Here is a 54,083-nt window from a genome sequence, read left to right on the forward strand (position 1 = left end):
CGGCTCGGTCTTGCCCATCCAGGGATTCTCGCAGGGCCGCCTTCGCTTCCGGCCCCCGGTACGAGACGGCCCCGGTCGGCGTGGTCGCCGGCCGGGGCCGGACCCGTGGAGGGCGGTTCCCCAGGCGGGGCTCAGACGAACGATCGTTCCCGCACCCGAGGAGGGCTCAGCGCTTGAGCGTGAAGGTGAAGTCGCCGGAGAGCCTGCCGCTCAGCCGGACTGCCGAGACGAGTTTTCCCTCCGTGATCAGTCTCTCGACCTCGGCCCGTGAAAGACCGCACCCTTCGGCGATCAGCCGCACCGGCCGGACAGGGATCGGCGCCGCGAAGCGGACCGAGACGTCGATGACCTCGCGGCCCAGATGATCCGAGCCGCCGGTGTCGAGAGACCAGGCGCCGTCCCAGTCGAGGGCGATGCGATTACGGCGCCGTACGACCGGATCCCGGAGCAGCTCGGCTGCCAGGCCAGGGTCGTTGTCGTGCAGCCGGTCCAGCAGCTCGGGTCGTACGGAGCGCACCTTCATCCGCTCCAGGACCGTGAACTTCGCGGTGTCCCCGCAGGCGGTGCAGAGCGCGAGGAGCCAGGCGTCGATGGCCTTGTGGTGTGCGTTGACGCGGAATTTACCGCTTGTCCGGAAGCGCTCCGACGCGCACGTGTGGCAACGGTGGAGAACGAGGGGCAGGCAGGTGGGCGCGACCACCCAGTTATCGAGCACAGAAGTACACCGGTTTCAGTGAGAAGTCCGCAGCAAAAAGCAGCGCGGCGCGCAGGCGCGACGCGCGACGAATCAGCGCTCGGGAGGTCTCACACGGTGTACAACGGCACGCCTTTGGCTAGACGACTCGGTCCGGCGCCACGCTACTGGCGCACAACTGCGCTGTTCCACTGGTTTTCGGGCGCCTCGCCCTGGTGGCCCTAGCCGGCCGGGGCCGGGCGGTCCACCCGTGCGGCGGCCGTATCGGCCCGGCGCCGGGCCTCGCGGACGGCCCGGTCGGCCTGCCGTGCCCGTTCCCGCGCGTCCTGTTCGGCGGCCCGAGCCCGGCGCTGTTCCTCCTCGGCCTGCCGCAGGTGCTCCCGCAGCTCGCGGACCCGTTCCTCCGCCCCGGCCACCCGGGTACCGGCCTCCTCCACCGCCCGTCCGGCGGCGTCGGCCTCCTTCTGCCGGGCGCGCAGCTCCCGCTCGGCCTCGCGGGCCTCTGCCTGGAGCCGGCGGTGCTCCTCCCGGCGGGCCTTGTCCTGGGTACGGCCCCTGCCCCGGGCGGGCTTCTCCGGTTCGGGCGCGGGCCGGCGGGCGAGCAGGGTCTCGTCGGCCGCCGGGAACCCGGCCGTCGAACGCAGCGGCTTCACCAGCCGGCCCGCCGCCCACTCCCGCGCGGCCTCCGGATCGGCGAGCACGGCGTGCAGCGTCTCCTCGACCTCGCGCTGGACGCCCTCACCCACCGGATGTCCGGCCTCCGCGGCCAGCCGCCGCGCCTGCCGCCCCAGCGCGCCGATCACCTCGTTCTGCTGCCGGGCAAGCCGGCGCAGCCGGGCGCCGTCCAGCTCGAGGTGCGCGCGGCGCAGCTCCTCGCCGAGGCCGAGCAGCGGCTGGACCTCGTCCGGCTGCCGGCGCACCAGCAGATTGCTGACCCAGGCGGCCAGGCTCGGCCGCCGCAACGCGCCGATCTCCTTGGCGAGGGGCTGGTCACCGGCCTTGCGGGCATCCAGGGCGCGGCGGTCGCGGACGGCCACGAACTCCTCCGGCCGCAGCCCGTACAACTCGTCGGCGACGGCGTCCAGGTCCACCAGCGTCCCTCTCGACGACCACCTCGATGACGGAGTCCGAGTTTCTCACGTGAAGGCGTTCATGTGCTGTTTGTGGTTGTTTGCCGGGGAGTGCGACTTTCGGCGACGGATTCCCGCCCTTCGGCCCCGCTCCGTAGACCGTCGGCGGACGGCGCCGGTGCGGCCGGGCCCGGCAGGGTGACCGTATGCAGAGGACCAAGGGGATCAAGCGGGCACAGTTCCTGGCCGGCCTGGCGTCCGCGGGGCCGGCCGCGGCCGTGCTGCCGTCGGGCCCGGCGCGGGCGGCGCAGCGCGGACTGTGCCACCACGGGGTCGTGTACACCGTGGGGGAGGGCGAGACACCGGGTACGGCCTTCAGCGCGGCCCGGATGCGCGAGGACATCCGGGTCGTCCGGGACGAGCTGTACGCCGACACCGTCGACGTGACGGGGGACGGTGTGGAGCGACTCACGGCCACCGCCGCGGAGGCGGTCGAACGGGGCCTGCGCGTCTGGCTCCAGCCGACGCTCGGCGACGTCCCGGAGCGGGACATCCTGGAACACCTCGCCGAGACCGGCCGGTTCGCGGAACGGCTGCGTCGGCAGGGGGCCGCGGTGGACCTGAGCGTGGGCTGTGAGTTCTGGCTGTTCGTGCCCGGGATCGTGCCGGGCGACACCGCCCTCGAACGCGTCCGGAACCTGCTCGCCGGCCGGGTGGACCCCGTGGTGATGCAGCGCCGCCTGGATCGCTTCACGGCGAAGGCCGCCGCGGTCGGGCGGTCCGTCTTCGGCGGCCGGCTCAGCTATGCCGCCGCCCAGGACGACCGGGTCGACTGGCGCCTCTTCGACATCGTGGGCATCGACTACTACTCGTACTTTCCCCACCCGGCCGACCACGTACGCGAGTTGGGCCGCTATCTGCGGTGGGGCAAGCCCGTGGCCATCACCGAGTTCGGCACCTGCGCCTACGTCGGGGCGCCCCAGGCCGGCGGGATGGCCTGGGACGTCGTCGACCACGACAAGGAGCCCGAGGAGATCAAGGGCGACCTGGTCCGCAGCGAGCGCACGCAGGCAGTCCACCTCAGGCACATCCTCGACGTGTTCGCCTCGGTGGACCTGTACGCGGCGATGGCCTTCGAGTTCGTGACCCCCGACGCGCCGCACCGCCCCGACGACCCGCGGCACGACCTCGACATGGCGAGCTACGCCCTCACCAGGACCGTCAAGGACCGCCCGGAGGACCCGGACTCCGGCTGGCACTGGGAACCGAAGCAGGCCTTCCACGCCCTGGCCCGCCGCTACCGGGACACCTCACGTCAGGCATGAGACGACGAGCCGGCCGGGGCCGAACCGCGCCCCGTCGGTCCCGGTGAGGCTACGGCCGCTCATGCCCCGGATGGCGGAGGCGATCTGCTGGGGGATGTGCCCCCCGCGCGGATGGCAGCGGGCCGCGGCTGTGCCGCCCACCCACGTCCGTACGTTCACCGAAACGCTCCCCGTTGCCGCCGCGAACAAGGCGTGGCTGACCGCCGGCGCCAGAGCCCGGCCGCCGTGTTCCGGAAGCCGCCCCGACGCCCGGGCCTTGCTTGGGTGCCACCCGGCGGGCGGATCGTGATGATGCGGCCCACCGGGCGCCGCGGCAGTTCCTGCAAGCCATTCGCCGGCCTGGAGGCCCTCCCGGTCACGGTGACGGCCACGCTCGCCTTCGCCGCGATGGAGCAAGCGGCCGAGAGCACCGGCGCGACCGACCGAACCGCCCGCTGGCTGGGGCCCGGTGCCGGAGGGGTGCGGCCGCCGTACACGCCGCCGCCGGTCGGGAGGGCGCCCCAGCCTGCCCCAGGGTGCAGGTTCCGGACTCCGAGAGGTCCCAGCCCCCAGGCACGGCACGCCGGGCCACCCGTCACCGGATTTGCCGTTCGCCAAGGCCCGTACACAGTGCGCCGGAGTCGCCTGTTCGGAGGACCGTTCGGCTCGCCGCGCGGCCGCCGTCGGGCCGGGGCCGCATGATGCGTGCATGGCCAGGGCCCAGTCCCCAACCGACGGCCGGACCGGCCGCCCCCCTCCCCGGACCCGCCGCGCCCCTCGAACCGGCCGTGTCCAACGGACCGGCAGCGCCCATCAGCCGGCCCCGGATGCGCGGATGCAAACGTGCCGGCAAGCCGTCCGGCGGGTGCCGGACGCGCCCCGCGGACGGCCGGCAGGCCACAGCACGCGGCTAAAACTGGATCGTTCGTTTTCTTGAACCTCTCGTGTTTATGACGGTAGGTTCGCCCTCATGACCGCCTCCCCGAGACCGACCACCGCCGAGGAGCTCCGCGGTGCCGGCCTGCGCGTGACGGCAGCCCGCGTCGCGTTGCTGGAGACCGTCCGGGACGGCGACCACCTCGGCGTCGAGGCGATCGCCGCCGGAGTCCGCGATCGCGTGGGCCACATCTCCCTGCAAGCCGTCTACGAGGCCCTTCACGCGCTCACCGCCGCGGGCCTCGTGCGCCGTATCGAGCCGGCCGGCCATCCGGCCCGGTTCGAGGGGCGCGTGGGCGACAACCACCACCACATCGTCTGCCGGTCCTGCGGCACCGTCGCCGACGTCGACTGTGCCGTCGGCGACGCGCCCTGCCTGACCGCCGCCGACGACCACGGCTTCGCCATCGACGAGGCCGAGGTCGTGTACTGGGGCCTGTGCCCCGGCTGTTCCACCCGCCGCAGTTCCTGAGCACCGAGTTCCGCACAGTTCGGAAGGATTGCCATGACTGAGAACCACGACGCGATCGTCACAGACGCGAAGTCGGAGGAGGGGAGCGGCGGTTGCCCCGTCGCGCACGACCGGGCCCTGCACCCGACCCAGGGTGGCGGCAACCGCCAGTGGTGGCCGGAGCGGCTCAACCTGAAGATCCTCGCCAAGAACCCGGCCGTGGCCAACCCCCTCGGTGAGGAATTCGACTACGCGGAGGCCTTCAAGGCCCTGGACCTCGCGGCCGTGAAGCGGGACATCGCCGAGGTGCTCACCACGTCGCAGGACTGGTGGCCCGCCGACTTCGGCAACTACGGCCCCCTGATGATCCGTATGGCCTGGCACAGCGCGGGCACCTACCGCATCAGCGACGGCCGCGGCGGCGCCGGCGCCGGCCAGCAGCGCTTCGCCCCGCTCAACAGCTGGCCGGACAACGGCAACCTCGACAAGGCCCGCCGTCTGCTGTGGCCGGTGAAGAAGAAGTACGGCCAGAGCATCTCCTGGGCCGACCTCATGATCCTGACCGGCAACGTCGCCCTGGAGCAGATGGGCTTCCAGACCTTCGGCTTCGGCGGCGGTCGCGAGGACGTCTGGGAGGCCGAGGAGGACGTCTACTGGGGCCCCGAGACCACCTGGCTGGACGACAAGCGCTACACCGGCGACCGCGAGCTGGAGAACCCGCTCGGCGCCGTGCAGATGGGCCTGATCTACGTCAACCCGGAGGGCCCGAACGGCAACCCGGACCCGATCGCCGCGGCCCGCGACATCCGTGAGACGTTCCGCCGCATGGCGATGAACGACGAGGAGACCGTCGCCCTCATCGCCGGTGGCCACACCTTCGGCAAGACCCACGGTGCGGGCCCGGCGGACCACGTCGGCGCCGACCCCGAGGCCGCCTCGATGGAGGAGCAGGGCCTGGGCTGGCGGAGCACCTACGGCACCGGCAAGGGCGGGGACGCCATCACGTCCGGCCTGGAGGTCACCTGGACCGCCACGCCGACCCAGTGGAGCAACGGGTTCTTCAAGAACCTCTTCGAGTACGAGTACGAGCTGGAGCGGAGCCCGGCCGGCGCCCACCAGTGGGTGGCCAAGAACGCCCCGGAGATCATCCCGGACGCGCACGACCCGTCGAAGAAGCACCGCCCGAGGATGCTCACCACCGACCTGTCGCTGCGCTTCGACCCGATCTACGAGCCGATCTCCCGCCGGTTCTACGAGAACCCGGACCAGTTCGCGGACGCCTTCGCCCGCGCGTGGTACAAGCTGACCCACCGTGACATGGGCCCGAAGTCGCTGTACCTCGGCCCGGAGGTCCCGCAGGAGACCCTGCTGTGGCAGGACCCGCTGCCGGAGCGCGAGGGCGAGCTGATCGACGGGGCGGACATCGCCACCCTGAAGACCAAGCTGCTCGAGTCGGGCCTGTCGGTGTCCCAGCTGGTCACCACAGCGTGGGCGTCCGCGTCCACCTTCCGTGCCAGCGACAAGCGCGGCGGCGCCAACGGTGCCCGCATCCGCCTCGCCCCGCAGCGCGGCTGGGAGGTCAACGACCCCGACCAGCTGGCGCAGGTGCTGCGCACCCTGGAGAACGTCCAGCAGGAGTTCAACGCCTCCTCCGGCGCCAAGAAGGTCTCCCTGGCCGACCTCATCGTCCTCGGCGGTGCCGCCGGCGTGGAGAAGGCCGCGAAGGAAGCCGGCTTCGAGATCGAGGTGCCCTTCACCCCGGGCCGGGTCGACGCGACCGAGGAGCACACCGACGTCGAGTCCTTCGAGGCGCTGGAGCCGACCGCGGACGGCTTCCGCAACTACCTCGGCAAGGGCAACCGCCTGCCGGCCGAGTACCTGCTGCTCGACAAGGCGAACCTGCTGAGCCTGAGCGCCCCGGAGATGACGGTGCTCGTCGGTGGCCTGCGCGTCCTGGGCGCCAACCACCAGCAGTCGCAGCTCGGCGTCCTCACCAAGACGCCCGGCGTCCTCACGAACGACTTCTTCGTCAACCTGCTCGACCTGGGTACGACGTGGAAGGCGACCTCCGAGGACCAGACCACCTTCGAGGGCCGCGACGCCGCCACCGGCGAGGTGAAGTGGGCCGGCAGCCGTGCCGACCTGGTCTTCGGCTCCAACTCGGAGCTGCGCGCGCTCGCCGAGGTGTACGCCGGCGACGACGCGAAGGAGAAGTTCGTCAAGGACTTCGTCGCCGCGTGGAGCAAGGTCATGGACGCGGACCGGTTCGACCTCGTCTGACCCGCCTGACGCGCTGAACAGGACGTCCGGGTCCGCCCCGCTGGGCGGACCCGGACGTCCCGCTGTGCCCGGAGGCCGGCGGCCGTACGCCCGGGCCGGCCGGGATCAGCGGCCGAGCACCGCCGCGCCCGCCCGCGCGTACCGCTCGTCCAGGTCGCCCGACGGAGCGCCCGCGACGCCGATGCCCGCGACCGGAGCGCCCTGGGCGGTCACCGGCGTGCCGCCCGCGAGGAACAGCGTGCCCGGGATGTCCTTCAGATTCGGCGCCTGTGCCAGCCGCGCGGCCAGCTCCGAGGTCGGCGCGTTCCAGGACACCGCGGTGAACGCCTTGCGCTCCGCCGACTCGTACGACTGCGGGCCCGCCCCGTCCCCGCGCAGGATGACCAGGGTGTTGCCGTTGCGGTCCACGACGGCCACCGACACCTGCCGGCCGTCCTTCTCGGCCGCCTCCACCGCGGCGCTCGCCGCCTTCGTGGCGGCGTCCAGTGTCAGGTGCGTGCTCCGGGTCAGCTCGCCCTCGCGGGCCGCGACGGGGGCGGTGGGCGTGGCGTCCGTGGAGTCGGCGGCGTTAGCGGCGACCGTGCCGACGACACCGGCACCCATGACGGCCAGGGCGGCGCCGCCCACGAGAACACGGGTACGGCGGGACGGCTTCTTGCGGCTGGGCATGCTGGGGAACCTTCCGGTAGGGCAGGGGCCGGGGGCGTGGGTCGCTCCCGGAACCGATCCTCGGCCCGGATCCGGCCGCCCTGCGTCGCCGTACCGGTCGTCCCGGTGGTCATCCGATCGGATGACCCCGCGGGCCGCGGACCTGGGCACAATGGGAGGTGTTTGCCCAGTTCAGCGAGGTGAGGGAGGTGCCGACCGTGACCGGACCCGAGCGCGACGACACTCGCGCCCTCACCGTCGTCATGCACACGGCCTTCTTCGTGCTGCTGGCCGCGTCCGTCGCCCGCTACCTGGCCCGGCACGCCGGCGGACCGCACACCCCCTGGGTGCTCGCCCTGTCCGCACTGCTGGCCGCGCTCTACGTCCTCGGACCCGCCCTCGGCACCCGGCCCACTCCGCGCCGCCTGACCTGGCTCGGCCTGGTCGTGGCCGCCTGGGCGCTGCTCGTCGTCCTGGCCCCCAGCTTCGCCTGGTGCGCGGTCCCGCTCTTCTACACCGGCCTGCGCACCCTCCCGCCGCGCGCCGCGGTCCCGCTGGTGGCACTGCTGACGGCGCTCACGGTCGTCGCCCAGCTCGGCCTGGCCGGCTGGCCCGACCCGAACGTGCTGCTGGCACCGCCCGCGGTGGCCGCCGTCGCCACCACCGTGTTCGTCGTCATGCAGCGCCAGGCGGCCCGCCGGGACGCCCTCATCGACGACCTGGTCCGCACCCGGCGCGAACTCGCTGCCACCGAGCGCCGCGAGGGCACCCTCGCCGAACGCGAACGGCTCGCCCGGGAGATCCACGACACCCTCGCCCAGGGCCTGTCCAGCCAGCGCATGCTGCTCCAGGCGGCCGACCGGCTGTGGGACACCGCGCCCGGCACGGCCCGGGAGCACGTCCGTACGGCGGCGGCGATCGCCGAGCGCAGCCTCGCCGAGGCCCGCCGTTTCGTCCACGACCTGACCCCGGCCGACCTGGCCGAGGGCGGCGGCCTGCTCCAGGCCCTGCGCGCCGTCGCCGAGCGCGAGACGACACCCGCGCTCACCGTCCGTGTGCACACCGAGGGCAGCCCGCCCGACCCGCTGCCCGCCCCCGTGGAGTCGGCCCTGCTGCGCATCGCCCAGGGCGCCCTCGCCAACGTCCGCGAACACGCGGCGGCCACCACCGTGACCCTCACCCTGACCTGCCTGGACGACCAGATCGTCCTGGACGTCACCGACGACGGCCGCGGCTTCGACCCGCGCACCCCGGCCGGCCCCGCCTCTCCGGCCGCCGCGGCGGCCGCGCGCGGCCACGGCCTGCCCGCCATCCGCGCCCGTCTGCGCCAGCTGGGCGGCACCCTCACCGTCGAGTCGGCACCGGGCGAAGGCACGGCCCTGTCGGCGGCGATCCCCCTGGAGCCACGATGACCCCCGAGACGGCGGCACGGACACCGGTGCGCATCCTCGTCTGCGACGACCACGCCGTCGTACGCGCCGGACTGCTGGCGCTCCTGCACAGCGCACCGGACATCGAGGTCGTCGGCGAGGCCGGCAGCGGCGAGGAGGCGCTCGCCCTTGCCCGCAAGACCGCCCCGGACGTCGTCCTGATGGACCTGCAACTCGGCGAGGGCATCGACGGCGTGGAGACCACCCGCCGGCTGTGCGCCACCTCACCCGCCCCGCACGTCCTGGTCCTGACCACGTACGACACCGACGCCGACGTCACCCGCGCCATCGAGGCCGGCGCCACCGGCTATCTGCTGAAGGCCGAGCGCGCCGAGGACCTCTTCACGGCGATCCACGCCGCAGCCCAGGGCCGCCCGGCGCTCTCACCGCCGGTGGCCGACCGCGTCCTGTCCCGCCTGCGCAACCCTCGCCCCTCCCTCACCCCACGCGAACGCGACATCCTCGCCCACCTCTCCCGAGGCCTGCCCAACCACGCCATCGCCCGCGCCCTCCACATCAGCGAGGCCACGGTCAAGACGCACCTCCGGCGCATCTACGACAAGCTCGGCGTGGACACGCGGGCGGGCGCGGTGGCGGTGGCGAAGGAACAACGCCTGCTGCCCTGAGGGACATGAGGCTCCGCCGCGTGGGCGCGACCAGCCCCTACCCCCGCAGCGCCTCGAACGCCCCCCGCCCCGCCACCCCGATCGCGAGGTCGATGTCGGGAGCGAGCCCCGCCCGACGCCCCGAACGGGTCAGCGCCGCCATCGCCACCCGCTCCCCGGACTCCGCCTCGACCACCCCGATCTCGTGCCGCAGGTGCAGAAACGTACCGGTCTTCCCGCTCCACCGGAGCGTGTCCGTGCGCAGCTCGCTCGCCAGCCGCTGCGTGAAGACCTGGAGCCCCATCAGCCGGCGCAGCTCCGCCGTCGCCGGGGGAGTGGCGATCTCGTCGCACCACACGCGGTGCAGCAGTCCGACGAGCGCCGCGGCCGAGCCGGCGTTGGCGTGGGCCGGGTCCAGGGTCTCGATGGTGTGCCGGCCCGCGCGCTCGTCCCGGACGGCCAGCTCCAGCGCGAGGGAGAAATCGTCTCCGGCGGCACCGGCGGCGCACTCGTACAGGTGGTTCATCCGGTGCCGCATCCGGATGCCGTCGCACCCCCACGCGCGCAGCCGGGCGTCGACGTCCGCAACCGGCACCAGGCCGAGCAGCGCGTCCGCGGCGGCGTTGTCGCTCACGGACAGCATCAGCAGGACCAGGTCGGCGACGGCCACGGTGGCCGGATGCCGGAAGGCGGCGAGCCCGGTGGGACCGACGCTGCTCGTGCCCGGGTCCACCGTCACCGGCAGCGCCGGATCGAGGTCACCGGTCGCGATCCGCTCCAGCACGACGAGGGCGAGCGGCACCTTCACCACCGACGCCAGCGGCGTCGACTCATCGATGTCGAAGCCCAGTTGCTCGCCGGTGTCGAGGTTGCGGGCGAGGAAGGAACCGCGGACGCCGAGGGCCGCCCAGTCCGTGGCGATCGCCTCGGCGACGTCCAGGAGGGCGGTGTCGTCCCCGGTGTACACCGGGTGGTGCACCGCTGCCGCACTCATCCGTGTGCCGCCAGCCGCGCGCGGAGGTCCTCGTTCCCGGCCCCGGATCCCGGCGCGCCGCGCCGGGCGGGTGCGCCACCCACGGCCGCCGCGAGCAGCGCGGCCAGCCAGCCCGGCACCGCGCCCCCGCCGTTCCGGCCCGGGGCGGCGCTCACGTCGTACCCGCGGTGCAGGGCGCGGTCGGCCAGGGGCGTCCAGTGGGCCCCGTGCTGCCGGGCGAACGGCTCGGCGCACAGCAGCAGCGCGCTCCCGGCCAGGGTCTCGGCGAGCGCGGTGGCCGCCGGCCCGGCCGGCCGGATCCGGTCCTCGGGCAGCCCCGCGCGAGCGGCGGCCCGCGCCAGCCTTTCTTCGAAGTAGGGCACTTGGTCCTCTGTCAGGAGCAGCAGGGGTGGTGGTGCGGTGGGTGCGGCGGCGCGAGTGCGGCGTGGCCGCAGCTCTTCGAGGTGGACCCGGTGCCTCCCGGTGCCGTCCCGTGCCGGCGCGGACGCCAGTCCCAACGGTGTCCGGAACGCGGCCTGTTCCGGAGCGGCCCGCACCAGCGCGTACCCGAGCGAGCCGTCGGCCAGCCCGGAAACCCGCTCCAGGGGCGGAAGTTCGCGCATACCGAGGGTGACCCCGTGCTCGGTGCCGGCGCGGAGGGCCCGGGCCAGCGCGGCCGGGGCGCAGTCCGCAGGCACGCCGACGGCACGCACCCGCGACTGCCGGGCCGAGCGGGCGACCTGCTGCAGCCGCTGGGCCCGGTCCAGCACGTCCCGGGCGTACGGGAGCAGCAGCACGCCCAGTTCGGTGGGCGCGATCTGCCGCCGGGACCGGTCGAACAGCGGGCCGCCGAAGTGTTCTTCCAGCGTCTTGATCCTGCGGCTGAGCAGCGGCTGGGCGATGCCGAGCCGGTCGGCCGCCCGGGAGAAGCTCTGCTCCTCGGCCGTCGCCACGTACGCGTCCAGGTGTGCCAGGAGATCCACCGGTCACTCATATCAACAAGGTTTCTACCGTGTCGACTTGGCAGTGATCATTACCTATGGCAAACATGCAGGTCACAGTGGTAGCGCCCCGGAGCGCTCCGGGGCTCAGGCGCTACCCGTGCTGCCTGTGTGCTGACCTGTAGGCACCTGTCATCACCTGAGGAACCCGTCCTGCGCTGGGTCGGTGCTGATCTCCTGTGTGTTCCCGTTTCGGGTGGGGCATCGATGTGGTGGCCGACCGTTGCGGCTGTGGGGGGCGGGGCTGGCCGGGTGCGGAGCGGGGACCGTACGTCCTCTGGTTCGGGGAGCATCCGTCGTGCACCGGGCGGACGCTCTGATCGGGCAGTCGGCGCTGTGCCGCATGTGAACGAAATGGCCTGCGGCCGCGGGCCGAAGACTGGGAGGCGTATGTGGCTTGCGGGCGGGTTCTCGCCCGCCGGGCCGCGCTTTAGACTGCGACCGCTCCGAAATCTGGTGATCTTCTGGAGGGTGTGCAGGATGAACCGAGCTCTCATGACCGCATTGGCGGCAGCAGCGTTGGTCGCGTCCGGGGGCAGCACCGCCTCTGCTTCCGACACCCCGCCGCGAACCACGCACGGCCCTTGCCAGTACACCCAGACTCCGGACGAGCCGGCGGCGCGGCCGGTTCCCCTGCCGTCCGATCCGCGGCGCACCCCCAGTCACGGCACGGTCGATATGGCTGTCCCGACCAGCCAGGGCCCGCTCCCGCTGCGTCTGGACCGGGCGAAGGCACCGTGCACGGTCCAGAGCTTCGTGCACCTGGCACAGCACCGGTTCTACGACCGTACGGTGTGTCATCGGCTGACGGCGTATCCGACGCTGAAGGTTTTGCAGTGCGGCGACCCGACCAGCACTGGCGAGGGTGGGCCGGGGTACAAGTACAAGGACGAGCTGCCGGTGGACCTGCCGCCGGCACCGAGCGATCCGACCGGCGTCCGTCGCCTTTACGGGCGCGGCCTGCTGGCGATGGCCAACGCCGGGCCGAACACGAACGGTTCGCAATTCTTCGTCGTCTACGGCGACTCCGCGCTGCGACCGAACTACACGGTGTTCGGCACGGTCGGTGCAGCCGGCCTGGAGACGCTCGACAAGATCGCTGCTGGCGGTATCGAACCAACTGCGCAGGACCCGGCGCCTGTCGACGGCACGCCCGTGCTGCGGACCGAGCTGCTCCGCGTCCGGCCGTCCTGCCGACCCTGACGAATGGTGGTGCGGTCAGCGCGGTTCGGCTACGCGACTGGCCGCGCCACGGCGATGCTGGTCACGGCGGTGATGGTGCCGTCGGCGTGGGGCAACGGGTCGCGGAGGATGCAGGGATCGCGAAACCACTCCGAGGGTGCGTTGGGTGCTGTCGCGTCCGGCTGACGCTGAGTGCCTGAACCTGCGGGTCCGGCCGGCCGTCATGAGCCGGCCGGTGCTGATGGATCCGGAGGGCGGCTGTGGCCATCCGGTGCTGGGCTTCGATGTCGAGGCTGGCCGAGTCGTCCTCCTCGCAGAGCCGCCGGTCAGGTGACTGCGGCTGATGGCTGGGGTTCGTAGAAGGTGCCGTCCTCGGTCACCGGGCGAGTCCGGCGTAGGCGGCAAGATGGCCGGCGTTCAGGAAGGTGCTGCCGTCGCCGGCATCGATCAGGATGCGCGCTCCGGTGCTGACACCGACTCCCGGCATCGACGTCAGGACCGCGGAAGGAGGGTGCGCCTCCAGCAGTTCCTCGATCCCCCGCGGCCAGCAGCTTGCGCTGGTCAAGGACGGCCGTCAGCGAGCCGGCGAGGCTCGGGACGATCAGTGCGGCTGCCTCGGTGCCGGGAACGGTGACGGTCTGTTCGTCCAGGACTGTGAAGATCCGTGACCAGTACGGTGCCGACGCCCGCCAAGACGACCGGGCCCGAGTATCAGCGGACCCGGCCGGAGGCGACTGCACATATCAATAAGGTATGGGATCTTCAAAGTTCCCTCTTGGACATGGGTGCCTGCCTGCTGTTTCGCTGTCCCCGTCGGAGATCGACACCGACGACGGACGACTGGGAGGACCACACCCATGACCGGTACCGACCGACCCACCCCGCTGCCGCGCCGCCGCCTGCTCCAGGCCGGCCTCGCGGTCACCGGCGTCGCGATGACCGCCACGGCGCTCTCCGCACCGGCCGCGTCCGCCGCGCCGGACGTCCGGGCACGCGCGGGGCAGGCCGAGTTGGCCGAGCTGGAACGGCGCTACGGCGCCCGGCTCGGTGTGTACGCGCGCAACGTCCGCACCGGGCGGACCGTGTCCCACCGGGCGGGGGAGCGGTTCGCGATGTGCTCGACGTTCAAGGCGTTCGCCGCCGCGGCGGTCCTGCGCGACCACGGCGGCTGCGCGCCCCTGGACCGGGTCGTGCAGTACCCGCCGCACGACATCCTGCCCAACTCGCCGCGCACCGAGGAGAATCTGGCGACCGGCATGACCGTGGCCGACCTGTGCGCGGCGGCCATCCAGTACAGCGACAACGCGGCCGGCAACCTGCTGCTGCGGGAAGTGGGCGGCCCGGCCGGTCTCACCCGCTTCTACCGGTCGCTCGGCGACGGGGTGAGCCGGCTCGACCGGTGGGAGCCCGAGCTGAACGCCGCGGTCCCCGGGGACCCGCGCGACACCACGACCCCGGAGGCGATCGCCGCGAGCCTGGAGCGCGTCACCCTGGGCCGGGCGCTGGCCGACGCCGACCGCGAGCGGTTCGTCACCTGGCTGAAGGGCACCGTCACCAGCGCGGAGCGGTTCCGCAAAGGGCTGCCGCGGGGCTGGGTCGTGGCGGACAAGACGGGCACCGGTGACTACGCGAGCGCCCACGACGTCGGTGTGGCCTGGACGACCCGGCGGACCCCCCTCGTGCTGGCCGTCCTGTCCAGTAAGACGGCCCCGGACGCCCTGGTGGACCAGGCGCTGATCGCCGACGCGGCGGCCGTCGTGGCCCGCACCCTCGCCCCCGGCGAGTAGCGCCCAACTCCCACCTCGATTCACACTTCTGAATAGAAATCATGTACGCGACGGTTGACGCGTGCATGTCGTCTCCCTACCGTCGGGAAGGTCCAGGGGAAAGCGCTTTCCCTCACCCGTCACCATGCCACGACCGGGCGTCGGGTTCACCCCCCTGGACCACTCGCATCCGTAGAGCAGAGCCAACCCGCAGGGAGACAAGCCGATGCAACTGAGACCAGCCATCGCGTGTGCCGGTCTGCTCGCCGGCGCGCTCGTCGCGCTGTCCGGCACCACGGCCGACGCCGCCACCACACGCTATGAGGCCGAGAGTGCCAGCGCGGTCTGCACCGGAACCATCGACTCCGACTGGACCGGCTACTCCGGCAGCGGCTTCTGCAACGGCGCCAACGCCACAAGCGGATACGTCCAGTTCACCGTGAACGCCGCCGACGCGGGCACCGCGACCCTGGGCGTCCGCTTCGCCAACGGGGCGACCGCCGCCCGGCCCGCGACCGTCGCGGTCAACGGTACGACGGCCACCACGGCGTCGTTCGAGGCGACCGGTGCCTGGACCACCTGGGCCACCAAGACGCTGACCGTGCCGGTGAAGGCGGGCAGCAACACCATCCGGCTCACCCCGACCACCGCCGGCGGCCTGCCCAACCTCGACTATCTCGACGCCGACGTCTCCACGGCGGCGACCGGCGCCGTGCTCTACGTGTCACCGAACGGCACCGACGGCGCGGCCGGCACCGAGTCGGCCCCCACCACGCTCGCCTCGGCCATCAGCCGGATCACCCCCGGCGGCACGATCTACGTGCGCGGCGGGACGTACAACTACTCCTCCACGATCACCATCCCGGCCGGCGCGAACGGCAGCTCCAGCGCCCGCACCACCCTCTCCGCCTACCCCGGCGAGAAGCCCGTACTGAACTTCTCGGGGCAGAGCGAGAGCCCGTCCAACCGGGGCATCCAGCTCAACGCCAACTACTGGCGGCTGTACGGCCTGACCGTCGAGCACGCCGGTGACAACGGGATCTACGTCGGCGGCAGCAACAACGTCGTCGAGCGGGTGGTGACCGCGTTCAACCGGGACACCGGGCTGCAGCTGGGCCGGATCGCCTCCACCACGCCCGGCTCCCAGTGGCCGTCGAACAACCTGATCGTCAGCTCCGAGTCGCACGACAACGCCGACTCCGACGGCGAGGACGCCGACGGCTTCGCCGCGAAGCTGACCACCGGGACCGGGAACGTCTTCCGCTACGACGTCTCGCACCACAACATCGACGACGGCTGGGACCTGTTCACCAAGACGGACACCGGCGCCATCGGACCGGTGACCATCGAGTACTCCCTGTCCTACAACAACGGCACCCTGAGCGACGGCACCGTCAACTCCAACGGCGACCGCAACGGCTACAAGCTCGGCGGTGACGACATCGCCGTGAACCACGTGGTCCAGCACAGCATCGCCTACAAGAACGGCCACCACGGGTTCACCTACAACAGCAACCCGGGCACGATGACGATCTCCAACAACGTCGGCATCGACAACGCTCAGCGCAACTTCTCGTTCGACGCGGGCACGTCGGTGTTCCGCACGAACACCTCGTGCCGCTTCGGCGCCGGCGGCTCGAACGACAAGACCGTCGGCAACGCCGACAGCTCCAACCAGTTCTGGACCGGCACCAACGGCTCCCGCTGCTCCTCGTACACGGGCGCCCTGGGCTGGTCCTTCGCCTCCGACGGCCACCTCGTGGTGACCTTCGGCGGGAGCGTCGTGAACCCGTAACCGGTGCACGACGGTGCGAGAAGGCGGGACGCCGCTCCGGGCGGCGTCCCGCTTCGGGCCGTTCAGCAGGCGGAGTTGGTCTGCGTGAGCAGGCCGAGCCGCCACGGCAGGCTGTTGTAGTCACCGCCCGCGTTCGGGTCCAGGCCCTGGTAGAGGTACTGGAGCCTGCACGCGGGGACGGTCAGCGTCTGGTCGTACCCGGCGCGGATCATCTCGCCGTGACTGATGTCCTTGGTCCAGGCGCCCGACGGGAAGGCCACATTGCTCGCCCGCGCGAACGGATTGCCCTCGGACGCGGCCAGCGGGCTCCAGGAGCCGGCGAGACTGCCGGAGGTCCAGGAGCGGAAGTAGCGCCGCCCGTCGGAACCGACCGCCTCCACGAGCAGCAGATACTGGTTGGCGCCCTGCACCTTGTAGATGTTGCTCGCCTCGAACAGGGCGTACCTGTTGGAGTCCTGGGCGGCGATGACGGTGTTCGTGAACCCGTTCGGGAACTGGCCGACGGTGGTCTGCGAGCGGTAGAGGTGCCCGTTGTCGTCGGAGGAGAACAGGTAGCAGTTGGCGCTGTCGCAGATCACCCACATGTCGACCCAGTAGCCGTTGCCGATGTTCTGCCTGATGACGTCCGGCATCGACGCGTAGAAGTTGCGCGGCGCGCTCCAGCCGTTCGGGTTGCTGATGTCCGGGTTGGTGGAGTACGACGCGTTGCCCGTCTGGTAGACGAGGTACCACAGTTTCTGCGGCGCGTAGTAGAACACCTGGGGCGCGGCCCGGTAGCCGCTGCCGATGGCCGTGCGGTCGAGGTAGTGGTGGGTGGCCGACCCTGCCTGGGACCAGTCGCTGAAGCTCAGGTAGACGAGGTTGTAGCCGGAGGAGCTGGCCACGCTGGCGAACACGTGCCACTTGCCGTTGTAGTAGACGACGGACGGGTCCTTGATCCCGGCGATCTTGTGGGTCGCGTCGGGCTTGGGGGCAATCAGCTGCTTGCTGGAGGACCAGCGGAAGCTCGAGGGCAGCGCGGCCGCGGCGGACGGTGCGGCCGCCGTACCGCCGAGCGCGGACAGCACCGCGCCGTACGCGGCCTTCTTGTTCCCGGCGCCGTCGAACAGCAGCGGGTTCTCCCCGCCGCGCCAGGAGTCGCTGTCACGGATGCCCCACACGCTGATGCCGGTGCAGCGCCCCACGTTCATGCAGGCCTTCACCGTGTTCGCGTACGCGGTCGCCGGCGCCTGCGCGATGTCCAGCTCGGTGATCTGCACGTCCACACCGAGAGCCGCGAAGTTAGCCAGCGTCGTCCGGAAGCTCGCGGGCGGCCCGGACGAACCGAAGTGGCTCTGGAAGCCGACGCAGTCGATCGGCACCCCCCGGGACTTGAAGTCGCGCACCATGCGGTACACGGCCTGCGTCTTGGCGTCCGACCAGTTCTCGATGTTGTAGTCGTTGTAGCAGAGCTTGGCCGCGGAATCGGCCGAGCGGGCGGTGCGGAAGGCGTCCTCGATGTAGCCGTCGCCGAGGACCTTCTGGAACACGGAGGCGCGGCGCGCTCCGCTGCCGCCGTCGGCGAACGCCTCGTTCACCACGTCCCAGGCGTACACCTTGCCCTTGAAGTGGGCCATCTCGGTGGTGATGTGGTTGCGCAGCACACTGCGCAGGGTGGTGGCGTCGGAGATCGAGCCGACCCAGCCGGGCAGTTGGGAGTGCCAGACCAGGGTGTGGCCCCGGACGCGCTGCCCGTGTGCGACGGCGTGGCTGACGATCTGGTCGGCGGCCGTGAAGCTGAACGAGCCCCGGGAGCGCTCCGTGGCGTCCCACTTCATCTCGTTCTCGGGCGTGACCGCGTTGAACTCCCGGTCCAGGATCGCGGTGTACGTCCCGTTGCCCAGCTTTCCGGCGGCCACCGCGGTGCCGAAGTACCGTCCGGACTGGGCGGCCTGGGCGCCGAGGGTGCTCGCCTGCACCGGTGCGGGCTGGGCGCCGGCCGTTCCGGTCACCGCGAGGGTGACGGCGGCGAACGCGCCTAAGAGGGAGGCCAGGCGTCGGCCGGGCCTTCGGGGACACTTCATGGTTCTCCTCGTACGGTCGATCGTTGCGGACGGCTGTTGTGTCATGCGCATGACATGCCGGGGAGGCATGAACGGCCGTTTGACATGCCGAACAGTGGTCGGTGCCCCGGATGCTCTGGATGATAGGAGCGGGTGACGGGGCGTCAATACCCCTCGCATCATTCGAGGTTCGGAGCGAAATGTTTCGGAGTGCTCAGCCGACCGGATCGGCCGGGCGCACGGGATGGGCCTCCAGGTCCGGCGCGGCCAGCAGGTCGGCGATCAGCTCCGGTGAACCGCCGACATAGGTGCTGACCAGATCCACGTCTCCGCCCAGACACCAGGCGCGGTCCTGTGGCCACCACAGATCGGGAAGCTCGGCGAACTCGTCCCAGGACACCGGGGAGACGGCGTCGGCCAGCCGGCCGGCGAGCAGCACCTCGTCCCGGCCCGGCGTCTCGAACGTCGGGAACCGCTCCCAGTCCCCGCGGCCGTACCCGCTCCACAGCCCGAACCAGCACTCTTCCGGGGTCCCGGTGTGCCGGGCCAGCACGGGCAGCAGCGCCCGCGCGACCTCCTGCGGGGTCGGCCCCTCGTCGGGATGCTCGTCCCACACACCGGGCAGACCCAGGTCCGAGCGGTTGACGTAGCCCTGGTCCGCGCCGATGACCTCGTGCCAGCGGGTGACCGGCGTGACCCGGGTGCCCTGGGCGGCGGCCACGGTGGACCAGCGCACCGGCCGCTCGTCGAGCCGGGCCGGGTGCAGGATGCGGGCGTACGCGGCGAAGCCCGGCGCCGAGACGCCCGCGACCGTGCCCATGGCGGCCTGCCACGGCCCGTGGACGGTGAGCCAGTCGGCGGGGGAGAGGCCGGTCTGCACCCGCAGCTGTCCGTACCACTGCGGAGCGGGGTCCTGGTGGACCGGGCGGAAGTCGTTCATGCCCACAGTGTGCCGTGCGGCCGGCCGGGGCGGGCAGGCCGGGACCGAGGCCCTGGCCTGCCCCTTCCCTCAGGACTGCGGCTGCTGGTGGCTGCCGTAGGGGCGGGTGATGATCTCCATGCCGTGTCCGGCCGGATCCATGAAGTACAGGCCCCGGCCGCCGTGGTGATGGTTGATCTCGCCCGGCTGCTTTCCGTGCGGATCGGCCCAGTAGGTGATGCCGGCCTGCCGGATCCGGGTGAAGGCCGCGTCGAACTCCTCGTCCGACACGAGGAAGGCGTAGTGCTGCATGGTGATCGACTCCGCCGGGATCGTGGCGAAGTCCAGGGTCACCCCGTTGCTCGTCGCGACGGGGACGAACGGGCCCCACTCGGGACCGACCTCCAGCCCCAGGATGTGGGCCAGGAACGCGGCGGACTCCCGGTTGTCCCGGGCGTGGACGATGGTGTGGTTCAACTCGACTGACATGAGAGGAATGCCTCCGAGGGCAAACTCCCGGCACCTCCATGCCTCACCCGGCCGGTGACCGACACGCGATGCCGTACGACGATCTTACCAACCGGGTCCCGACGGCGCCCGGTCCGCCACCTGCCGCCGGTCGCCGTCAACACCACCGGCGATTCGGTCAGTTCGTCACCCGGCGCGTGCACCGGGTCCACGGACAGCGCGGTGGTGAGCCCCGCCTGGTGTGCCGCTGACTCCCGCGCCCGTCAGGGGTGCTCAGCGGGCCGGGGTCAGGTCTCCCGTCAGGGGCACCTCCGGGTGGCCCGCGTTGGTGACGACGGTCAAGCGGGGGCCGTTCGGTCCCGGCTGCCACTGGCCGCCGACCAGGGGCAGCAGCGCGATGTTCGGTGCCGGACCGGTCGTCCAGTCGAGCGTGCCCGCGATGGTGTCCAGCCGGGTGCGGGCAAGGGCATCGGCGACGGAGGCGCGGTCGGCCGGATCGGCGGCCGTGGCCAGGGCGTGGTGCGCGGTCTCCAGCAGGGGGTGCGCGAGCCCCAGCGGCTGGAGCCAGGGCGCCCCGGTGTCCTCCTGGTAGGCGCGGGCCAGCTCGGCGCACGTGATGCCGTCCAGGCCGGAGCGGTACGGATGGCCGGGGCTCCAGTAGACGAGGGTGGCCACCCGCGCGTCGCCGAGTTCGGCGTGCACGTCGGGGTCCGGGCTGGTGTGGATGTGCGGGTAGGTCAGCCAGCGAGAGCAGGTGATCAGCCGGGGCCGCAGTCCCGCCTCCCGGGCCTGGCGGTGGAAGAGGGCCAGGTCGGTGGCGGTGGCCGCGCTGGTGACGATGCCGGCGCCGTGCTCGCGCAGCCGGCCGACCTGCTCCCCGAAGTCACCGGCCGGCTCCCGGTAGGCACCCAGGTCGGCGAGCCTGTGGCCGCGCCCGGACAACGCCGGCGGGAACCCGTACCGCTCGTGCCGCAGCAGCCGGCCCTGCAGGTCGTCGTTCCACAGGCAGCCGACGGCACCCGACACGGAAACCCCCTCCCACAGGCCGGCGAAGACCCGTGCGATGTCGTCGAGACCCCAGGCGAAGTGGTACGTCCACCGGAAGCGGTGCTCCCGGCCGACGCCCCGGGCGTGCAGGTACGCCTGCCAGGGGAACGTGGTCGACACACAGGGCACCGCCGCCTCCTCGCAGGCGTCGGCCACGGCGGGCAGCACGCGGGTGCCGGCCATGGTCAGCACGATGCGGGCGCCGTCCTCGTCCGCCAGCGCGCGCACCGCCTGCCGGGCCGCCTCGGGCTCGGAACGGCTGTCGCGCACGGCGACGGTCACCTCGTACCGCCGGCCGCCGTTGCGGAGGTGCGTGAGGTCCGGCGCCAGCGCCCGCAGTACGTAGCCGAGCGGCGCCCCGAGCGGGGCCAGCCGGCCCGTCAAGGGAGCGACCACACCGATGCACAAGGGAGTGGAGGCCATGCTGCTTGTCCTTCGCTGGGGCGCCGGGCGTGTGGTGCCGGATCACCCGGGTCAACGAGGAAGCGGACCTCCGGCTGCGCCCCGCCAGGGTGAAAGCCCCGGCGGCGGACGAGGAACCGACCGGAATCCTCCGCACCCAGCAGTACGAGTTTCCCAGTACCGCCAGTAACATGATCACCTTGTTCCGGGTATACCAGTCAGTCAACTCGGCGCCGTTTCCCGACGCCGCCCTGCCCGGAGAAGTCGATGTCTTCTGTCAACGACGCGTTGGACAACGCGCGCTTCACCTATGAGCAGCACATGCGGACGTGCCGCCAGTGCCATGTCGACGCCGCGCCCTGTGCCGTGGCGAAGCACCTCCTGCGGATCTACAACCTCGCCCGCAGGGACCACCTGCGCGCCACCGGCCAGGACGCGCCCAGGGCCTGACCGGCACGGACGCTTTTGACCCGGCCCGAGCAGGGAACCCGGTCGCCTGTCAGTCCCCCGAGACGCAGGAGGCCACCGTGACGGACCAGCAGGGTGACCGGCCGAACCCGGTCACACAGCACGCCCGCCCCGACTTCCCCTCTCAGGACCAGCCGCATCCGGGCTGGACCGGCCCGATGGACCCGCCGCCCGACCACGGCGAGGAGTCCTACCGCGGCTCCGGCCGTCTCGACGGCCGCAAGGCCGTGATCACCGGAGGGGACTCCGGCATCGGACGGGCGGTGGCCCTCGCCTTCGCCCGCGAGGGCGCCGATGTGCTCTTCACCCATCTCGAGGAGGAGGAGGACGACGCCCGCGAGACGTCCCGGCTGGTGGAGGACGCGGGACGCAAGGCGATCGCCGTGCCCTGCGACATCCGCGACGAGGACAACTGCCGGTCGCTGATCGAGCGCGCGGTCGCCGAGTTCGGCCACATCGACGTCCTCGTGAACAACGCCGCCTACCAGATGTCCCAGCCGGACGGCATCGAGGCGATCAGCACCGAGCAGCTCGACCGGGTGATGCGGACGAACCTGTACGGCATGTTCTGGCTGACCAAGTTCGCCCTGCCGCACATCCCGGCCGGTGGCTGCGTCATCAACTCCACGTCGGTGCAGGCCTACCAGCCCAGCCCGCACCTGCTGGACTACGCGATGACCAAGGGCGCGATCGTCACCTTCACCCACGGGCTGGCCCAGATGCTCGCCGAGCGCGGCATCCGGGTCAACGCGGTCGCACCGGGGCCGGTGTGGACCCCGCTCATCCCCTCGACCATGCCCGACACGGCGGAGTTCGGGAAGCAGAGCCCGCTCGGCCGGCCGGCCCAGCCCGCCGAACTGGCCCCCGCCTACGTCTATCTCGCCTCCCCCCAGGCGAGCTTCATCACCGCGGAGATCCTCAACGCGACCGGCGGCACTCCGCTGCCCTGACCGGCACGCGGCCGCGGGGAGCGGTCAGCCGGCCCGGAACGGGGGCTCGCCCAGGAGCGCCAGCAGCCACGCGGCGCCCTGCGCGGCCCCCGGCTCGGCGCCGGACGCGTCAGGGAACATCCGGCCCCAGGAGGCGGCCCGGCCCAGGGCACTCAGCCGCCAGGCGAGTTCCGCCGCGCGCCGCAGCTCCGTTGCGGTGCGGCCGTCACCCGTCCACGGCTCCAGATAGGCGTCGAGCAACCGGGGCAGCACCTGCGGCCCGTAGCGGTCGCAGGCCCGTTCGACCGGGACCCGCAGGCTGCAGAACGGGTGGGAGACGGTGGCGTCGCCCCAGTCGAAGAAGGTGAACCGGCCCGGCGCCGGCCGGAACAGCTGACCGTCGTGCAGGTCGGCGTGGTCGAGGGTGTCCGGGACACCGGCTGACGCGAGTTCCGCGCACCAGTCCGCGAGCCGGGGCCGCAGGCCCTCCAGCCGGGCGCGCTCGTCAGGGGTCAGCGCGGAGTTCTTGGCGAGCAGCTCGTCGAACACCTCGGGCAGGTCGCGGGTCCGGGCGGCGGGCACCCCCAGCCGCTCGATCTCGTCCGCGTGCGGAAGCAGGTCGCCCTGCATGCACGCGTACTGGCGCAGCAGCGCCTCCCAGTCCCGCGGCTCTACCGGCTCCCGGCCGAGCACGGACCGGAACAGGTCGCCCCCGTCCGGAAGCAGCATCCAGCCGCGCGCCGCGTCGACGGCCAGCGGGCGCAGCACATGCTCCGGCACCCAACGGGCCAGCGCGGCGGTCAGCGGGCCCTCGAACGCGCTGCCCGGCGGGTTGGCCTTGAACCAGACGGCGGAGTACGGCGGTTCGTCCGCCTGCCGCGGACGGGCCGGGCGTACGGCGACGCTCGCGTGCCTCGCCTCGGCCGTCCGCCCGGCCACGGACGGCTGTCCAGCCGGAGCCGCCGCTCCCGCCACAGGCACCCGAATCAGCACCGACCACGGCCGGAGCCGTACCTCCGGGGCGCCGGTCGCGCGCAGGCCGTGCGTGCCCAGCCGGGCGGCCACCCAGTCGAGGGCCGCGGCGCGCCAGGAATCCCGCTCCCACGGGGTCGCCGCGTCCGGATACCGGCCCCGGTCCACGGCGATCGGGTCATCGTCTCGCATCGCCCCATCCCAGCATCCCGGCCGGCGGCCCGGCCAGCGGTTTTCCCCCGCGCCGACCGGGTACCGCGGCACGCTGTGGCGCAGCGACGGCAACGGCAAGGGCTCCTTCGGCGCCCGCACGAAGATCGCCACCGGCTGGGGCGGCTACAAGGGCGTCTTCTGACCCACCGCACCACGGACGGCGCCCCCGGCCGGGGGCGCCTTTCGCGTGCCGGGGCGGCCCCTCAGGACTCCTGCGTCCGGCGGACCTCGCCCGTGCCCAGGGTGATCACGGCCCGGGGCCGCATGGGCTCCTCGTCGCGCCGGGACAGCAGGACCACCTCCTCGACCAGCGCCGACAGCGTGCCCAGCCGGACGGCACACTCGGCGGCCAGCCGCTTCGGGTTCTGGGTGCGGCCGAGGGACAGATGCGGAGTGAAACGCCCCCCGCGCCCCTGGCAGAGCGGGAACCGCAGTTCCAGCTCCCGGTGGAGCCGGGACCACGGCGCCGGGTCCGCAGCGGCCGGGTCGAGCCACACCGTCGCGTAGTGCCGGTGCCGGAACCAGCGCACACCGGCCAGGCGCGCCGGGAACGCCGTACGCTGTGCCGCCGCCGCGGCGAGCAGCGGTACGGCCTGCTCGAACTCCTCCTCCGGTACGAAGCCGAACAGCAGGTTCACATGCGGCGGCCACCGCCGTACCTGCGGATCGTGCTCCCAGCGGATCTCCTGGATCGCCGGCCACAGCTCGGGCGGCGGCAGCCAGGCCACCGCGGTCCGGGGCGTCGGCGCGAGTTCGAGCACGTCCACACGCCCATGGTCCCAGGGTCAGCGGGCGGAGTGATGCGGACGCCCCAGGGCGAGGAGGGCGGTGTCGTCGTCGAGTCCGTCGCCGAAGCTCACCAGGAGAGGGATGAGGGCATCGATCACGGCGCGGGGGCGCGCGGGGGCCAGCGCGGTGGCGAACGAGTGCAGCGCGTCGTAGCCGTACAGCTCCTCTTTTTCCCCCGTGCGCGCCTCGGTGAGGCCGTCGGTGTACAGCAACAGGGTGTCGCCGGGGTGCAGAGCGGTGCGGACGGTCGTGAAGGAGGCGTCGTGGAAGGCCCCGACCAGCAGTCCGCCGGGCGTCCGCAGGTACTCGGCGCGGCCGTCCGCCCGGAGCAGCAGCGCAGGCGGGTGTCCGCCGGAGGCCAGCAGGACGCCGGCGTTCTGCCCTTCGGGTTCGAGGATGCCGAAGACGGCGGTGCAGTACCGGGGGTCCGCGCCGGTGTACCGCTCGAGCAGTGCGGCGTTGAGGGTGGACAGCACGGCTTCGGGATCGAGGCCGTGGAGCGCCGCGGTGCGCAGGGTGTAGCGCACGAGGGAGGTCACGGCCGCGGCCTGGGGGCCCTTTCCGCAGACGTCGCCGAGGAAGAAGGCGAAGCGCTCGTCGCCGAGGGGGAACAGGTCGTAGAAGTCACCGCCCAGCTGTATCGAGGAGGCCGTGTGGTAGTACGCGGCGGTCTCCACGCCGGGCACGGTCGGCAGACTGGCCGGGAGCAGGCTCTGCTGCAGGACGGCCAGCGCCTCGCGCAGCTGCTCGCGGTCGGCCTCCGCCTGGCGCAGGGCATCCTCGGCCGTGCGGCGGGCGCGCAGCAGCTCGGTCTCGTAGGAACGCCGGTCGGTGGCGTCGAAGACGGTCGTGCGGATCAGCAAGGGACTGCCGTCGGCGCCGTGCTTCACGGTCGAAGTGATCAGTACCGGAAGCCGGGACCCGTCCGCGACCCTCATCTCCAGTGCGATCCCGCCGATCTGCCCCTGCATGCGCAGCAGCGGTGCGTAGTGGGTCTCGTGGTAGAGCTTGCCGCCCACGGTCAGCAGGTCGGTGAAGCGCCTGCGGTGCACGACCTCCTCCCGGGAGAGGCCGAGCCAGTCCAGCAGCGTCTTGTTCACCTTGACGATGGTGCCGTCCATCAGCGTGGACAGGTAACCGCAGGGGGCGGACTCGTACAGCTCCTCCGTACTGTCCTCCAGCAGCACGGTGACATCCGTACCGAGGTGTGGCCGAGCCTTCCCACGAGGGCGAGGGGCCGGGCCGGAGGGGGACATCAGTCCAGGTCTTCCACGAACCCGGTGATCGCCTGGGCGGTGGCTTCCGGGGCGCTCAGCTGCGGGCAGTGGCCGGTGGCGGCCAGTGTGACCAGGCGGCTGCCGGGGATGGCGGCGTGGACGTACGCTCCGACCTCCCGGGGGGCTATGACGTCCTGCTCGCACTCGAGGACCAGGGTGGGGACGGTCACCGTCTTCAGGTCCTGACGGGTGTCGGACAGGAACGTGGTGCGCGCGAAGACCCGCGCGATGTCCGGGTCGGTGGCGCAGAAGCTGTTGGTCAGTTCCTCGCCCAGCTCCGGCCGGTCGGGGTTGCCCATGATGACCGGGGCCATGGCCGCGGACCATCCGAGGTAATTGGCTTCCAGCGAGTCCAGCAGCTCGTGGATGTCCGCCGCGGTGAAGCCGCCGCGGTAGTCCTCCTGGTCGATGTAGGAGGGGGAGGGACACACCATGACCAGGGAGCCGATGCGGTCCGGCGCCCCGGCGGCGGCCAGGACGCCGGCCATGGCGCTGACCGAGTGGCCCACGAACACGGCGTCCCGCAGGTCCAGCTCCTCGCACACGTCCACCACGTCCTGGGCGTAGCCGTCCAGGGTCGCGTAGCGCTCCTCCTGCCAGGCGGCCAGGTCGGACCGGCCGGAGCCGACGTAATCGAACAGCACGACGCGGAAGTGCTGCGCCAAGCCGGGCGCCACGAGGCGCCACATGTTCTGATCACAGCCGAAACCGTGTGCGAGGATCATGGTCCGGCCGGATTCCGGACCGATGACGCGGACGTTGTTCCTGCGGAGGATGTCCATCTTTTCATCCTCGCACGTCGGGGCCGGGCTCGTTCGCCGGTGATCGATCGGCGTCCGTTCGCCGGTCAGCGCACCGGGAAGCCGAACGCGTAGCCCTGCTGCTTCAGCCAGGGCAGCAGGGTGCGCAGCGCCACCACCGTCTGGGAGCGGTCGCCGCCCGCGTCGTGGAAGAGGATCGTGGGACCGTTGGCCAGCTCGCCCTCGACGGTCGCGATGATCGCGGCGCTGCCCGGCCGTTCGAAGTCCTTCGAGTCGACGTTCCAGCCCAGCGGCCGCATCCCGTGGGAGGCCGCCAGTTTCCGGCTGAACGGGGTGAAGGCGCCGCCCGGGGCCCGGTAGTACATCGGGCGGACGCCCCCCGACGCCTTGGTGATCTGCCGTTCCGCGTCGACGATCTGCTGCGCCTGATAGGACTCGGGCTTGGTGTCCATGGTGGTGTCGTGGGACACGGTGTGGTCGCACAGCCGGTGCCCGGCGGCCACCACCTGCTTGACCAGGTCCGGGTGCGCCTGGGCCTGCGTGCCGACCATGCAGAACGTCGCCTTGACGCCGTTGTCCCGCAGCACCTGGAGCACCTGCGGGGTCCAGACCGGGTCCGGGCCGTCGTCGATGGTGATGTTGACCGCGTGCTCGCCCCGGTCGGAGGCGTGGGCGATGACCGCGGACACGGGCGCCGTCTTCGGCGCGGCGTGCCGGGCGGCCTCCGGCGAGGCGGACCGGCCGCCGCTCTGACCGGCCTGCGCGGTCCACACCGAGGTGGCCGCGGCCACCGCCGTGACCCCGACCGCCGCCGCGACCACCCGGCCGTACCATCCCCGTCCGCCATGCCGCGCCATGTCCGTCCCGCCCCCTGCCGTGTCTGCGTTCTGCCGTGCCGATGTGCTCGGCACCTGGCAGGACGGTCACGGTTGAGCAGGGGATCCCGCTGTTACGGATCACGGACAATTCCGCGGCGTTTCCGGGACAGTCGCCCGGCTCGCGGGGCCGGAGATGCCGGAAGCCGGCGTACGGACGTGGGGGGTTGGAGAGGCAGGGCGCGTCGTGGTACCGACGGCGAGGGGCAACTCGGCCTGATGCGATGACCCCGACGACAGCCGCACAGCTCCGCGCACAACCCGCGGCCCCCCGGACGTGACTCCGGCGGGCCGCAGGTCGTTCCCTGCCACGGCGGGCACTGACGTCAGCACCCGCCGGGAGGGATCACATGTCGCCGCTCACCAATAGTGGCGCCGTCCGGCGACGGCGTGGCCCATGGCTCCCATGATCCACAGGATGGCTCCCACCACCAGCAGGATCACGCCGATGGTCCACAGGATCGATATGCCTGTGATGAAGCCGATGATGAGCAGAATGACGCCGAGGGCGATCATGACGTGCCTCCAGCCGGTGAAGGTGGTGCTCCTGTCCTACGGGTGCCCCGGATCCGGGCGGATTATCAGGCTGTCGGCTTTTCAAAAGTTCTGTCGGCAATGTTGACTCCGCACTGCGGCGGCCTCACATTACCTAGCGGTAGTACCCGGCGGTAACCCCCGCCGTACCCGCCGGCCGGCGTCGCACGGCCGCCCCGCACACCTTTTTGCTCGATCGAGCCGCCCCGTTCTCGCGATCCACCCCACCCACGGCACCGCCATGCCCGGCTGTCCCGTGTCCCCGTCCCGAGAAGGGAGAGCACCACATGCCCCTGCATGCCCTGCGCCGCGTCCTCACCGCGACCTCCGCCGCCGTCGGCGCGCTGGCCCTCGGCCTCACCACGACCCCCGCCCAGGCCACGACACCGCTGAACTACGCCGCACTGGGGGACAGTTACAGCGCCGCCTCGGGGGTCCTCCCCGTCGACGTCACCAGCCCGCTGTGCCTGCGCTCCACGGCCAACTACCCCCACGTCATCGCCGCCCGGACGGCGGCGCGCCTGACCGACGTCACCTGCGGTGCCGCCCAGACGAAGGACTTCACCACGGCCCAGTACCCCGGCGTCGCCCCCCAGACGGACGCGGTCACCGCGGACACCGACCTGGTCACCCTGACGATCGGCGGCAACGACAACGGCACCTTCATCAACGCGATCACCGCGTGCGGAACCGCGGGCGTCCTCAGCGGCGGCCAGGGCAGCCCGTGCAAGGACCGGTACGGGACGTCCTTCGACGACCAGATCGACGCCACCACTTATCCCGCGCTGAAGTCCGCCCTCCGCAGTGTGCGGGCCAAGGCGCCCCAGGCCCGGGTGGCGGTGCTCGGCTACCCGTGGATCACGCCCGCCGCGGCCGACCCCTCCTGCTTCGTCAGACTGCCGGTCGCCACCGGCGATGTGCCCTATCTGCACGCCCTCCAGGCACACCTCAACGCCGTGGTCCGGCGCGCCGCCGAGGAGACGGGGGCGGCCTACGTCGACTTCGCCGAGGCCTCCGCCGGGCACGACGCCTGCCAGCCCGTCGGCACTCGGTGGATCGAGCCGCTCCTGTTCGGGCAGAACGTGGTCCCGGTCCACCCCAACGCCCTCGGCGAGCGGCGCATGGCCGAGCGCACCCTGAGCGTCCTCGGCCTCGGCTGACCGCTCACCGCCGCACCGGGTCCGCTCATGCGTCGGCGTCCGCTCACGCGTCGGCGAGCAGCGGGTCGTAGGGCGTAGAGCGCTCCCGGCCCGACATGAAGGCCAGGAAGTCCCGCACGAACGCCCCCCGCGTGTACGTGCCGTCCGCGCCCGGCACGTCCCGGCGGAACCCCGTGCGGAACAGCGCCCGGTACTCGTCCGCGTCGACCCGCTGGTCGCCGTTCGTGTCGGTGACGTCGAAGAGCACCTCGGCGACCCTGATCAGCGCGGGACCGGCGAGGGAGGGCACGGCCGCCGCGAACTCCAGGGCGCCGACCCGGCCGTCGCCGTCGGTGTCGAGAGCCGCCTGCAGCTCCCGCCACCAGGCGGCGAAGGCGTCGTAGAGCCGGGTCTCCGCCGGCTCGTCAAGGTCGAGACGGCCGGCGATCTCGCGGGCCATGGCGGCGAGGTCGGGCCAGTCCAGGTAGCCGTCCCCGGTCTGGTCCAGCACCTCCGTGAAGAACTCCTCGGCACTGCGCCGCGCCACGGCTCCGGCGCCCGCATCCGGCTCCGGCGGAAGCGGGGCGAGCAGCCGGAGCAGCGCCCCGGCCCGCTTCATCCGGTCCCGCAGCGCGCCGATCGTCCGGGCCCGGGGGTCGTCGCTGTCGGGGGAGAGGGAGAGCAGGCCGATGACGGCCTCGGGCCGGACCCAGCCGTCCGGGAGGAACCGGGCGAGGCCCGCGCCCAGATAGACGCTCTGCATCAGCGTCTGCGCGCCGGGCAGTTCGGGCAGCCCCGTCTTCCGGCGGAACGGTTCCGGAAGGGACGCCACGGTGACCACACCGAGCAGCGGACCGGCGACCGCGCGGCCGGCCGCCCACAGGGTGGGCAGGCCGTGCAGCAGCGGCGGCGCCGGCAGATGGTCGAAGAGCCGGTAGAGGATGATCCGCATCGCCTCGGTGTTCTCCAGCTCCTCCTCGACCACCCGGTCGTAGTACGGCCAGAACTCCTGCACCGTGGGCGGCAGCTGGTCCGCGTCGCCGTCCAGGGCGGCGAGATAGGCCCGGAACTCGGCGTACAGCCGCTCCATGACGGTCTGCTCCAGCGGCTGCCCGCTCAGCCGGCACATCGTGACGCTGCTCTCGAAGAGCGTCGCGACCACCCAGGCCCGCACCGCGGGATCCAGCGCGTCGTACGGCCGGTGGTGCGCGTCGGTGCCCTTCAGCCGGGCGTGCAGCCGGTTGAGCCGCGCCGCCTCCCTGCGCCGTACCTCGTCGTCGGGCCCGAACATGCGCTGCAGACTCACGACCGTGTTGCGCAGCCGGCGCCACGGGTGGGCCACGAACGTCGAGCTGTCGACGAGGGCCGCGCCGACCTGAGGGTGCGCGGCCTCCAGAACCGTGGCCCGGATGATGGCCGGCGCCCAGCGCGGATCGTTGAAGAACTCCTCGAACTGGCTGCCCGTCTCGGTCACGCTGGTGGTTCTCCGTTCGCGTTCGGCGGCACGCCGCCGAAGCGGCGGTCGCGCTGCTGATAGGTGTGCAGGCACTCCAGGAAGTGGGGCGCCCGGAAGTCGGGCCAGAGCACCGGCGGGAACATCCACTCCGCGTAGGCGACCTGCCAGAGCATGAAGTTGGAGATGCGCTGCTCCCCGGAGGTTCGGATGACGAGGTCCACATCGGGTGTGTCGGGAAAGGGCAGATGCGCGGCGAAGCTCCGCTCGTCCACGGCCTCGGCCGGCACCCCGCTGCGGATCAGGGACCGCGCCGCCGCCACGATGTCCCTGCGCCCGCCGTGATCGAACGCGACGGTCAGCGTCATGCCCCGGTTCTTCTCGGTCAGCGTCATCAGGTCGGCGAAGTCCCGGGCCAACGCCGGCGGGATGCGCGGATCCGCCACACCGAGGAACCGGCAGCGGATCCCGCGCGCGTGCAGCAGCGGGGCGTGCTTGCGCACCACGCGGCGCACCAGCCGCATCAGGAAGTCGACCTCGGTGCTCGGGCGCCGCCAGTTCTCGGTGGAGAACGCGTACAGGCTCAGCCACTCCACGCCGGCCGTCCGTGCCGCCTCGATGACGTCGATCACCGTCGTCTCCGCCGCACGGTGACCCGACGTACGCGGCAACGACCGCCGTGCCGCCCAGCGCCCGTTGCCGTCCATCACACAGGCCACGTGCCGCGGCACCCTCCCGACGGCACCGCCGGCGGCCTCCCCAACCGTCATGCCTGCCCCCCAGCGGCAACGAGCGGACCCCTTCGTCCCGCCCTAGGGTGTCAGCCCCCGGCCCCGGAAGACGGCGCGTGCGCTTGAGGTTCACCCTTGGTACGCCTGTCTGACGGCGCGATCCCCTGCCGGGCCGGGGGGTTCTCCTCCGGGTGCTCGCTGGTGCTGCCCCCCGCACCGGATCGCCTGCCTGCCGGAGTGAGCGCGGTGCGGGCGGTGCCTAGCGTGAGGTCACATGGCAATCTCCTTGTCCAGTTCCGCATTCCGCCGGCGTACCGGCCTCGCGGCCATGGCGCTGGCCTGCCTGCTGACCGCCGCCCCGGCCGCCGCCGAGCAGCCCCCACCGGACGCGCCCCGCGCGTGCGGCCCGCACCCGGCGCTCAGCCGGTCCGTGCAGCACCTGGTGACGCACGACCGGATCGCCGGCGCCGCGGTCCTGGTCACCGGCGCCGGCCCGGACGCGCCCTGCGCCCGCTGGACGGCGAGCGGCGGCGTCGCCGATCTGCGCACCGGCCGCCCCATGAACACCACCGACCGGCTGCGCGTCGGCAGCGTCACCAAGACGTTCACCGCGACGGTCGTCCTCCAACTCGCCGCCGAGCGGCGGCTGTCCCTGGACGCGCCCGTCGAGCGGTACCTGCCGGGCCTGATCCGCGCGGGCGGTCACGACGGCCGCCGGATCACCGTACGGCAGCTCCTCCAGCACACCAGCGGGCTGCCCGACTACCTCGACGCCCCCGAGTGGCAGCACATCGAACGGCTGCGGTACCGCCACTTCGAGCCGCGCCGGCTCATCGCCCGCGCCCTGCGGCTGCCACCCCCGGAGCACACCTGGCGCTACGCGACCACGAACTACCTGATCGCCGGGCTGATCGTGCGCGCGGTCACCGGCCACAGCCCGGAGACGGAGATCAGCCGCCGCGTGATCGGCCCGCTGGGCCTGCACGACACCTACTGGCCGGGCGACGCCCTCCGCCTCCGGGGCCCGCACTCGCACAGCTACTTCACCGCCGGCGACGGCCGCCGGGTGGACGGCACCGACTGGAACACCACCTTCGGCGGTGTCGGCGGCGCCCTGGTGTCCACCCCGGCCGACCTGACCCGGTTCGCCACCGCGCTGTCCGCCGGCCGGCTGCTGCCCGCGCCCCAACTCGCCGAGATGCGGCGCACGGTGGCCGCCGACCCAGACCGGCTCTGGCCCGGCGCCCGCTACGGGCTCGGCCTGATCTCCTCACCGCTGTCGTGCGGCGGCACCTGGTGGGGGCACGCCGGGACCGTTCCCGGCGGCCACCGCGCGCTGGTCGCCACCGGCCCCGGCGGCCGCGCCGTCGCCGTCGCCCTGAACGAGGTGCCCGCCACCCTCCAGGCCGAGCTGGACTTCCTCGACGTCGTCGACAAGGCCCTCTGCGAGGGCACGTCCACCGAAAGGACACCCGCATGACCCGTTCCACCTCCCCGGCCGGCGGCCGGCGCCCGCACCGCCTCGTCTCCCGGGGCGCGGCAGCCGTCGCCCTGTCACTGGCGGGTGCGCTGGCCCTGGGCGCCGCCCCCGCCGCCCCCGCCGCGGCCCGGCCGGTCGCCGACCCCCTCGCCCGCTACCACCACCAGCACCTCCACTGGAAGAGCTGCCTGCTCGGCCCGGACGACACCACCGGCAAGGAACTCGAACAGGCCGGCGCCCGATGCGCCGACGTCACCGTGCCCTTGGACTACACCCGCCCCGCCGGCCGTACGATCACCGTCGCGATATCCCGGATCCGGGGCACCGACACCGCTCACCGCGCCGGTGCGCTGCTGCTCAACAGCGGCGGACCCGGCGGACAGACGATCGGCGATCCGCCGTGGGTGCGCAAGGCCATGAAGGACGTCGCCGCCCGCTATGACGTGGTCGGTGTGGACCCCCGCTTCGTCGGCCGGAGCACCCTGCTGGACTGCCGGTGGCCCACCGGCAGCATGGTCCGCGGAGCCGGCACCGGCCGCCCCGGCTTCGACCGCATGGTCTCCTTCGCCGCGGACCTCGCCGACCGCTGTCGCACCCACGCCGGTGACCTGCTGCCGTACGCCGGCACCCGCAACACCGCCCGCGACATGGACGTGATCCGCGCGGCCCTCGGCGAGCGCAGGATCTCCTACCTGGGCTACTCGTACGGCACCTACCTCGGCCAGGTCTACGCGACGATGTTCCCGCAGCGCGTCGACCGGGTCGTCCTCGACGGCGTGGCGGACCCCGCCCGCTACGGTCCACGGCTGCTGCGGGGCTCGGAGGAGGCCAACCGGCACGCCCTGCGCGGCTGGGCCGACTGGGCCGCCGCCCACCACGCCACCTACGGGCTGGGACGCACCCGGAACGCCGTCCTGGACACCGCGGACGCGGTCCGCGCCGCCGCGGCCCGCACACCCCTGCGCCTGGGCGGCTACCGGGTGGACGACCACGTACTGCCCGTCGTCGTCTTCAACGGACTCTCCCAGGACAACCCCCGGGCCTACGGCGACTTCGCGCAGGGCGTGCGGGACCTGCGGCGCGCCGCCGAGCGCCGGACGGTCACCCCGTCCCCGTGGCTGGCCTCGGCACTGGAGTTCCTGCTGACGGGGCACGCATCCGCCTACGGCAGCGCACAGACGTCCATCCTGTGCGGGGACGTGGCCGCGCCTCGCGACCCGGAGACGTACTGGCGCGATCTGCGGCGCGCCGGGACGGGGGACCGGCTGTTCGCGCCCGTCACCGACAACATCAGCCCGTGCGCCTTCTGGGACCCGCCGCGCGAACGCCCCACCACCGTCCGCGACGACCTGCCGGCCCTGCTGGTCAACGCCACCGGCGACCCGCGCACCATCTACCGCGGCGCCGAATCGGTGCGCCACCGCTGGCCCAGCTCCCGCCTGGTGACCCTGCGCGGAGCCGACCAGCACGCGGTGTACGGCGTGTTCGGCAGCCCGTGCGTGGACACCACCGTCAACACGTACCTGGCGACCGGACGCCTCCCGGCCCGGGACGTGACCTGCGCCCGGCCCACCACGTGACCACCCCCTGCCGGTGGGGATGAGCCGTCGGTCGGTCCCGTACCCACCGACCGGTCCGCCCGCTACCTGAGGCGGTTGGTGAGTCCCTTGACGAGGTCCGTCCGCGCGACCTTGAGAGCAAAGCGGTCGGTCGTGCCGGCCAGGGGCCGGGCGTACCAGGGCAGTGCCCGGCGTCGCCACTTGGCGGGGGCCAGACCCGAGGGGAGCGCGGGCAGCGGTACGGCCCAGGACCCGAGCCGCAGCTCCGCCGTCCAGACGCCGGCGGGGAGGGCGTCGACCGGCACGGTGACGTGGAAGGCACCGTCGGCGGCGATCTCACGGACCGCGAGGGTGACGGTGTTGCCGGTGCCGTCCTCCAGGGCCAGGGTCAGGGCGTCCGCGGGATATTCGGCCAGGCCCAGCCGGCCGCTGACGCGCAGCTCGGCGGGGGAGCCGTCGGCCCAGCGGATGTCCTTGTCGACGCGCAGTTGCGACCGCACCTTGTGCTTGAGCTCGCCGAGTTCGAGCGTGAAGTTGCCGTACGGCTTGGTGGTGTAGAGGGTGACGGCACGCAGGCCCTCGCCGGTGCTGAGCACCCGGGTGCCGGGCTCGCCGGAGACGTCCTCGGCGCGCTTGCTGCCGATCCGGACCTCCTTGCTCAGCCCCTGGGCGCCGACAGCGAGGGAGATGTCCCACAGTCCGTCGGCGAGCGGCTTGCCGTCGGCGGCGGTCGCGATGTCGACGGTGGCCTCGAACCCGGCCAGGTCGTACTCGTACCGCCCCTCGTCCTCGTCCGCGCGGAGCCCCGGCGTCGGGGTGTGCGTGACGGGCAGCCGGTACTCGGTCTTGCTGTCGCGTTCGCGCAGGACCAGTTCGGTGGTGACGTCCCGCGTCTCCACACGGTGCAGGTAGCCGTGTCCGGCCAGGTGGAGCACACCGCCGTCCATCTCGGCGCGGCTGACGCGGTGGCGGAGGCCGAGCTGCGCGGTGACGTCGTAGTACCGGTCGGGGATCGCCCGCTCGGGGTCGCGCAGGAACGGGTAGCGGGCCAGTGCCCGGCCGTTCTCGACCAGGACCGGGGTGGCGACCTTGGACCGGGCGAGCCGCTTCTCGAACGCCACGAGTTCGAGCACTTCGTCCAGCATGCGGTGGCGCACCAGGTGCAGCCGCAGCCGGGCCATGGCCGAGAGCTGGTCGTCCATGCCCTCGTGCCACAGGGGCTCGATGATCTCCGCCAGGCGGTCCAGCGTCTTGAGCTGCGTCTCGCGGGGCTCGTGGACGAGGTGGCCGGCGAGCAGCTGCTGGACCTCCACGGTCAGATGCCGGTGCGCCAGGTGGTCGCGGCCCGGACCGGGGGGCACCAGCTCCAGGATCAGGTCGACCATGCGGGGCAGGAACTGCAGCCGCCGCTGCGTCCCCTTCAGCCGAAGGGTGATGTTGCCGTCGTCCTCGCGCTGCACCCAGTACAGGCAGTCGTAGTCGGCGACCACGGAGATGCCGGACGCGTGCAGATAGGCGGCACCGACGAAGAGCTGGTCCTCGCCGATGGCCAGGTCGGTGGGGAAGCGCAGCCGGTGCCGCTCCAGCAGCTCCCGGCGGAACAGCTTCATCGGGTTGAGCGTCCAGTACACACGGGAGGAGAACACGTCCGTGCGCGGCTGGTTGCGCTTGAACATCGACGTGGGCGCGCCACGCCCGCCGACCCCGACCATCTTGCCGAGCACGACGTCGGTGCCGTTCTCCTCGGCCATCCGCACCATGCGTTCCAGGGCCTCGGGGCCGAGACTGTCGTCGGCGTCCAGGAAGAACACGAACGTACCGGTCGCGTGGTCGAGCCCGTGGTTGCGCGGGGCCGACGGGCCGCCCGAGTTCTTCTGCCGGAAGACGCGCAGCATCTCCGGGTAGACACCCTTGAGGCGCTCCAGCTCGTCGGCCGTGCCGTCCGTGGAACCGTCGTCCACGACGATGACCTCGAGCCGCTCACGGCCGATGCTCTGCTCCGCGACCGAGGTGATGCACTGCGTCAGATACGGCATCGCGTTGTACGCGGCGATGACGACCGAAACGGTGGCGCCAGGCATGAATTCGCGCTCCAAAATACCGGGCAACCCGGGGCGGCTTCGATTTTTCTGTGAACCTACCATGACCAGGGAGTGTCGGTAGAACGGATGAGCGGTGAAGCGCCCACCCGCCCTTCGGGCAGGTCGGAGGACCCGTACACGGACGGTCGACGGACGGTTCCAGGTGTTCCACGGGGGCGGCCCGTCGGCCCCGCGCAACGTCGGCAACCGACTCCTGGACAGCGGTTGCGGCCTCGACACGGATCCGCTCGTGCTGCCGGCGGCCGTCGCGGGGGCGACGACGCGTCTGCGGCTGCTGACGTCCGTACTCGTCGCGCCGTACTACCCGGCACTGGTGCTCGCCAACCAGGCCGCCACCCTGGACGTCGTCTCCGGCGGCCGGCTGGTCCTGGGCGTCGGCACCGGGTGGAACCCGGACGAGTTCGCCGCGGTCGGCGTACCCGCCCGTGAACGTGGTGCACGCACCGACGACCACCTCGCCGCCGCCCGGACCCTGTGGACGCGGCGGCCCGCGGACTTGGACGGGCCGTTCACCACCCTGCGCGCGGCCCACCTCGGAGTGCCCCCGGTCACCGCCGGCGGTCCGCCCGTGCGGGTCGGCGGCCACGGCGACGCCGCCCTGCGCCGCGCGCTGCGCTTCGGCGACGGCTGGTACGGCACCGGTGTCGACGCCGCGGAGATCACCGACGTACGACGCCGCCTGCGCGGACTCGCCGGCACGGCGGACGCCGACCGCCCCACGCTCTTCACGGCCGCGTTCCTCACGCCACCCGGCCTGCCCGCGGCGGTCACGGCACCGGGACGGCCGCTCGGCGGCACCGCCCCCACCGCGGCGAGCGTCGCCGCCGACCTCACCCGGCTCGCCGAGGCAGGCGTCACCGCCGGCACCCTGTGGCTGCCCGGTGAGCAGGGAGCGGTACCGGTCGGGGGAGCGGTGGTACGTGACCTCCGGTACGCCGTGCCCGGTTGTCGTCGCGGTCCGTGCAGTGCACAGCGCGCCCGCTGTCGGGGGGGGGATCCCTTCGGCTGAGGCAGCACTGCCGCGGCCGGCGCCTAGTGGGTGCGAACGGTTGACCGCGCGGCTGAGCATGTACGTCCCGCCCCCAGATGCACGACACCGCCCGCGACGGAAGGATCGGGGGTACGGGGGCATGCTCCACGACGCTGCGTGGAGCCGACCCCCCACCGGTTGCTCGGCAGGCGTCCGAGCTGGGGGAAACGCCCGCTCTGGCCTTCCCACCGGAGCACTGTCATGTTGATCAAGCGCATTCTGAACCGTTCCGCCCCTTCCTCCCGACCCGCCGCGCATCCCACCGGCCCCGAGCCCCTGGCGACCGCCGCCGACTGCGGCCTGCTGCTCCTCCGGCTGGCCTTCGGCCTGTTCATGGCCGGGCACGGGGCGCAGAAGCTCTTCGGACTCTTCGGAGGTGACGGCCTGACCGCGACCGCGAGGGGGTTCGAGGCGCTGGGCTACCGCCCGGGAAAGCCCTTCGCCGTGATCGCAGGCCTGTCCGAGCTGCTCGGCGGCCTCGGCCTGGCCCTCGGGCTGCTCACGCCGCTCGCGGCCGCCGCCCTGATCGGCGTCATGATCAACGCGATGGCCACGGTCACCGGCGCCCATGGTGCGTGGGAGGCGGACGGCGGCGTGGAGTTCAACGTGTGCATCGCCGTCGTCGCCCTGTCCGTCGCCGCCATCGGCCCGGGCCGACTGTCCGCCGACCGCCTCTTCCCCTGGGGCAGGGGCGGCTGGGCAGAGGCCGCGGTCGCCCTCGGCCTGGGCGGCGTCGGGGCGGCGATCACGCTCGGTATCTAGGCCGAGGACGACGGGGCATCCGCGGTGCCCGGGAGGCGTTGCGTCCCCGGGACGCCGGGGCCCTTCGACCGCGTACTGAAACGCGGGCGGCCGCGTACTGTCACCTCCCCTCCGCCGGCCGTACCGACAGCGCCGCCCGGTCGGCGAGCATGACAGGATGGTCCGCGCCGAGCAGCCGTTCGCGGTCGGCCACCGCCTGCTCCAGCAGCGCTGTGGCCTCGGGAAATGGCGAGGTTGAAGCGGGCGGTGAGGGTGCCGAGCAGCCGTTCGGCGTCGGCCACCACGTGCCCCAGCAGGGTGATGGCCGCATCGACGCGATCCGCCTGCGCGTAGGAGAAGGCGAGGTTGCCGCGGACGGTGAGGGTGGAAGGATGTTCACGGCCCAGCAGCCGCTCGAAGTCGGCCGCCGCGCGCTCCTCGATCGCGATGGCCTGCTCCGTACGGCCCGCCTGCCGGTAGGAGGAGGCTCGGGCCGCCGGGAGATGGCGGTGGACGGGTGGTCCCCGCCAAGCTGCCGCTCCTGGCCGGCCACCACCTGTTCTGCCCTGGCGATCGAGGAACGAGTGGTCGTCGACAGCGAGCGGGTGTTGGGCCGTAATCACCCCGCCCCCCTTACGGCCCGTGCCGACCGCGCCCTTTCGTACCGGCAGGCGGGCCGCACGGATGAGACCGTCCGGTTGCTGACGCAGGTGGTGGCGGATCGTGAGCGGCACCTGGGCGCGGACCGCCCCGGCTCCGTGGCGGCCAGACGCACGCTGGTGACGTGGCGCCGGGACGCTTGAGGGCGGCTCCGTGCGGCGTGGCCCACCGGGCCGGCGACGCCGGTGCTCATCGCCTGCCCTCGGCCAGCACGGCGGCGAGCAGTCCGGGGAAGCGGGTGTCGAGGTCGGTGCGGCGCAGGGACATCAGGCGGGCCTTTCCCGCCCGGCGGGTCTCGGTGATTCCGGCCTCGCGCAGGATCCGCCAGTGATTGGACAACGTCGACCGGGGCACGTCCAGGCCGTCCGGGCTGCACGCGGTCTCGCCACTCTCGGCCATCCGGCGGACGAGTTCCAGCCGGACCGGGTCACCCAGTGCGTGCAGCACCACGGCCAAGTCCGGTTCAGCCCTCACGAGTTGTGCCACCGGTCCTCCTCCTCGCCTGTGCAACACCCGTAGTATGCGGCTTGCTTCGATGTTTCGGGAAAGTCGAAATGATCTAGGAGATGGCCATGCCGGTACTTGCCACCCTCGCCCGCGTCTACGTCGACGACCTGGACGCGGCACTGCCGACCTTCGTGGAACTGACCGGAGAACAGCCGCGGCTGCGGTTCACCTACCGAGACCTGGACCTCGCGAGCGTCGGCGGCTATCTGCTGCTCGCGGGCACGGAGGAGGCCCTGGCCCCGTACCGCGGCACCCACGCCACCACGATCGTGGAGTCCATCGACCAGGTGCTGCGTATCGCCGAGCGGCACGGCGGGGAGATCCTCGACGGCCCCAACGACGTTCCCACCGGCCGCAACCTGACCGTGCGCCACCCGGGCGGTGCGACCATCGAGTACGTGCAGTTCCACGCGACCGCACGATCCGCGTTCGGCTGAGCCGTTCGGCCGATGCCCGGCGGGCACTGGCGAGTTCACATGTCTGTTGTGTTTCCTTTCGTTCGCGAGACAGTGGATGTCACGTACGGCCGGTGAAGTGGACCACCGTTGTCAAGATGTGCTCGGGGCACGGTCGCCCCCCGACCATTCGTGAGGTGCATGCGCATGCGTCGTACCCGCATCCGGGGTGCTGCACGGCGCTCCGCTCGTGTCCGTGCCCGGCTCGCGGCAATCCTCGTGCTCGCCGTCACGGCCCCGGCCTTCCTGCCCGGTGCGGCGGAGGCGGGCCCCGCGCACACGACGGCGACCGAGCGGTGGACCGCGCAGACCGTCGCCCCCGGTGTCACGGTCCGCACCGGTGTCATCCAGCACCCCGGCACGCGGCATTCCTGGACGGTCACCGTGCAGGCGCCGACCAGCAGCCGGTGGAGCACGAACGATCCGGACGCGCCCGTGACCTGGGCCGAGGTCTCCACCCGCACCTGGGCTGACGACACGGCCCGCAAGCTGACCCGGGCAGGCTTCCAGCCGCGCGTGGAGAGCGTGCAGTGGCCGTACTACGCCGACACTCCGCACGGGCTGATGGGGTACCGGGTCCGGGTCGGCCGTTTCGCCACCCAGGAGCAGGCGCGGACGGCCGCGTCGGCGGTCACCGCGGCCGGGTTCCGCACGACCCCGTCCTGGACGGGGTACGACATCCAGGAGCCGGCCGACCTGGAGAACGTCCACGTGGCGGTGATCGACCCGAAGACCTTCGACGGAAGCATCGAGGCCACGCACGACGGCAACGTGGCACAGCGCGAGACCACCTCGGCGGTGGCGCGGAAGCTGAACTCGCTGGTCGGAGTCAACGGCGGCTTCTTCGTGATGTCGCCGGGCGACGGCGTGCCGGGCACCATGTCCGGGATCGGCGCCTACCAGGGGGAACTGGAGTCGATGGCGGCCGGCTCCCGGTCCGCGCTGCTCATCGAGGACGGCGGCCACAGCATCCGGATCGCGGACCTGACGAGCACCGCCACCGCCCGGGCGGGCAAAGCCGCCTACCCGATCCAGGGCATCAACCGGGTGCCCGGCACGGTCCGGGACTGCGGCCGCCCCGGCAGCACGCCCAGCGAGCTGCCCTGGCAGGACGTGACCTGCCGGCTGGCCGACGACATGGTCCGGTTCACCGATGCCTTCCAGGCCGACCTGCCGGCCGGTCCCGGAACGCAGGTCGTGCTGGACGCGTCCGGCCGTGTCCTCTCCGCCGGCGCGCGCGGCGGCCGCGTCCCCGAGGGCGGGCATGTGCTGCAAGGCGTCGGCAGGGCGGCCGACTGGCTGACGGCGCACGCCGAGCCGTACCGCCGTATCAAGGTCAGCGAGGTCGTCCGCACCGCCGGGGGCGGGCGGGTCGCACTCGACGGCGACGACTCCATCGTCAGCGCGGCGCCGACGCTGGTGAAGGACGGCCGGATCGACATCGACGCCGCCGCCGAGGGCGTGGTCGACCCCGAGTACACCTCCTTCGGATACGCCTGGGCCAACGTCCGTCAGCCGCGCACCATGGCGGGCATCGACAGGCGGGGCCGGCTGATCCTCGCGACGGTGGACGGACGGCTGAAGAACGGCAGCGAAGGGTTCACCCTCTACGAGGCCGCCGCGTTCATGAGGTCGCTCGGTGCCGTGCAGGCGATGAACCTCGACGGCGGCGGCTCCACCGCGATGGCCGTCAACGGCACAGTGGTCAACCACCCGTCCGACGCGGCCGGCGAACGCGCGGTCGGGGACACCGTCCAGGTCCTGCCGGCGGCAGACTGACGACCGCCGGAGCCGTGCCTCGGCCCGGGGCCGTGATCCGTACGAAGGCCCACGTGGCCCCTTCCCGACCGCTACCGGGCAACCGGGACGAGTCGGGGGCTCCTGGTCTGCGTGCCGGGAGCACAGAGCACCACGGCCCAGAACTCCATCGTGTGCGCGGAGCTGCTGTTGCGGGCCACGGCGCGCCAGCCGTCGCTGGTCGGCGAGTTGGTGCTCACCATGAGGTTGACACTGCCTCCGTCGAAGGCGTCGTAGCCGCCGCCCGTCGGTACTTGTCCGGGCGGGCACTGGGCTTCGGAACTGCCGGTCTGGCCGGGTGTCAGTACGGCGTGTCTGCCCTCGGCCCAGGTGTAGTCCTCCGCGCGCGGGGTGGTTCGCTTTCCTTCCGGCTGATCGGCCGTGTCGAGGGCGGTGGCCGTCCCGCCCGAGGCGAGAACCGCGACGGTGACCAGGGCGGGAAGAGCGAGGCGTTTCATGCCGGAACCTTTCGGATTGCATGAGGGCGACAACCCCGATATGCCCGCTGTGCGAACGGGGTCTGCTCCCTCTCACACGTGCGGAGCAGGCAGAGCGCCTGCCGGGAGGTGATCGCGCCCTGGCTCCGGGGCGGCGGCTGGACGGTCACGGCCTGCCGGGGGTCTTCCACGACGAAGCGGGAGGCGTGCTGTGACGGCGGGACCGCCGAACCGGCCCACATCGGGGAGGCCTTGAGCCGGATCCGGAGGAGCCGCTGTCCGGCGTGCTCGACGGGCCCGGGTCAGGCGCCGGAACGGGTACGGGCGCCGGTGGGTGCGGAGCCCGGGGCCTTCTTCAGCGCTTCGTCGTCGGCGGCGCCCGCCAGGATGGCGTCCAGGAGTCCCGGGTAGCGCGCGTCGAGGTCGTCGCGCCGCAGGGACAGCAGGTTCTCCCCGCCGGAGGGTGCTGCCAGATGACCCCGCTCTCGCGCAGTACGCGCCAGTGGTGCGTCATCGTGGACTCGGCTGTGATCCCCAGGAGTGCCAGTACGCTGCCGCAGTTGTGCTCCCCGCCCGCGTCGAGCACGCGGACGACGGCGAGCCGTACGGGGCTGCGTCACGGTCGCCCTCGCGTACGGCTTCGACGCCGACACGGGCTACGGCCTGCTGGTGCCCGGCCTGGCCGTCTTCACCGTCATCGCCGGCATCGGCACCGAGGGCAAGACCGGCCACGCGCTGGAGGCCGCCACGGCGGACGGCGAGTTCCTGGTGGTGCTGCTCGCCGCGGCGGGCATGGTCGTAGGCCTTCTCGTCACGCTGCTTCTGAAGCGGCCTGCAGCTCCCGCGCCCGCACCCACGCTGACAGCGAAGAGACCCTCGCGGCCCGCTGATCCCCGGCTTGCGGCAGTCTCCGCTCCTCGGCCGGCGTTGTGCCCCGCAACGGTGACAGGGCCGGCCGAGGAGCGGCCATCAGGTGTGTCACCGCGGCGCTGTGGCCGGCCCCAGCAGAGCGTCGCACAGCACTCCCGGTGAATTGGAGCCCACACACAACCGCAGGCCGCCGTCGGCGCGGACGACTCCCAGGCTCGCGTCCGGCTCCATGTCCGACGGGTGATGATCCGGCCGGAGCGCCACCAGGCCCCCACGGTTGTCGAGCGACCACTTCCCCTGGCCCGTGAACCCGTCGACCGACGTCGCGATGGGCAGTCCCACCGCCGAGAATCGCCCGTCGGCGGCGAACTCCACCCGCCCGGTGCGGCCGCCCTCCAGCCTCCACACCCCGACGATCGCGGATCGGGAGGAGACGACGGTCAGCCGGGGTCTCGCCGCGTACCGGGAGACGACATGCCAGACACCCCCGGCGAGGAGCACGGCGGTGACCCCCGCGATCACCGCTCGCCGACGCCACCGCGCCGCCGGACGCGGTCGCTCGTCCCGGCGCTGTTCCCAACGCTCCAGCGGCCCGTCACCCGGGTCGGTCATGTTCTCGTACTCCCTGCGCTCGGACGGACAGGTCGGGAAGGCCCGTCACGACTGCCCATCCATACCTCGGTGCGCACCCGACGCCAAGGGCAGCCCCTTTGACATGGAGTGCGCTCCAGCAACTAGCGTCCCAGGGAAACGATCAACGAGCCCAGGAGGCAGCAGCATGACCGACGTCCCCATCCGGTATCTGGGCGAACTGGCCGTCTCCGCGCAGGGACTCGGCTGCATGGGCATGAGCCACGGCTACGGTGCCACGGACGACGCGCAGTCGATCGCCACCCTGCACCGCGCCCTCGACCTCGGCGTCACCTTCCTCGACACCTCCGACTTCTACGGCTTCGGGCACAACGAGGAGCTGATCGGGCGGGCCATCGCCGGGCGGCGGGACGAGGTGGTGCTGGCCACCAAGTTCGGCTTCGCCAATCGCCTGGGCGAGCCCACCCTGATCCGCGGCGACGCCGCCTACGTACGCCAGGCGTGTGAGGCCTCGCTGCGTCGGCTCGGCGTCGACCACATCGACCTCTACTACCAGCACCGGGTCGATCCGCAGGTGCCCATCGAGGAGACCGTCGGCGCCATGGCCGAGCTGGTGCAGGCCGGCAAGGTCCGTCACCTGGGGCTGTCCGAGGCCGGTGCGCAGACCATCCGACGGGCGCACGCGGTGCACCCGATCTCGGCGTTGCAGAGCGAGTGGTCGTTGTGGACCCGGGACCTGGAGGCGGAGGTCGCCCCGGTCTGCCGCGAGCTCGGCATCGGCCTGGTCCCGTTCTCGCCGCTCGGGCGCGGCTTCCTGACCGGCCGCTACAGCTCGCTCGAAGGACTGGCGGAGACCGACGTACGGCGCAGCCAGCCGCGGTTCGCCGACGGCAACCTCGAACGGAACCTGGCGATCGTCGCGAAACTGAACGAGCTGGCCGCCGCCAAGTCCGTCACCGCCGGCCAGCTCGCGCTGGCCTGGGTGCAGCACCGGGGCGAGGACGTGGTGCCGATCCCCGGCACCCGGCGGCAGCGGTATTTGGAGGAGAACCTGGCGGCACTGGACGTCGAGCTGACCGCGGAGGACCTCGCCGCGATCGAGGCCGCCGCCCCGGCCGGGCAGATCGCGGGCGACCGCTACGACGCGAGCAGCCTCACCTTCGTCAACCGCTGACACCGCCGGCGCACTCCGCTCCCGGACGGGCTCCGGCGGCTCAGCCACCCTGGTACGAGGTTCGCGTACCGGGGAAGGCTGGGTACACGGCACACCCGGCCTGCCCCGCCCCGGGGACGCACGCACAGGCCACCACCCGTCATCGCCGTGAGGGAGGCACACCCTATGCGCTCGATCAAGCGGAGCATGGCCGCGGCCCTGCTGGGGGCCGCGGCCCTGGGCCTCTGGGCCCCGGCCCTTGCGGTCGCCGGCACCGGGGCCGCCGGCTCTGACACCGCTCAGCCTTCGATGTCGTACTGCGGCGCGGACAGGGCCACCGGGCTGGCGGTATCGGCCGACCGGACCGTCTCCTGCGCCACCGCCCTGCAAGTGGCGGGTGCCTACACCAAGGCCGCCTCCGGTACGGGGGACGCACCCGCGACGGTCCGCGTCGGCGGGGCTGCGTGGAAGTGCCAGGAGCGTCAGGGCGACCCGAACCCCTACCAGGAGTGCGTCGACGCGAGCGACAGCGGCCGCCGGGTCATCGTCTCGTCCTGACCGGGTGGACTGCACCCTGGGTAGGTCCGACGACGTGGAGGCCGTGCTGCTGCCCCGGCTGCGACACCTTGACGGGGGAGGTCCGGCTACTGCGCCGGGTCCTCCTCTGCGCTCCGGACCGCCTTCTTCACCGCCTGCTCCAGCTCGTACCGCGACATGCCCTCGTGCGCCGAGTGCTCGGTCACCGCAGCCTGGAACGCTTCGGCCGCCCGGCGCCAAGCCAGCCACTGGGCGTCGTACTCCTCACCGCTCAGGCCGGCCAGCTGCGCGCGCTCCGCTTCAGCGGATCGTTCCAGCTTGACCAATTCGTCGGGAATGTCTGCCATACCTGGATGCTATGCACAGCACCACCAACATGCCCGTCAGCGCCACTGCGGGGCCGGCGGGCCAGGTGCCGTCCTCCGGCGCGGGACTGGGCCGGCTCACCCGCCGGGAGGCCGCCACGATGGGCCTGCTCCTGCTCCTGCCTGCTGATGGGCGGGCACGAGACCACCGCCAACATGATCAGCCTGGGGGCCCTGCTGCTCCGGCATCCCGACCGGCTCGCGCTCGTCCGGTGACGTGATAGTTTCAAGTTCAACAAAGTTGATCCGGAGGAGTCCAGGTTGACCAGTCCCGAGCCGGCCGGCACCACGCGGCGGATCTTCATCGACAAGCAGAGCCCGAAGGCGTACCACGCGCTGGTGCAGACCTCCGAAGCGGTCCGCTCGGTCGCCGCCGACGCGGGCCTGGACCGGGTCCTGGTCGAACTGGTCAACCTCCGTGTGTCCCAGCTCAATGGCTGCGCCTACTGCCTGCACCTGCACACCCGGGCCGCGCTGCGTGCGGGCGACACCCCGCAGCGCCTCGGCGTGCTCGCCGCCTGGCGCGAGACCGAGCTGTTCACCCCCGCCGAACGCGCCGCCCTGGCCCTCGCCGAGGCGACCACCGCCGCGGCCGACACCGCCGCCCAGGACACCGCATGGGCGGCGGCACGGGACGTCCTGACCGAGGACCAGATATCGGCGGTGATCTGGGTGGCCGTCACCATCAACGCGTTCAACCGGGTCTCGATCATGAGCCGGCACCCGGTGAGGGCCGAGTAGCGGTTGGACCTGCCGACGCCGGTCGCCTAGCGTTCGGCGCATGACGGAACGACGCGCGATCCTGAGCGGCTCCACCTTCGAGGAACAGATCGGGTACGCCCGCGCCGTGGTCGACGGGGACTGGGTGCACGTCTCCGGGACCACCGGCTTCGACTACACCACCATGACCATCTCCGACGACGTGGTGGAGCAGGCCGAACAGTGCCTGCGCAACATCGGGGCCGCACTGGCCGAGGCGGGGTGCGGCTTCGCCGACGTGGTGCGGGTGCGCTACCTGCTGCCGGACCGCGCGGACTTCGAGCCCTGCTGGCCGGTGCTGCGCCGCTGTTTCGGCGACGTCCGGCCGGCCGCCACCATGCTGGAGTGCGGCCTTGCCGACCCCCGGATGAAGATCGAGATAGAGACCTACGCCCGCCGCCCGTCCGCGACCTGAGCCGCTGTCTCGCTGGGGGCTGAGTGGCCGTTGCGTCGTGGGGTGGGCCACCGTCCCCGCTGTGGGCTGGGCCACCGCCTCCGCTGTGGGTTGAGCGACCGTCCTGCTGTGGTGCGGGCTACCGTCCTCGCCGTGAGGTGGGCCGCTGTCCCGTTGTGGGTTGTGGCCGTCCCCGCCGTGGGCTGAGTCGCCGGTCCGCCGTTGCCCGGACCGGCGGTGCCGCCGCGTCGCCGCGCCGTCGGATCAGTACTTCGCGCGGCAGCAGCCGGGGGTCAACCACCACCGGACCTCGGACTCGGCCCGAGCCGCACGAAGCGGTGCACCGGCCTGCGGTGCAGTCGGGCGAACGGGCCCCGCCGCCGAGCCTTGCCGCGAGGCGACCGAGCGGAGCACCGCCCGCCGCCAGGCCGAGACCCTGCGCGACGCGCTGACGGCCGACTGGCGTGCACCGCCGTTCCCTGAGCCGCCTCACGTCGTGGAATGCTGCTCCTCGGCCGGCACCGGCAGCACGATGATGCGCTGCACGGCCCGGCTGAGAACCAGCACACCCCCCACGATCAGCAGGGCACCGCAGGCCTCAGGCACGAGCCACCAGCCGGTGCGGATGCGCTCGTCGAAGAGGGTGATCCCCAGGGTCAGGCTGACCACCGCGTCGCCGATGGTCAGCGCGGGCTGCGCCGCCGCCAGCGGGCCGGCCTGCAGCGCGTTCTCCAGCAGCAGCACGGAGGCGACACCGGCGAGCGCGAAGCCGTACGTCTGCCAGGACCGCAGGAACGCCGAGAAGCCGTTGTCGGCGAACGTGCCGCTGGCCGACTTCAGGAGGGCGGCGGTCAGGGCGTTGCCCGTCGCGGAGGCGGCGGCCAGGAGCGCGGCGCGCCGGGCCGGCGGGCGTCCCCGGCCCGCCAGCAGCACGGCCGCGGCCATTGCGGCGACGCACAGGCACAGGGCCGGGACCCACCGGGCGACGGGCGCGTGATCGGTCGCGCCGTGCGGGGCGGCGGCGACGAGCAGCACGGCGAGGCCCGCCACACAGCCGCCCACCCCCCACCAGCCCCAGGGGGGCAGCCGCCGGTGCATCAGCGGTGCGGCGACCAACAGCGCGAAGGGCAGCTCCAGGATGAACAGCGGCTGGACCAGCGCGAGCGGGCCGTTGACCAGCGCCAGGCTCTGGAACAGCGCGGCACAGATCACGCCGGCCATGCCGATCATCCAGAAGGGCTGGCGCACCAGATCCGCGAGCAGCCGGAGCCCGCCGCGGCTGCTCGCCGAGGCCGCCTTCCGCTGGAACGCGGTGCCCACGGCGTTGCTCGCCGCTCCCGCGACGGCGAACGCCGCGGCCAGTTCGATCACGACCATCTCCTGCCTGCCGGCAGACCTCCGCGAGGAGGAACGGGTCTCTTCAGCCTACGAAAGGCCCCGCCTTGCCGCTCTGGCCGAGGGGTCGGGGGTGCGGGGTGGGCCGGGGACCGCGTCGGATGGGCGGGGAGCCCGCGTGGCGCCGGGTGGACCGGGTCAGCCGGACTGGGCGGGCCAGCAGGGGCGATCCGCCGGGTTAGTCGGGGCGATGAGGGCAGCCGGGGCGTACGAGGCCCAGGGTCGGTCGGGGAACCTGGGTCGATCGGGGCAGTCAGGGCCGGAGGCGATCGGGGCAGCCGGGCCGGTCGAGGCCGCGGGTCAGTCGGGGCAGCCGGGTCGGACAGTCGCCGGACCGGCCGTACTGGTCGGGCCGGCTGGACCGGGCGGGCAGGTACGACTGGTGGGGCCGGTCGGCCCGGTCGGAGCCGTCGGGCTGGTCGGGGCGGTTTTGGGCGGCGGGCCGGGCGGGGTGTTCGGGCCGGTGTGCCGGTGTGGGATCACGCGGCGGCCCGGCCGGGCGTGCTCAGGGCCGTCTCGGCCTCGTGTACGCGCCACTCCTCCACGGTGTCCTGCTGGCGTTCGGCCCGGTCGAGGAGCGTGTCGAGCAGGGCGGGGTCCAGGCGCTCGTCGGAGGGGGCGAGCCGGCGCAGGGTGGTCCACCCGGCCGCCTTGCCCTCCACCGCCAGCCGCAGCGCCTCGAGTTCCAGCACGGTGCTGAGCGGAGAGCGCCGTACCAGGCGGCCGTTGCCCTTCAGCCGCGCCGCCTTCTCGGCCGCCCAGCCGGCCCAGACCTTGTAGTGGCGCACGGGGACGTCCAGGTCCCGCATGATCTCCAGCAGCGTCGCCCGGTCCTCGGCGATCTCGGCGGCCACGCCGTCGAGGGCACGGCCGAGCGCGGTACCGCGGGAGGCGCGCGCCAGATGGCCGACGCGCTGGGTGCCCGCGGTGGCGCCGGCGAGGTGGTCGTTGAGGTAGATGGCGAGCAGCTTCATGTCGGTGCCGCCGGTGGGATGCGGCCGGGGCGTACGGGACCGTACCGGTCCGTTCATGACGGTCCTCCTTCGTCGTTCCTGCGGCTTCGGGCGGGGGAGTGCACGGCTCTCAGCCGCGCGCGGCACGCTCACCGTCGTGGTGACGCGTACGAGGCTCGGTGTGCGGGGCGCCGAGCCGAAACCGAACCGGACGGCGGGCTCGACCGGGGCGAGCGAGCCGAGGTCGCGCCCTTCGTGGACGGCGCTCGCCGCGGTGATCCGGTGCAGATCGCGGGCGCCGTACCACTCGCGCCGGCCGCCGCCCGCGCTCCCACGGGTCCGCGCCCCCAGCAGCACACGGGCCGGCGGGTCGGTCAGCGCCGTCCAGCCGGTCCGGGCGGCCAGCGCTCCGGGCACGGCCCTCAGCAGCACACCCGGCAGGCTTCTGCGACCGACGGTGAGACGCAGGTCGAGCAGCGCACCGGCGGTCACCGCCCAGTGGTCGCCGGCGACGCGGACCCGTACCGGCACGATCCGTACCTCGTCGAAGGCGTAGGTGCCGGCGATGAAGTCCGCCGTGCGCCGGGTCGGGGCCAGCAGCAGACGGTGGCCGTCCTCCCGCTCGAGCATCACGTCGCTGAACGGGCCGAACGGCGAGCGGGGCCAGTGGCCGAGCACCACACGGGTCCCGGAGGCCGTACCGATACCGGCGATCCAGCCGTCGAAGCGCAGCCGGGCGGGGCCCGGTGGGTTCCGGTTCATCCGTCCGGGGCCGCACCGTCGAGGGCCCTGCCGCGGCGCCGTACCGGGTGCGAGACGCCCAGGCGCACGTTGCGGACCCCGTCCGAGAAGTGCACGACCGGCTCCGTCACGGGCGGGGGCAGTCCCGCGACCCGGGTGACCGTCTCCGACAGCGCGTCGAGGCGCGCCTCGCGCAAGGGCCACGGGGCGTGTTCGACGGGGGTCTCCCAGAGGGCGCCGAGCTGCCGGGTGAAGGCCCGCCAGCGCGAGGTCAGCCACACGTCCCGGCGGCTGGGCCGGATCGGCTCGCCCGGCCGGACCGACAGGCTGTACCCGGGGCCGCCGCCCCGCCGCGCGCCGCTGTAGGCCACCACGCCGTCGCGCCGCGCCAGCTCCAGGCGGCCGACGTGATACGGCACCCCCACCGCGCGGGCGGCCAGCATCACCGGGCAGGCCACCTCGATGGACAGGAACCACAGCCCCTGCCCGCCGTCCGGGCCCCGCACGTAGGTGCGCAGGTTGGTCTCCGCGAAAGAGGGAAGGGCGGCGGGTGAGCCGGGCGGGCGCACCCCGGCCATGACGAACGGTGTGAGGCTCACCCACGCCGAACCGTCGTACGTGTCCACGGTGAGCCCGCGCGGGAGGAGCGACTGGATCCGAGCGGGCGGGTAGGCCCAGTGCACGAACGTCTGGGTCAGCCAGTCGGCTCGCAGCGCCGGCACGTGCACACGGTGAGGGGGTCCATACGAGACCACGGGCACCGACTCCCCCGGAGCGCGGCCCCGAAACCCGGGGCGCCGTGCCAACGGCGCGCTCAGCCGCCCCACACGGACCAGGACGCCGTTCCGTGCGCGGACGCCAGGACGGCGAGCAGGACCAGGTCCGCGATGCCCAGTCCCAGCCCGAGGAGGGCGCGGAACCGGCGGGGGGTGTCCCGCCGCAGGGCGATGACGGCCAGCACGATGGCGATGGGGCCGAGGACGAGGTTGAGGACGAGCAGTCCGACGAGTCCGAGGACGAAGGAGGCCACGGCCATGCCCTCGGTGTCCCGCCGGCCCGTCCGGTACGAGGGGGGAGCGGTCAGCCGCATGTCAGACCCTCCTCGTCCGGTTGCGGCGCCGTCGTTCGCGGCCCGCGAAGACGACGAGCCAGACGGCGATGAGCGAGCCGAGCACCAGCGTGAGGGGCCAGGGGAGATAGGCGGCCGTTCCCACGACGAGGCCCAGCAGGAGCAGGGCGACGACCAGGAAGAGCACGGCTACCTCCCCGCTCCGCGGACCGCTGCGGTGGTGTCCGGGCACGGCGGTTTTCGCGCCGGTACCGTCGCCTGTTTGCTCGGCTGCTGCGGCTGCTGGGTCCGCTTCTTCAACGCGTTCATGACATCGCGGGTCACCCGCGAACGCCGTCTCACGCAGCCCTTCCCGACGGGCCGTCAGCAGCACCGGCCCCGGCTCAGGTCGCGCGTGTTCCGCCACCTCGGCGGATACGGCCCAGCAGATCCCGGTGGTAGGCGGCGAGTTGACCGGCCGGCACCGGTGCGGGACTGCCGGCGAGGGTGTACCAGGTGTCGCTACCGGAATGCTGGATGGCGACCCGCGCACTGTGGCCGTCGGCCAGGAGGATGGTGGCGACGGTGAGGTCGCCGGTGATGACGCCGACCTCGGCGGTCAGCGCCCCGCCGGGACCGGCCGTGACCCGGTCGACGTAACTGTTGATGCTGGGAGGGTTGTTCATGGGGCGCAGGTTTCCATCAACCCGGCCGCGATGCCCCGCACCGCGCAGGTGTCGCCCGCGCGTGTCCCCACGTTGGGCGTGCGGCCGGGCCTCAGCCGAACAGCGGGAGCCGGTCCGCCGCCGCACCGAGGGCGGCGCGTTCGGCGGCGGTCGGCCCGGCCCGTCCGGTGCCCACGCGCGCGTAGCGCTCGTCGCTCCAGTCCGCCGGGGCGGCCCCGCCGAGCAGACCGTCGAGGGTGGCACGCACCGCCGTCAGGCCCTCGGGCGAGGGGCCGGCGGCGAGCGGGAGCCGGACGGTCAGGTCGAGATGGTGGACGGTCGCCTCCACCGCCAGCGTGGTGATCAGGTCGCCGGCCGTCAGCACGTGCCCCTGGGTGGCCACGCGCCGGGCCGGATCGGCCGCGTCCGCCGCGTGCACGGCCGCCGCCAGCGTCTCCAGATACAGCTCCTGCAACTGACCGAAGACCAGGAACATGCTCCCGTTCACCCGCGCCCAGCGCCGCCCGTTCGCCGCGCCGGCGGTGTCCGGCCGCCAGTCCTGCCAGTACGTCACCGCGTCCCGGTCGACGGGCTCGTCCGACGGCGTGTGCAGGGCCACGAGTCCGCGCTGGGCGTCCTGCAGACAGTGGAAGACGAGGTCGCGGACCGCCCAGCCCGTGCAGCCGGTCGGCAACCAGGACTCCTCGTCACCCAGCCCCGCGACGACGGCCGAGGCGGCCTCGTAGGCGGCGCGCAACGTCCGTGCCGGTGCCGTGATGCGTGCAGTGGTCATGCGATCTCCCCGGCGTGTGCCTGCGATACGTCCGGGTACCCACCCCCAGCGTCGCCCGCGCCTTGCGGTAGGCCCGCAGGCTGGAATCCCTGCGGTGGCCGAACGCGCAAGGCGCGGGTGTTCACACCCGGCTCGACGTGGCGGTGCCGGCGGACAGCCGCTGGGCGACGTAGATCGGGATGACCGACAGCAGGACCAGTACGGCGGCCACGACGTTCACCACCGGCGCCTGCCGGGGGCGGGTCATGTTGCCGAAGATCCAGATGGGGAGGGTCTCGATGCCCGGCCCCGCGGTGAACGTGGTGACCACGATCTCGTCGAAGGACAGGGCGAAGGCGAGCAGACCGCCCGCCAGCAGCGCGGAGCGGACGAGCGGGAAGGTGACGTCGGCGAAGGCGCGGAAGGTGGTGGCGCCGAGGTCCATGGCCGCCTCCTCGTAGGAGGAGGCCGTACGGCGCAGCCGGGCCACCACGTTGTTGAAGACCACGACGATGCAGAAGGTGGCGTGCCCGACGATCACGGTGAACAGCCCGAGACCCACGCCGAGCGGCGCCAGGACCGTGCTGAACGCCGAATTGAGGGCGATGCCCGTGACGATGCCGGGCAGGGCGATCGGCAGGACCACGACGAAGGAGACGGTGTCGCGGCCGAAGAAGCGGTGCCGGGCCACGGCGAAGGCGATCAGGGTGCCGAGGACCAACGCGATGGCGGTCGCCCCCAGCCCCGCCTTCACCGAGGTCCACAGCGCCGCGCGGGCACCGGAGTTGTCCGCCGCCACCGACCACCAGTGCAGGGTGAGCCCCGGCGGTGGCCAGCTCGCGCTGCGGTCGGGGTTCAGGGAGTTGACCAGGACGAGCAGCAGCGGGACGTAGATCACCGCGAACCCGAGCCCGGCGCCGATGCGCAGGGCGATGCGCGCGGTGCGGCTGAGGTGCATGACGCTCTTCTCCTCCAGGTTCTCCAGGCGTGCGGGGCTACAGGCTGTTGAGGGCGCCCGTGCGGCGGATCGCCAGCAGATACAGGACGATCACGGCCACGGGCACGGTGCCCAGCGCGGCGGCCATGGGCAGGTTGAGTTCGATGTTGGAGTACACGAGGTTGCCGATCAGCTGCGTCTTGCCGCCGACGATCTGCACGGTGATGTAGTCGCCGAGGCTGAGCGAGAAGGTGAACACCGAGCCGGCGGCGACCGACGGCAGCACCATGGGCAGCACCACCGAGCGGAAGGTCCGTCCCGCCCGCGCCCCGAGGTCGGCGGAGGCGTCCAGCAGGTGGGCCGGGAGCTGCTCCAGGGCCGTGTGGATCGGCAGGATCATGTACGGCAGCCAGAGGTAGGTCAGGGTGAGGACCGTGGCGGGCAGGCCGTAGCCGGGGCCGCTCAGGCCGAACGGCGCGAGCATCCAGTCGGCGAGGCCGCCCTCGGAGAGGATCAGCCGCCAGGCGTACACCTTGACCAGGTAACTCGCCCACAGCGGGGTGAGGATCGCCACGACGAGCAGCGGTCGCCACGCCGGCCGGGCCACGCGGGCGGTGTAGAACGCGACCGGGAAGGCGATCACCGCGCACAGCACGGTCACCGCGAGGGCCACCCCGACGCTGCGCAGGACGACCTGGCGGAAGACGGGGGTGGTGAACAGCGCGCGGAAGTTGTCCGTCGACCAGACCTTCACCACCTGGGAGGTGAAGGAGTCCGTGGTCCAGAAGGCGGAGACGAACAGGACCGCCAGCGCGCCGAGGTAGAGGACGGTGAGCCACAGCAGCGGGGCGGTGAGCAGGAGGGCCAGGCGCAGCCGGGGCCTGCGGTGCAGGGTTCCGGCGAGCCGCCGGACGGTGCCCCGGCCGGCGGCGGTCGGCACGTCGGTGGTCACGGCTCAGCCCTTGATCTCGGTCCAGGCCT

The 54,083-nt window shown here is 72.7% G+C and carries 58 protein-coding genes and 4 pseudogenes (2 of these 62 running past the window's edge); 23 read left to right on the top strand and 39 right to left on the bottom strand.

Features of this window, described 5'->3' with window-relative positions; genetic code table 11:
• From ACIP4Y_RS21740 to ACIP4Y_RS21750, 3 genes are all read right to left on the bottom strand, one after another.
• Positions 1–18: the 5' portion of a hypothetical protein gene (locus ACIP4Y_RS21740; RefSeq protein WP_401395857.1), read on the bottom strand. Its footprint begins 702 nt before the window's first position; only the first 18 of its 720 coding nucleotides appear in the window; the start codon lies at positions 16–18; the stop codon falls past the left edge of the window.
• A 148-nt stretch (positions 19–166) separates the two neighbouring features.
• Complete coding sequence (locus ACIP4Y_RS21745) at positions 167–715, bottom strand: DUF1062 domain-containing protein (protein ID WP_401395859.1); 549 nt, start codon at positions 713–715, stop codon at positions 167–169.
• Between the two features lie 200 nt (positions 716–915).
• Positions 916–1,785: a hypothetical protein gene (locus ACIP4Y_RS21750; protein WP_401395862.1), complete on the bottom strand. Its 870-nt coding sequence runs from the start codon at positions 1,783–1,785 to the stop codon at positions 916–918.
• 185 nt (positions 1,786–1,970) lie between these two features.
• Between ACIP4Y_RS21750 and ACIP4Y_RS21755 the strand changes: the two genes are divergently transcribed.
• Positions 1,971–3,089 (top strand): abortive phage infection protein, encoded by a 1,119-nt coding sequence (locus ACIP4Y_RS21755; RefSeq protein WP_401395865.1) that lies wholly within the window; start codon positions 1,971–1,973, stop codon positions 3,087–3,089.
• Here ACIP4Y_RS21755 and ACIP4Y_RS21760 read toward each other — a convergent pair.
• Positions 3,075–3,248: a hypothetical protein gene (locus tag ACIP4Y_RS21760; RefSeq protein WP_401395867.1), complete on the bottom strand. Its 174-nt coding sequence runs from the start codon at positions 3,246–3,248 to the stop codon at positions 3,075–3,077. The two genes, ACIP4Y_RS21755 and ACIP4Y_RS21760, sit on opposite strands and share 15 nt — an antisense overlap.
• Before the next feature lie 790 nt (positions 3,249–4,038).
• Here ACIP4Y_RS21760 and ACIP4Y_RS21765 point away from each other — a divergent pair.
• Together ACIP4Y_RS21765 and katG are read left to right on the top strand one after the other, a co-directional pair.
• On the top strand, positions 4,039–4,476 hold the full coding sequence (locus tag ACIP4Y_RS21765) for a Fur family transcriptional regulator (RefSeq protein ID WP_358648092.1): 438 nt from the start codon (positions 4,039–4,041) through the stop codon (positions 4,474–4,476).
• A gap of 33 nt (positions 4,477–4,509) precedes the next feature.
• Positions 4,510–6,735 (top strand): catalase/peroxidase HPI, encoded by a 2,226-nt coding sequence (katG, locus tag ACIP4Y_RS21770; RefSeq protein WP_401395870.1) that lies wholly within the window; start codon positions 4,510–4,512, stop codon positions 6,733–6,735.
• Positions 6,736–6,840: 105 nt separating this feature from the next.
• Here the strand turns inward: katG and ACIP4Y_RS21775 are convergent, their stop codons facing one another.
• Positions 6,841–7,404, bottom strand: a complete 564-nt coding sequence (locus tag ACIP4Y_RS21775; protein WP_401395873.1) for a heme-binding protein — start codon at positions 7,402–7,404, stop codon at positions 6,841–6,843.
• A 242-nt stretch (positions 7,405–7,646) separates the two neighbouring features.
• Here ACIP4Y_RS21775 and ACIP4Y_RS21780 point away from each other — a divergent pair, with 242 nt between their 5' ends.
• Together ACIP4Y_RS21780 and ACIP4Y_RS21785 are read left to right on the top strand one after the other, a co-directional pair.
• Positions 7,647–8,795, top strand: a complete 1,149-nt coding sequence (locus ACIP4Y_RS21780) for a sensor histidine kinase (RefSeq protein ID WP_401396158.1) — start codon at positions 7,647–7,649, stop codon at positions 8,793–8,795.
• Positions 8,792–9,439: a response regulator gene (locus ACIP4Y_RS21785; protein WP_401395876.1), complete on the top strand. Its 648-nt coding sequence runs from the start codon at positions 8,792–8,794 to the stop codon at positions 9,437–9,439. The genes ACIP4Y_RS21780 and ACIP4Y_RS21785 overlap by 4 nt, the downstream gene beginning before the upstream one ends.
• A gap of 37 nt (positions 9,440–9,476) precedes the next feature.
• Here ACIP4Y_RS21785 and ACIP4Y_RS21790 read toward each other — a convergent pair whose 3' ends face one another.
• A complete protein-coding gene (locus ACIP4Y_RS21790; protein WP_401395878.1) occupies positions 9,477–10,412 on the bottom strand; it encodes a serine hydrolase in 936 nt (311 codons plus the stop codon).
• Entirely contained in the window at positions 10,409–11,374 is a 966-nt protein-coding gene (locus ACIP4Y_RS21795) for a LysR family transcriptional regulator (protein ID WP_401395881.1), read from the bottom strand. Before ACIP4Y_RS21795 ends, ACIP4Y_RS21790 begins: the two co-directional genes overlap by 4 nt.
• Positions 11,375–11,887: 513 nt before the next feature.
• On the opposite strand from ACIP4Y_RS21795, the gene ACIP4Y_RS21800 reads away from it, so the two are divergent.
• Complete coding sequence (locus tag ACIP4Y_RS21800; protein ID WP_401395884.1) at positions 11,888–12,595, top strand: peptidylprolyl isomerase; 708 nt, start codon at positions 11,888–11,890, stop codon at positions 12,593–12,595.
• A gap of 361 nt (positions 12,596–12,956) precedes the next feature.
• On the opposite strand, the pseudogene ACIP4Y_RS21805 reads toward ACIP4Y_RS21800, so the two are convergent.
• Positions 12,957–13,233: pseudogene (locus ACIP4Y_RS21805) on the bottom strand (transposase); the annotation flags it as partial.
• 198 nt (positions 13,234–13,431) lie between these two features.
• On the opposite strand from ACIP4Y_RS21805, the gene bla reads away from it, so the two are divergent.
• The gene (gene bla, locus ACIP4Y_RS21810; protein ID WP_401395887.1) at positions 13,432–14,361 is read left to right on the top strand and encodes a class A beta-lactamase; all 930 of its coding nucleotides are present in this window, start codon (positions 13,432–13,434) and stop codon (positions 14,359–14,361) included.
• 205 nt (positions 14,362–14,566) lie between these two features.
• Positions 14,567–16,135: a carbohydrate-binding protein gene (locus ACIP4Y_RS21815; protein ID WP_401395890.1), complete on the top strand. Its 1,569-nt coding sequence runs from the start codon at positions 14,567–14,569 to the stop codon at positions 16,133–16,135.
• A 62-nt stretch (positions 16,136–16,197) separates the two neighbouring features.
• On the opposite strand, the gene ACIP4Y_RS21820 is transcribed toward ACIP4Y_RS21815, so the two are convergent.
• From ACIP4Y_RS21820 to ACIP4Y_RS21835, 4 genes are all read right to left on the bottom strand, one after another.
• Positions 16,198–18,198: a non-reducing end alpha-L-arabinofuranosidase family hydrolase gene (locus ACIP4Y_RS21820; protein WP_401395893.1), complete on the bottom strand. Its 2,001-nt coding sequence runs from the start codon at positions 18,196–18,198 to the stop codon at positions 16,198–16,200.
• Positions 18,199–18,391: 193 nt separating this feature from the next.
• Positions 18,392–19,117 (bottom strand): hypothetical protein, encoded by a 726-nt coding sequence (locus ACIP4Y_RS21825; protein WP_401395896.1) that lies wholly within the window; start codon positions 19,115–19,117, stop codon positions 18,392–18,394.
• Positions 19,118–19,186: 69 nt separating this feature from the next.
• On the bottom strand, positions 19,187–19,585 hold the full coding sequence (locus ACIP4Y_RS21830) for a VOC family protein (RefSeq protein ID WP_401395899.1): 399 nt from the start codon (positions 19,583–19,585) through the stop codon (positions 19,187–19,189).
• Positions 19,586–19,837: 252 nt separating this feature from the next.
• Positions 19,838–21,034, bottom strand: a complete 1,197-nt coding sequence (locus tag ACIP4Y_RS21835; RefSeq protein WP_401395902.1) for an ABC transporter substrate-binding protein — start codon at positions 21,032–21,034, stop codon at positions 19,838–19,840.
• Positions 21,035–21,280: 246 nt separating this feature from the next.
• Between ACIP4Y_RS21835 and ACIP4Y_RS21840 the strand changes: the two genes are divergently transcribed.
• Together ACIP4Y_RS21840 and ACIP4Y_RS21845 are read left to right on the top strand one after the other, a co-directional pair.
• Positions 21,281–21,463 carry a hypothetical protein gene (locus tag ACIP4Y_RS21840; protein ID WP_358643498.1) on the top strand — a complete coding sequence of 61 codons (183 nt, stop codon included), beginning with the start codon at positions 21,281–21,283 and terminating at the stop codon, positions 21,461–21,463.
• Positions 21,464–21,540: 77 nt separating this feature from the next.
• Positions 21,541–22,431: an SDR family oxidoreductase gene (locus ACIP4Y_RS21845; protein WP_401395906.1), complete on the top strand. Its 891-nt coding sequence runs from the start codon at positions 21,541–21,543 to the stop codon at positions 22,429–22,431.
• Positions 22,432–22,455: 24 nt separating this feature from the next.
• On the opposite strand, the gene ACIP4Y_RS21850 is transcribed toward ACIP4Y_RS21845, so the two are convergent.
• From ACIP4Y_RS21850 to ACIP4Y_RS21875, 6 genes are all read right to left on the bottom strand, one after another.
• Positions 22,456–23,574, bottom strand: coding sequence for an aminoglycoside phosphotransferase family protein (locus ACIP4Y_RS21850; RefSeq protein WP_401395909.1), 1,119 nt, complete (start codon positions 23,572–23,574; stop codon positions 22,456–22,458).
• Positions 23,575–23,798: 224 nt separating this feature from the next.
• Positions 23,799–24,362 carry a 2'-5' RNA ligase family protein gene (locus tag ACIP4Y_RS21855; protein WP_358643504.1) on the bottom strand — a complete coding sequence of 188 codons (564 nt, stop codon included), beginning with the start codon at positions 24,360–24,362 and terminating at the stop codon, positions 23,799–23,801.
• A gap of 18 nt (positions 24,363–24,380) precedes the next feature.
• Positions 24,381–25,643, bottom strand: coding sequence for a PP2C family protein-serine/threonine phosphatase (locus ACIP4Y_RS21860; RefSeq protein WP_401396161.1), 1,263 nt, complete (start codon positions 25,641–25,643; stop codon positions 24,381–24,383).
• On the bottom strand, positions 25,640–26,443 hold the full coding sequence (locus ACIP4Y_RS21865; protein ID WP_401395912.1) for an alpha/beta fold hydrolase: 804 nt from the start codon (positions 26,441–26,443) through the stop codon (positions 25,640–25,642). The genes ACIP4Y_RS21860 and ACIP4Y_RS21865 overlap by 4 nt, the downstream gene beginning before the upstream one ends.
• Positions 26,444–26,508: 65 nt before the next feature.
• Positions 26,509–27,279: a polysaccharide deacetylase family protein gene (locus tag ACIP4Y_RS21870; protein ID WP_401395915.1), complete on the bottom strand. Its 771-nt coding sequence runs from the start codon at positions 27,277–27,279 to the stop codon at positions 26,509–26,511.
• Between the two features lie 378 nt (positions 27,280–27,657).
• The gene (locus tag ACIP4Y_RS21875; protein WP_358643510.1) at positions 27,658–27,813 is read right to left on the bottom strand and encodes a DUF6131 family protein; all 156 of its coding nucleotides are present in this window, start codon (positions 27,811–27,813) and stop codon (positions 27,658–27,660) included.
• A gap of 305 nt (positions 27,814–28,118) precedes the next feature.
• On the opposite strand from ACIP4Y_RS21875, the gene ACIP4Y_RS21880 reads away from it, so the two are divergent.
• Entirely contained in the window at positions 28,119–28,991 is an 873-nt protein-coding gene (locus ACIP4Y_RS21880) for an SGNH/GDSL hydrolase family protein (protein ID WP_401395920.1), read from the top strand.
• A gap of 43 nt (positions 28,992–29,034) precedes the next feature.
• On the opposite strand, the gene ACIP4Y_RS21885 is transcribed toward ACIP4Y_RS21880, so the two are convergent.
• Both ACIP4Y_RS21885 and uppS read right to left on the bottom strand, forming a co-directional pair.
• Positions 29,035–30,444, bottom strand: a complete 1,410-nt coding sequence (locus ACIP4Y_RS21885; RefSeq protein WP_401395923.1) for an oxygenase MpaB family protein — start codon at positions 30,442–30,444, stop codon at positions 29,035–29,037.
• The gene (gene uppS / locus ACIP4Y_RS21890) at positions 30,441–31,193 is read right to left on the bottom strand and encodes a polyprenyl diphosphate synthase (protein WP_401395926.1); all 753 of its coding nucleotides are present in this window, start codon (positions 31,191–31,193) and stop codon (positions 30,441–30,443) included. The genes ACIP4Y_RS21885 and uppS overlap by 4 nt, the downstream gene beginning before the upstream one ends.
• Before the next feature lie 235 nt (positions 31,194–31,428).
• Here uppS and ACIP4Y_RS21895 point away from each other — a divergent pair, with 235 nt between their 5' ends.
• Entirely contained in the window at positions 31,429–32,634 is a 1,206-nt protein-coding gene (locus ACIP4Y_RS21895) for a serine hydrolase domain-containing protein (RefSeq protein WP_401395929.1), read from the top strand.
• Positions 32,631–34,214 carry an alpha/beta hydrolase gene (locus tag ACIP4Y_RS21900; RefSeq protein ID WP_401395932.1) on the top strand — a complete coding sequence of 528 codons (1,584 nt, stop codon included), beginning with the start codon at positions 32,631–32,633 and terminating at the stop codon, positions 34,212–34,214. The genes ACIP4Y_RS21895 and ACIP4Y_RS21900 overlap by 4 nt, the downstream gene beginning before the upstream one ends.
• 62 nt (positions 34,215–34,276) lie before the next feature.
• Here the strand turns inward: ACIP4Y_RS21900 and ACIP4Y_RS21905 are convergent, their stop codons facing one another.
• Positions 34,277–36,274: a glycosyltransferase gene (locus ACIP4Y_RS21905; RefSeq protein ID WP_401395935.1), complete on the bottom strand. Its 1,998-nt coding sequence runs from the start codon at positions 36,272–36,274 to the stop codon at positions 34,277–34,279.
• Positions 36,275–36,437: 163 nt separating this feature from the next.
• Between ACIP4Y_RS21905 and ACIP4Y_RS21910 the strand changes: the two genes are divergently transcribed.
• Complete coding sequence (locus tag ACIP4Y_RS21910) at positions 36,438–37,304, top strand: TIGR03619 family F420-dependent LLM class oxidoreductase (protein ID WP_401395938.1); 867 nt, start codon at positions 36,438–36,440, stop codon at positions 37,302–37,304.
• 222 nt (positions 37,305–37,526) lie between these two features.
• The gene (locus ACIP4Y_RS21915) at positions 37,527–38,087 is read left to right on the top strand and encodes a DoxX family membrane protein (protein ID WP_401395941.1); all 561 of its coding nucleotides are present in this window, start codon (positions 37,527–37,529) and stop codon (positions 38,085–38,087) included.
• Between the two features lie 100 nt (positions 38,088–38,187).
• Here the strand turns inward: ACIP4Y_RS21915 and ACIP4Y_RS21920 are convergent, their stop codons facing one another.
• Together ACIP4Y_RS21920 and ACIP4Y_RS21925 are read right to left on the bottom strand one after the other, a co-directional pair.
• Entirely contained in the window at positions 38,188–38,280 is a 93-nt protein-coding gene (locus ACIP4Y_RS21920) for a hypothetical protein (protein WP_401395944.1), read from the bottom strand.
• A gap of 112 nt (positions 38,281–38,392) precedes the next feature.
• Positions 38,393–38,689, bottom strand: a pseudogene (locus ACIP4Y_RS21925) (tetratricopeptide repeat protein); the annotation flags it as partial.
• Here ACIP4Y_RS21925 and ACIP4Y_RS21930 point away from each other — a divergent pair.
• Positions 38,570–38,869, top strand: coding sequence for a tetratricopeptide repeat protein (locus ACIP4Y_RS21930; protein WP_401396164.1), 300 nt, complete (start codon positions 38,570–38,572; stop codon positions 38,867–38,869). The pseudogene ACIP4Y_RS21925 and the gene ACIP4Y_RS21930 overlap by 120 nt on opposite strands.
• 46 nt (positions 38,870–38,915) lie before the next feature.
• On the opposite strand, the gene ACIP4Y_RS21935 is transcribed toward ACIP4Y_RS21930, so the two are convergent.
• Positions 38,916–39,212, bottom strand: a complete 297-nt coding sequence (locus ACIP4Y_RS21935) for an ArsR/SmtB family transcription factor (protein WP_401395946.1) — start codon at positions 39,210–39,212, stop codon at positions 38,916–38,918.
• Between the two features lie 86 nt (positions 39,213–39,298).
• On the opposite strand from ACIP4Y_RS21935, the gene ACIP4Y_RS21940 reads away from it, so the two are divergent.
• Entirely contained in the window at positions 39,299–39,670 is a 372-nt protein-coding gene (locus ACIP4Y_RS21940; protein ID WP_401395949.1) for a hypothetical protein, read from the top strand.
• A 165-nt stretch (positions 39,671–39,835) separates the two neighbouring features.
• Positions 39,836–41,467: a phosphodiester glycosidase family protein gene (locus ACIP4Y_RS21945; RefSeq protein ID WP_401395952.1), complete on the top strand. Its 1,632-nt coding sequence runs from the start codon at positions 39,836–39,838 to the stop codon at positions 41,465–41,467.
• A gap of 71 nt (positions 41,468–41,538) precedes the next feature.
• On the opposite strand, the gene ACIP4Y_RS21950 is transcribed toward ACIP4Y_RS21945, so the two are convergent.
• From ACIP4Y_RS21950 to ACIP4Y_RS21960, 3 genes are all read right to left on the bottom strand, one after another.
• Entirely contained in the window at positions 41,539–41,943 is a 405-nt protein-coding gene (locus ACIP4Y_RS21950) for a hypothetical protein (protein ID WP_401395955.1), read from the bottom strand.
• Between the two features lie 334 nt (positions 41,944–42,277).
• Positions 42,278–42,508 carry a hypothetical protein gene (locus ACIP4Y_RS21955; RefSeq protein ID WP_401395958.1) on the bottom strand — a complete coding sequence of 77 codons (231 nt, stop codon included), beginning with the start codon at positions 42,506–42,508 and terminating at the stop codon, positions 42,278–42,280.
• A gap of 392 nt (positions 42,509–42,900) precedes the next feature.
• On the bottom strand, positions 42,901–43,404 hold the full coding sequence (locus ACIP4Y_RS21960) for a hypothetical protein (RefSeq protein WP_401395961.1): 504 nt from the start codon (positions 43,402–43,404) through the stop codon (positions 42,901–42,903).
• A 166-nt stretch (positions 43,405–43,570) separates the two neighbouring features.
• Here ACIP4Y_RS21960 and ACIP4Y_RS21965 point away from each other — a divergent pair, with 166 nt between their 5' ends.
• Both ACIP4Y_RS21965 and ACIP4Y_RS21970 read left to right on the top strand, forming a co-directional pair.
• Entirely contained in the window at positions 43,571–44,557 is a 987-nt protein-coding gene (locus ACIP4Y_RS21965; RefSeq protein WP_401395964.1) for an aldo/keto reductase, read from the top strand.
• A 165-nt stretch (positions 44,558–44,722) separates the two neighbouring features.
• On the top strand, positions 44,723–45,094 hold the full coding sequence (locus ACIP4Y_RS21970) for a hypothetical protein (protein WP_401395967.1): 372 nt from the start codon (positions 44,723–44,725) through the stop codon (positions 45,092–45,094).
• Positions 45,095–45,180: 86 nt separating this feature from the next.
• Here ACIP4Y_RS21970 and ACIP4Y_RS21975 read toward each other — a convergent pair whose 3' ends face one another.
• Positions 45,181–45,420: a hypothetical protein gene (locus tag ACIP4Y_RS21975; RefSeq protein WP_401395970.1), complete on the bottom strand. Its 240-nt coding sequence runs from the start codon at positions 45,418–45,420 to the stop codon at positions 45,181–45,183.
• An 89-nt stretch (positions 45,421–45,509) separates the two neighbouring features.
• Between ACIP4Y_RS21975 and ACIP4Y_RS21980 the strand changes: the two are divergent.
• From ACIP4Y_RS21980 to ACIP4Y_RS21990, 3 genes and pseudogenes are all read left to right on the top strand, one after another.
• Positions 45,510–45,651 (top strand): annotated as a pseudogene (locus ACIP4Y_RS21980) (cytochrome P450); the annotation flags it as partial.
• A gap of 48 nt (positions 45,652–45,699) precedes the next feature.
• Positions 45,700–46,179 carry a carboxymuconolactone decarboxylase family protein gene (locus ACIP4Y_RS21985; RefSeq protein WP_401395973.1) on the top strand — a complete coding sequence of 160 codons (480 nt, stop codon included), beginning with the start codon at positions 45,700–45,702 and terminating at the stop codon, positions 46,177–46,179.
• Positions 46,180–46,219: 40 nt separating this feature from the next.
• The gene (locus ACIP4Y_RS21990) at positions 46,220–46,612 is read left to right on the top strand and encodes a RidA family protein (RefSeq protein ID WP_358643542.1); all 393 of its coding nucleotides are present in this window, start codon (positions 46,220–46,222) and stop codon (positions 46,610–46,612) included.
• A 468-nt stretch (positions 46,613–47,080) separates the two neighbouring features.
• Here ACIP4Y_RS21990 and ACIP4Y_RS21995 read toward each other — a convergent pair whose 3' ends face one another.
• The 11 genes and pseudogenes from ACIP4Y_RS21995 to ACIP4Y_RS22045 all read right to left on the bottom strand — a co-directional run.
• Positions 47,081–47,962 (bottom strand): DMT family transporter, encoded by an 882-nt coding sequence (locus tag ACIP4Y_RS21995; RefSeq protein ID WP_401395976.1) that lies wholly within the window; start codon positions 47,960–47,962, stop codon positions 47,081–47,083.
• Positions 47,963–48,465: 503 nt separating this feature from the next.
• Positions 48,466–49,017 (bottom strand): hypothetical protein, encoded by a 552-nt coding sequence (locus tag ACIP4Y_RS22000; protein ID WP_401396167.1) that lies wholly within the window; start codon positions 49,015–49,017, stop codon positions 48,466–48,468.
• A gap of 63 nt (positions 49,018–49,080) precedes the next feature.
• Positions 49,081–49,701 (bottom strand): annotated as a pseudogene (locus ACIP4Y_RS22005) (hypothetical protein); the annotation flags it as partial.
• Positions 49,698–50,408 (bottom strand): YqjF family protein, encoded by a 711-nt coding sequence (locus tag ACIP4Y_RS22010; RefSeq protein ID WP_401395979.1) that lies wholly within the window; start codon positions 50,406–50,408, stop codon positions 49,698–49,700. The gene ACIP4Y_RS22010 and the pseudogene ACIP4Y_RS22005, both read right to left, overlap by 4 nt.
• An 86-nt stretch (positions 50,409–50,494) precedes the next feature.
• On the bottom strand, positions 50,495–50,770 hold the full coding sequence (locus tag ACIP4Y_RS22015) for a DUF4190 domain-containing protein (protein ID WP_358643548.1): 276 nt from the start codon (positions 50,768–50,770) through the stop codon (positions 50,495–50,497).
• A gap of 1 nt (position 50,771) precedes the next feature.
• Positions 50,772–50,936 carry a hypothetical protein gene (locus tag ACIP4Y_RS22020; protein ID WP_199833654.1) on the bottom strand — a complete coding sequence of 55 codons (165 nt, stop codon included), beginning with the start codon at positions 50,934–50,936 and terminating at the stop codon, positions 50,772–50,774.
• A gap of 196 nt (positions 50,937–51,132) precedes the next feature.
• Positions 51,133–51,414: a hypothetical protein gene (locus tag ACIP4Y_RS22025; protein WP_358643550.1), complete on the bottom strand. Its 282-nt coding sequence runs from the start codon at positions 51,412–51,414 to the stop codon at positions 51,133–51,135.
• A 91-nt stretch (positions 51,415–51,505) separates the two neighbouring features.
• A complete protein-coding gene (locus tag ACIP4Y_RS22030; protein ID WP_401395984.1) occupies positions 51,506–52,186 on the bottom strand; it encodes a maleylpyruvate isomerase N-terminal domain-containing protein in 681 nt (226 codons plus the stop codon).
• Positions 52,187–52,307: 121 nt separating this feature from the next.
• On the bottom strand, positions 52,308–53,123 hold the full coding sequence (locus ACIP4Y_RS22035; protein WP_401395987.1) for an ABC transporter permease: 816 nt from the start codon (positions 53,121–53,123) through the stop codon (positions 52,308–52,310).
• A 37-nt stretch (positions 53,124–53,160) separates the two neighbouring features.
• Positions 53,161–54,054 carry an ABC transporter permease gene (locus tag ACIP4Y_RS22040; protein WP_401395990.1) on the bottom strand — a complete coding sequence of 298 codons (894 nt, stop codon included), beginning with the start codon at positions 54,052–54,054 and terminating at the stop codon, positions 53,161–53,163.
• 3 nt (positions 54,055–54,057) lie between these two features.
• Positions 54,058–54,083, bottom strand: the final stretch of a protein-coding gene (locus ACIP4Y_RS22045) for an ABC transporter substrate-binding protein (protein WP_401395993.1). It continues 1,174 nt past the right edge of the window; only the last 26 of its 1,200 coding nucleotides appear in the window; its start codon lies beyond the right edge, outside the window — the gene reads right to left on this strand; it ends in the stop codon at positions 54,058–54,060.

Source organism: Streptomyces sp. NPDC088810 (assembly GCF_044750305.1).
Taxonomy (GTDB): domain Bacteria; phylum Actinomycetota; class Actinomycetes; order Streptomycetales; family Streptomycetaceae; genus Streptomyces.

Bases quoted from the DNA above. Each gene is read 5' to 3' on its own strand.
- ACIP4Y_RS21940 (WP_401395949.1), top strand. From the start codon at position 39,299: ATGCCGGTACTTGCCACCCTCGCCCGCGTCTACGTCGACGACCTGGAC.
- ACIP4Y_RS21820 (WP_401395893.1), bottom strand. From the start codon at position 18,198: ATGAAGTGTCCCCGAAGGCCCGGCCGACGCCTGGCCTCCCTCTTAGGC.
- ACIP4Y_RS21900 (WP_401395932.1), top strand. From the start codon at position 32,631: ATGACCCGTTCCACCTCCCCGGCCGGCGGCCGGCGCCCGCACCGCCTC.
- ACIP4Y_RS21965 (WP_401395964.1), top strand. From the start codon at position 43,571: ATGACCGACGTCCCCATCCGGTATCTGGGCGAACTGGCCGTCTCCGCG.
- ACIP4Y_RS22025 (WP_358643550.1), bottom strand. From the start codon at position 51,414: ATGAACAACCCTCCCAGCATCAACAGTTACGTCGACCGGGTCACGGCC.
- ACIP4Y_RS22035 (WP_401395987.1), bottom strand. From the start codon at position 53,123: ATGCACCTCAGCCGCACCGCGCGCATCGCCCTGCGCATCGGCGCCGGG.
- ACIP4Y_RS21880 (WP_401395920.1), top strand. From the start codon at position 28,119: ATGCCCCTGCATGCCCTGCGCCGCGTCCTCACCGCGACCTCCGCCGCC.
- katG (WP_401395870.1), top strand. From the start codon at position 4,510: ATGACTGAGAACCACGACGCGATCGTCACAGACGCGAAGTCGGAGGAG.
- ACIP4Y_RS21895 (WP_401395929.1), top strand. From the start codon at position 31,429: ATGGCAATCTCCTTGTCCAGTTCCGCATTCCGCCGGCGTACCGGCCTC.
- ACIP4Y_RS21960 (WP_401395961.1), bottom strand. From the start codon at position 43,404: ATGACCGACCCGGGTGACGGGCCGCTGGAGCGTTGGGAACAGCGCCGG.
- ACIP4Y_RS22000 (WP_401396167.1), bottom strand. From the start codon at position 49,017: ATGAACGGACCGGTACGGTCCCGTACGCCCCGGCCGCATCCCACCGGC.
- ACIP4Y_RS21835 (WP_401395902.1), bottom strand. From the start codon at position 21,034: ATGGCCTCCACTCCCTTGTGCATCGGTGTGGTCGCTCCCTTGACGGGC.
- ACIP4Y_RS21780 (WP_401396158.1), top strand. From the start codon at position 7,647: ATGCACACGGCCTTCTTCGTGCTGCTGGCCGCGTCCGTCGCCCGCTAC.
- bla (WP_401395887.1), top strand. From the start codon at position 13,432: ATGACCGGTACCGACCGACCCACCCCGCTGCCGCGCCGCCGCCTGCTC.
- ACIP4Y_RS21865 (WP_401395912.1), bottom strand. From the start codon at position 26,443: ATGGACATCCTCCGCAGGAACAACGTCCGCGTCATCGGTCCGGAATCC.
- ACIP4Y_RS21790 (WP_401395878.1), bottom strand. From the start codon at position 10,412: ATGAGTGCGGCAGCGGTGCACCACCCGGTGTACACCGGGGACGACACC.
- ACIP4Y_RS21970 (WP_401395967.1), top strand. From the start codon at position 44,723: ATGCGCTCGATCAAGCGGAGCATGGCCGCGGCCCTGCTGGGGGCCGCG.
- ACIP4Y_RS21990 (WP_358643542.1), top strand. From the start codon at position 46,220: ATGACGGAACGACGCGCGATCCTGAGCGGCTCCACCTTCGAGGAACAG.
- ACIP4Y_RS21840 (WP_358643498.1), top strand. From the start codon at position 21,281: ATGTCTTCTGTCAACGACGCGTTGGACAACGCGCGCTTCACCTATGAG.
- ACIP4Y_RS21850 (WP_401395909.1), bottom strand. From the start codon at position 23,574: ATGCGAGACGATGACCCGATCGCCGTGGACCGGGGCCGGTATCCGGAC.
- ACIP4Y_RS22030 (WP_401395984.1), bottom strand. From the start codon at position 52,186: ATGACCACTGCACGCATCACGGCACCGGCACGGACGTTGCGCGCCGCC.
- ACIP4Y_RS21775 (WP_401395873.1), bottom strand. From the start codon at position 7,404: ATGCCCAGCCGCAAGAAGCCGTCCCGCCGTACCCGTGTTCTCGTGGGC.
- ACIP4Y_RS21915 (WP_401395941.1), top strand. From the start codon at position 37,527: ATGTTGATCAAGCGCATTCTGAACCGTTCCGCCCCTTCCTCCCGACCC.
- uppS (WP_401395926.1), bottom strand. From the start codon at position 31,193: ATGACGGTTGGGGAGGCCGCCGGCGGTGCCGTCGGGAGGGTGCCGCGG.
- ACIP4Y_RS21755 (WP_401395865.1), top strand. From the start codon at position 1,971: ATGCAGAGGACCAAGGGGATCAAGCGGGCACAGTTCCTGGCCGGCCTG.
- ACIP4Y_RS21815 (WP_401395890.1), top strand. From the start codon at position 14,567: ATGCAACTGAGACCAGCCATCGCGTGTGCCGGTCTGCTCGCCGGCGCG.
- ACIP4Y_RS21870 (WP_401395915.1), bottom strand. From the start codon at position 27,279: ATGGCGCGGCATGGCGGACGGGGATGGTACGGCCGGGTGGTCGCGGCG.
- ACIP4Y_RS21945 (WP_401395952.1), top strand. From the start codon at position 39,836: ATGCGTCGTACCCGCATCCGGGGTGCTGCACGGCGCTCCGCTCGTGTC.
- ACIP4Y_RS21800 (WP_401395884.1), top strand. From the start codon at position 11,888: ATGACCGCATTGGCGGCAGCAGCGTTGGTCGCGTCCGGGGGCAGCACC.
- ACIP4Y_RS21830 (WP_401395899.1), bottom strand. From the start codon at position 19,585: ATGTCAGTCGAGTTGAACCACACCATCGTCCACGCCCGGGACAACCGG.
- ACIP4Y_RS21825 (WP_401395896.1), bottom strand. From the start codon at position 19,117: ATGAACGACTTCCGCCCGGTCCACCAGGACCCCGCTCCGCAGTGGTAC.
- ACIP4Y_RS22015 (WP_358643548.1), bottom strand. From the start codon at position 50,770: ATGCGGCTGACCGCTCCCCCCTCGTACCGGACGGGCCGGCGGGACACC.
- ACIP4Y_RS21930 (WP_401396164.1), top strand. From the start codon at position 38,570: ATGGCGGTGGACGGGTGGTCCCCGCCAAGCTGCCGCTCCTGGCCGGCC.
- ACIP4Y_RS21785 (WP_401395876.1), top strand. From the start codon at position 8,792: ATGACCCCCGAGACGGCGGCACGGACACCGGTGCGCATCCTCGTCTGC.
- ACIP4Y_RS21975 (WP_401395970.1), bottom strand. From the start codon at position 45,420: ATGGCAGACATTCCCGACGAATTGGTCAAGCTGGAACGATCCGCTGAA.
- ACIP4Y_RS21905 (WP_401395935.1), bottom strand. From the start codon at position 36,274: ATGCCTGGCGCCACCGTTTCGGTCGTCATCGCCGCGTACAACGCGATG.
- ACIP4Y_RS21765 (WP_358648092.1), top strand. From the start codon at position 4,039: ATGACCGCCTCCCCGAGACCGACCACCGCCGAGGAGCTCCGCGGTGCC.
- ACIP4Y_RS21950 (WP_401395955.1), bottom strand. From the start codon at position 41,943: ATGAAACGCCTCGCTCTTCCCGCCCTGGTCACCGTCGCGGTTCTCGCC.
- ACIP4Y_RS21875 (WP_358643510.1), bottom strand. From the start codon at position 27,813: ATGATCGCCCTCGGCGTCATTCTGCTCATCATCGGCTTCATCACAGGC.